This is a genomic window from Cetobacterium sp. 2A, assembly GCF_014250685.1.
Taxonomy (GTDB): Bacteria; Fusobacteriota; Fusobacteriia; order Fusobacteriales; family Fusobacteriaceae; genus Cetobacterium.
This window is the reverse complement of record NZ_JACFAJ010000006.1, coordinates 1-57,671: the sequence shown is the minus strand read 5'-3', so window position 1 is coordinate 57,671 and position 57,671 is coordinate 1. Positions and strand designations below refer to the sequence as shown.

Below are 57,671 nucleotides of genomic sequence, written 5' to 3'. Positions count from 1 at the left end.
TTATGGGAGATTTAAATAAAAGAAGAGCTAGAATTTTAGGAATGGAACCACAAAATTATGGAGAACAAAAGTTAGTGGCAGAAGTTCCTGAGAGTGAAATATTAAAATATGCAATTGAATTAAGATCTATGACTCAAGCTAAAGGTAATTTTAATTTTGATTTCATAAGATATGAAGAAGTTCCAGAACATCTATCTTCTAAAATTATAAATGAGTTGAATAAATAGATTAAAAAAAGAGCCAATTGGCTCTTTTTTTAATTAATACAATATTTCTTCCCATATAGTACTTTCTAAAGTTTGTTCAACTAGTGAAAGACCCATATCTGGATGGATTGTTTCTGAATGTGAAATAGTAATAAGAGACATAGCTACAGCATATTTTACCGTATCAGCTAAGCTTAAATTATTTGTATATCCGTATCCCAGTCCAGCGACAAAAGAGTCTCCGGCTCCAGTAACATTTACAACATTTGCATTTTTAGCTTTTAGTTTACCTCTTAAATCACCATTGGTATAATAGACACCGTCACCATCTAAACTTATAAAGATATTTTTAATTCCAAGAGATAAGAAATATTCTCCTACTCTATGTAAATCGGATTCATTTGAAATAGTTATTCCAGAAAGAACCTCAGCTTCATATCTGTTTGGTTTTATTGTGTGAAAATACTTTAAAAGATGTTTAATTGTTTTAGCTTTAGCAGTAGAGATAGGGTCTAAAACAAAGTGAGTTTTTTCATGAAATATAGAGAGTAAGTACTCTAGATTTTCAGGATCATCCGCATCTACAAAAGTATAAAGAGCATTTTCAATTATATCTGATTTCGAATTTATAAATTCTTTATTGAGTGCACTAATCGTTGCCATATCTGCAACAGCAGATACCATTTCTCCATTTTCATCAAGAATAGCCATATAAGTTGGAGTAGAGCTATTTTTTACTATAAGTGAATTGCTCATGTCATAACCAATATTCTCTGAGTTTCTAATTATTGATTTTCCAGTCTCATCATCACCTAAGATTGAAATAAATTGAGTATTTACAGCAACTCTTGCCATATTCTCAGCTATATTTCTAGCAACACCTCCGAAAGATATTTTTACTTTACCTGGTATAGAGTCGTAGGCTCTGTAATTTTTTTTACAAAATCCGAACATATCAACAACCGAAGCACCGAAAACTAAAACATAGGGGTTTATCAATCCAATCTCCTCCAAAATATTAAAAAATTCACTATATTATAACATAAACATTGTAATAATACAAAAAAAAACTCCCGTTAGGGAGTTGAAATTTATATATTTATGGCGGAAACGTGTAGGAATTGAACCTACCAACGACCAAAGCCGCCAAGGCAGTTTTGAAGACTGCTGGGAACACCAGTTACCCATCCGTTTCCATTATATATAGATTCTATCATAAAATTTTAAAATGTCAAGAGTGTAAAAGTTTTCTTGAAGCCAATTTTTTCACCCTTGTAAAATTCCATAGAGATGTTATTTGTTTCTAGTAAAGAAGAAATTAAATCTATTTTTTGGAAATCTGTTTTTATAGAAAGTCCACAACTAGCTTTAATCTCAGTGGGAAGAGGTATAATTCTAGCATCAATTCCATTTTCGGAAAGAAGTTTTTCAACTTTCATAACTAAGTGTGTAGATTCGGCAGCTAATAATAAAAAAGTTTCCATTATGGTTTTATAATCCTAGTTGCGTTCATCTGTGTTTCAATAATGTTTAACATATTTGTGATTTTTCCCACTTTCACTGAATTTTGAAGATTGTAGAAGTTAACGCATGCTCCACAAGAAAGAATTTCAACTCCTCTTTCTTCTAAAACCTTTAAATCTTCTATGCTATCTTGTATTTCAGAAACTAAGAAAACACCTCTATTGTAGAAAATTATAGTCTTGGGTAAAGATTCCATCTCAGTAAGAGTGTAGAAAAATCCTTTGATAAGCGTTCTACCAAGCTCCAAATCTCCTTGCCCCATAGCATCTGCTTCAACAACTATAACTGTATTATCAGAGTGAGCTAATGATTTCTTTGGAGCGTCAGACGTCTTGATAATTGTAATTTTATAAACCCCATCTTCTAGAATAGAAGTACATGCAAATCCCATCTCTTTAGCAAACTTCTCAATATTCTCTTTAGAGATTATGTTATCGATACTAACCTCGATTTCTCCTTCTATAATATTTTTAAGAGCTTTTTTTGTCATAATAACTGGCATAGGACATGTTTGACCAATAGCATCTATTTTTATCATTTGTTTTCCTCCATTTTTAAGATTCTATAATCTTCAATTCTTTTTGTAATTTCAAGTTCATCAAATTTCTCTAAATATAAAAGAGCGAATTTCCTACTTGTATTTAGTAATGTTTTAAATGTGGAAAGATCTAACTTATCGTGGTGAGCAAAGTGTTTTCTCAGTCTTATTTCAGCCTCTTTGAAAAAACCTTTTAGTACATACATATTTTTTGTCAAAGGAACCATAAACTCAGTATCAAGCATATAATTATGAAGTTTATAAAACTCCTCCTTATTTAGAAAATTTTCTTCAATTTCCTGTACTGATTTTGGAGAGAAAGAGAAATCTTTATAAATTTTAAAGATTTGATCTTTTAAAACTTTATTTTCTTTTGAAAGTTTTATACTAAAAGATTTCAAAGAAATTGAATCTTTATCTACATTCAAGAAATCGTTTTGAAGATCTTCTAAAACTATATTATATTCTTTAGTTTTGAAGGCATTAAAAAATTTATTTTTAATTTCAGAACGAGAAGCCCCTTTTTTTAAAGAATTATTTATGTGAAATTTTTCCAGATATTCTTGGATAGAATTCTTTAAAAAATTATAGTTTTTAATATGGAAATATTTTGATTCTTCTGAAATTTTGAATCGAATAATATTGTCATTCAATTCAATTATTTCATCGTCAGTAATCTCTTTTCCTAAATATATGGAAACTTCTTTAGCAGTTATTAGATTAGACGAAGAATTTTTAATAATTTCTTCAATTTTTTCTTTATTTTCTCCCATTAAAGATTTTAGAGATTGAATATAACTTGTATTATTTCTTTTAGTTTTTTGACCTAAAGGAGAAATTATTTTAATACCGCCTATTGTATCCATAGGTGAATACGTTCTTAAAATTCCAATTTCACCAGTTGAGCAAACTAATGGTTTTTCTAAATCAATTTGTATAAATGAAGAGTTTCCACCCTCTAGTAAATCTGTTCCTAAAAGTTTTATTTTCCCTATTATTTCATTAGTTCCAATATGAAGTCTTATTCTATGATTATTTTTTATTGATTTTTTGCCTTTTAAAAGAGTAAAAAAACAATCTATTTTACTAGTTATAAACATAGAACCTTTTGGAGCTAAAATATCTCCTCTTTTAATCTCAGAGGTTTCAACTCCCGAAAGATTTAATGCACATCTATTTCCAGAAGAAAGAAAATCTACTTTAATACCATGATTTTCGATTCCTCTTATTTTTACATCAATCATTTTAGGATAAAGAGTTAAGGCATCATCTTTTTTTACGATACCTTGAGCAGGGGTACCAGTAACAACTGTTCCAAACCCCTTTATACTAAAAACTCTATCAATAGAAAGTTTGAATGGTTTTTTAGTTTCAGATTTAGCTTTAATTGAAGCTAGGTCTTTTTCTAAAAAATATTTTAATTCAGTAAAGCTCTCCAAAGACTTAGATGATATTTCTAAAATTGGAAGTTGGCTGATAATAGAATTTTTAAAAGTAGATTTAATATCGGTTTTAATTTCTTCAACTCTTTCATCAGTTGCTAAATCTCTTTTAGTTAGGAGTATAACACCTTTTTTTATTCCTAAAAGATTTATTATATCAGCGTGTTCGATAGTTTGAGGCATGATTCCATCATCACAAGCGATAATAAATAAAATATAATCAATACCCGTAGCTCCAGCCACCATATTTTTTATAAATTTTTCATGTCCAGGAACATCAATAATTCCTATTTTATCTCCAGTTGAAAGTTCAAAATAAGTAAATCCTAAGTCTATAGTCATTCCTCTTTTTGCTTCTTCTGGAAGGGTATCTGTATCGACACCAGTTAAATACTTTATAACCGTAGTTTTACCGTGATCTATATGACCAGCAGTTCCTATAACAATATCTTTCATAAATTAACCTCTTGAAACATCTAAGAGTCTATTTAAAATAATCTCAAAATCATCTTTTAAAATAGTTTTCATATCTAAGAAAAAACAGTTATTTTGAACTCTACCAACTATTGGATTTTCTCCAGTTCTTAATTCTCTTTCTAGAGAAACAGAATTAAATGTTGGGAAAGAAAGAGCAAAACTTGGGATAGTTTCTTCTGGCATTGAACCCCCACCAATCATGGCAAATGATTCGATTATATCCGCTTCGATGTCATTTTCGTTTAAAAGAGATTTCAAACTCTTAGCACGAGTGTAAACATCTTCAGGAGCCTCTAAAATGAGAGATAAAGTTGGAATGTTTTTAACTGCACTTTTCTCATCATAATATTCATGAAATAAAACTTCAAGAGACGAAAGAGTCATTTTGCAAACTCTAAAAGCTCTTAGTAACTGATTTTTTTTAAGTCTTTCAATAAGAGTTTTTTTACCAATGATTATTCCACATTGAGGCCCACCTAAAAGCTTGTCACCACTAAATGTTATTATATCCATTCCTGATTTTAAAACATCAAAAACAGTTGGTTCTTTTTTTAGTCCATAATTAGAAAAATCTACTAAAACTCCACTTCCTAAATCTTCCATAGTTATAATATTATGTTTTTTACCAAGTTCTACAATTTCTTCTCTAGAAATTTCTTTTGTGAAACCAGAGATTTTATAGTTTGAAGTATGTACTTTTAGTAGAAGAGAAGTATTGTCTGTAATAGCATTTTCATAATCGTAGTCATGGGTTCTATTTGTAGTTCCAACTTCAACTAATTTAGATCCAGAGATTGACATGATATCTGGAATTCTAAATGAACCTCCAATTTCAACAAGTTCTCCTCTTGAAACTATAACTTCAGAATTTTTAGAAAATTCATCCAAACAAAGCAAAACAGCAGCAGCATTATTGTTAACAACAAGAGCTGATTCTGCTCCTGTAATTTCACATATCAAGTCTTCAACTAGAGAGTATCTACTCCCTCTTTTACCAGTTTCTAAGTCATACTCTAAATTGCTGTAACCAGTTAAGATTTCTGCTATATGAGCAGCATTTTTTTTTGAAAAAACTGAACGCCCAAGATTTGTATGAATAATAGTTCCAGTTCCATTTATTATTTTTTTTAAATTGAATTCTGATTTTATTTTAATTTTATTTATAATAGTTTTAAAAATATCATCTGGAGTAAAATCAGAAATTAGTCCATTAGAAATATTTTTACGAAACTCTTGAATAGTTTCTGAAGTTGCGTTATAAACAGAAGGATAACCTTCTGTTTCAATTAACTCTAAAAAAGTAGTCTCTTTAAGTAATTTATCAACTTTTGGAAGCTTTCTGAAAAGTTCTTGTGTCATAGTATTTTACCTCACAATAATAAATTTTTCTCCTAGATCTTCAACACTTCCAATAACTGAAGATTTTATACTAAGGCTATCTAGTTTTTTCATAATTTCATTTATATATTTAGGAGAAATAGAAAATAAAAGTCCTCCAGAAGTTTGTGGATCCATTAAAATTTCTTGTAACCAAAGTGGAATGTTATCAAATTCAACTTTATTTTCTAGATATCTTCTATTTTTTTGTCCTCCAGAAGTAATGAAGAACTCTTTAGCGTACTCTTTAGCTTCCTCGATATAAGGGATTAATTCACTTTCTAAAACTAGAGTTTTTTCAGATGCAGATGCCATTTCATATGAATGGCCTAAGAATCCAAATCCTGTTACGTCAGTACAGGCAGTAACTGGATAATCTCTTATTATATCGGCTGAATATTTATTTAATGTTGTCATAAGTTCAATACTTTTATTGATAGCTTCAGGAGAAGCTTCTCCTATTTTAGAAGCAGTTGATATAATTCCAGTACCTAAAGGTTTTGTAAGTACTAATATATCTCCAGTTTGACAACCATAATTTTTTAATATCTTATCTGGATGTGCTATACCTGTAACTGATAAACCGTATTTAACTTCGGGATCATGCACAGAGTGTCCACCACTTAGGACAGCTCCAGATTCTGAAACTTTATCAGCTCCACCTCTTAAAATTTCTCCTAAAATATTTATATCTAAATTTTCAGGAAAACAAACTATATTCATAGCTGTTTTTGGAACTCCACCCATAGCATAGACATCGCTTATTGAATTTGCTGCAGCAATTTGACCGAAAATATATGGATCATCTACCATTGGAGTAAAAAAGTCTAAAGTTTGAATCATGGCAATATCATCTGTAAGTTTATACACAGCAGCATCATCTGACTTTTCAAAACCTACTATAAGGTTCTTATCTTCCACACTTGGAATGTTTTTTAATATTTTTGAAAGGACCTCCGGTCCTATTTTGTTCGCTCAACCACCGATTGAACATCTATCTAAAATTAGTTTCATATCTTACCTCCTATTCAAAAGTCGAATATTTAAATAATATCATTTTAATAGACAAAAGACAAATGAAAAAACTAGTAGATAATGTCAAATCTTTTATAGGGATTTTCATCCAATGAATCTTCGGAAATGTCTGTTACATGGCTACTAGATGAACCTATTTTCAAATAGTGCTTTAAATTGGAAATCATATTATCAGTTCCCTGAGCATATATTTCAACATCTCCATTATCTAAATTTTTTATAGTACCAGTTATTTTTAATCTGGTTGCGTGTAGAAATATTGTAAATCTATATCCGACACCTTGAACATCTCCCTTAACAATGAAGTGATAGGTTTTCATAAATCATACCTCCTTCAAGGTTATCGGATTCAGAAATGGTTATGGAATCCTTTTTCAAAATATTCATAATAGTTAGAAGAATTATATTTCCAGCAATTATGACATCAGCTCTTTTGGGTTCCAGTCCTTTTATTTTTTTTCTTTCCTCAAGAGTTTTGGATAAAAATAAGTTTAAATTATTTTTAATATCTTGTTTTTGTAATTCGTATAAATGAACTTTATTAGTATCATAAACTTCCATTTTTTCTAAAACGGAAACATTTGTTGTGACGGTCCCAGCAACTCCTACAAGCTTAAAATTTAATTTGTAAAAATCGCTCAGTTCAGATAGATTAGCTTTTATCCATTCAATGCATAGTTCAATATTTTCATCGGAATAATTTTCATTTTTGAAAAACTTTTCAGTAGCCCTTACAGCACCTATATTGAAACTCTTTAAAAAATGGATTTCTTTATTTTTTCCTAAAATAAATTCTGTACTTCCACCACCAATGTCAATAATTAAGATATTTTCATTGAAAATAGAAACACTTCCAGAAAAACTAAGTTTTGCCTCTAAATCACCAGAGATACAAGTTATATCGATATGAGCCTCTTTTTTTACAAGGGATATAAACTCATCTTTATTTTTAGAATCTCTTGTAGCAGAAGTTGCAAATGCTTTAATTTCAGTAACTCCCATTTCAACGGAGATTTCATAAAACTTTTTTAAAACAGAAACAGTTCTACCAATCGCTTCATTTGAAAGAGTATGAGTTTTATTTACTCCCTCTCCAAGTTTTGTAATTTCAAGCATTTTTAAAAGCTTTCTTTCTATAATAAGTTCATTATCTTTTCTTTCTACAACTGCGATAAATAATCTACATGAGTTTGTTCCAATATCTATGACTGCTTTGACATAGTGATTCTTAATGTTTTTATTTACGTCTAAAATTATATCTATTGATACTGAGTTATTCTCCAGTTTCTTGCCATGAAATAAAATAAAATTTATATTTGAGGAAAGATTTTTTTTATCCTTTTTTAAAATTGTAAGCATTGGTTCTTCCAATAGCTTTATAGGATTACAGTCAATGTAGAAAAGTTCAAATATATTATAGAGTTTTTTTATAAAGGCGGAATTAATAAGTCCTAATTTTTCTGAGATTAAAGCTTCAAAAATAATTCCCTTTGAAATAGCTTCTCCATGAGAAATATTTTTGTAACCAAACATAGTCTCAAGGCAATGCCCATATGTATGACCTAGATTTAAAAGAGCTCTCACTCCAGTTTCAAACTCATCTATTTCAACTATAGATTTTTTTATTTTACAAGACTTTTCAACCATAGAAATTAGAGAATTCGAATCTTTATTCAAAATAGAGCGATAATTTTCTAATAGAAAATTATAATATTCATCAGTTGAATCAATTAAACTATGTTTAATAACTTCTCCCATTCCAGATTTAAAATCTATATCTGAAAGAGTTGATAAAAAATCAATATTTATAAAAACTGCTTTTGGTTGTTTAAAAGCTCCTATCAAATTTTTACCTTTTGAATGATTAATGGCAACTTTACCACCAATACTCGCATCAACTTGAGCTAATAACGAGGTTGGAATTTGAATAAAATCTATTCCTCTCATATAAGTAGCGGCAATGTATCCACCTAAATCACAGATTACTCCACCACCCAAACATAAAATAAGTGAATTTCTAGTAAATAAATTATCTATTATAAAATCATAGATTTTCATACAAGTATCTATAGATTTATAACACTCTCCATCCTCGATTTCAAAATAAAAAACTTCTTTATCAGTTATGTTATTTAAGATAATATCTTTATATAATTTTCCAACATTCTTATTAGAAAGAAGAAGAATTTTATCATAACCAATAATTTTATCATTTAATTTATCTAAAACATTTGTTCCTATGAGGATAGGATAGCTGTTATTTGTGGTATTAATTTCTAAAATTTTCATAGCAACCTCCCTATAATTAGTTCATTCAATGAAATTATACCTAAAAAATATAAAAACATCAATTTACAAAGATTAAAAATTATGGTATTTTTATATTATATTTAGCTTTTTTTGGAGGTATAGAATGCAAGGATTTAAAACGTTTTTACTAATGTTAGTTATGACATTATTACTTATGACTATTGGAAGTTTAGTTGCCGGAAGAAATGGAATGCTAATAGCACTAATATTTGCTGGAGTTATGAATTTTGTTTCATATTGGTTTAGTGATAAAATAGTTCTTTCCATGTATCGTGCACAACCTGTTTCAGAGGACGATAGAGTTTTTAAAATAACTAAAAGATTAGCCATGAATGCAGATTTACCAATGCCAAAAGTTTATGTTATCAACGAGCAACAGCCAAATGCTTTTGCAACTGGAAGAAATCCAAAATATGCTGCGGTTGCAGTTACAAGAGGGCTTGTTGAGGTTATGAGTGATGATGAACTGGCGGGAGTTATAGGACATGAATTAGGACATGTAAGTAATAGAGATATTTTAATTGGAACGGTTGCAGCTACTTTAGCAGGAGCTATAGCATATCTTTCAAGTATGGCTAAATGGGCAGCAATATTTGGAGGGAACCGTAGAAGAGATGATGAGAATGGAAGTCCGTTCGCACTAATAGCAGTTGCTATATTTGCACCAATGGCTGCTATGTTAGTTCAAATGGCTATTTCTAGAACGAGAGAATATAAAGCTGATCAATTTGGAGCTAAAGTTAGTGGAAATCCAATATATTTGGCTAATGCATTAAAAAAATTAGAAATGTGGAGTAATAGAGTACCAATGGATGCTGCACCTGCTACAGAAAATATGTTTATAGTATCACCTTTAGCAGGCAGCAAAATGGCTTCACTTTTTAGTACACATCCAAGTACAGCGGAAAGAATAAGAAGATTAGAAGAAATGGCGAGATAATTCTCGCCATTTTTTAACTTCCTACTATTCTACTTTTTCTAAAATACTTATCGTCATCTCCAGCTATAAATAAAACTGTTCCATTTTTAATGGTATCTATGACATCTTTAGATATTTCTGTTGGAATAGCTGGACATCCTAAACTTCTTCCTAAGAAACCAAGTCCCTTTATAAAATCAGGTTTAGCATAGTCAGCTCCATGAACAACTATATTTCTTGAAAAGGCATTTGAATTGATACCAGGTTCCAATCCTTTTAATCTAAGAGAATAACCGTTGCTTCCAGTATAAGCCTCTGAATCTGTTATAAAAAATCCTAGAGAACTTTTATAAGAGTTTAGAGTATTAGAGAAGTTAACTGCCATTACTTTACCACTATTTTTACCATGAGTTACGTGGGTATTGAACATTACATTTTTATTTTGTAAATTTAATACATAAAATCTTTCTTCTGTAGAAGGTTTAGTATAGTCTATTATTGTAAGAAGAGAGGTTTTTTTACCTTTTATTCTATTATAACCAGTAAGTGCATTTTCAAATACTTTATAATCTAATTTATTTTCTAGATGCATCTCTTTGTAGAGTTTCTTTGGATTTTTTATAATTTCATCGTTAGAAAAACTATTAAAACTAAGAGATAAAAAAGTAAAGGCAGCAGAAATTATAATTTTTTTCATATAAGAATAATCACCCCATCAAATAATTAAGCTTGAAACATTTGTAAAACCTCAGAAGAATATCCTCCAGTCTCATCGTGAGCATATAAAGGTGGAAGAATAGTTAAACCACTATTTCCGTACTTTAATCCCTCTATAAGAATAATCTTTGCATTTTTTCCCTCTTTAGAATGACAAAATCTAATTCTTTTTGGTTCTATATTATATTTTTTCATAGTTTCGATAATATCAATTAATCTATCTGGTCTGTGAACCATTGTAAAATATCCCTTATCTTTTAAAAGGGCCGAAGCAGTAGAGATAAGTTCATCTAAGTTTATAGATATTTCATGTCTAGCTAGAGTTAATTGATCTAAATCGTTTAATAGGTTGTCATTCCCGTGATATTTAAAAAATGGTGGATTTGTTATAACTGCATCCTGTGAATTAGGAACTATATAATTTTTCCAATTTTTCATATCATCATGAATTATTTCTATTTTATCCTGTAAATTATTTAAAGCTACGTTTCTTTTTGCTAAATCAGCAGAAACTTCTTGAATTTCTAACCCTATAATCTTTGCTGTAGTTTTTTTTGATAGGAAAAGTGGTATAGAAGCATTTCCAGTTCCTAAATCTACAATTTTTTTAGTATTTCTATTGATGGTAATAAATTCAGATACTAAAAGTGAATCTAGTGAAAAATTAAAGTAATCACTCCTTTGAATTATCTTTAATCCCTTTTTTAATAAATCTATGATAGTTTCATTTTCGTTTGATAACATTTTCTCAACCTCCATGTCATATTATAACAAATTTTTTTAAAATAAAAAATAAAACTTATAAATATATTGACTGATTTTTTTAGCCATGCTAACATTAATTTCATAGTTTTTATAGTGAAATCACAAGGGGGCAAGAACTTGGAGATAAATAATCAAAGTATTTATCATGAAAGAAATCAATTAGACAAAGAAAAAAGTATTAAGGAAGAAAGTATCAGAAAAAGAAGAAGAAGGATTGCTATTTTAGGGATAGTCATGTTACTTGGAATGCTTAGTATGATAAATATGATTAGTGCAAGCTTTTTTATGAAACCTGGAAATATAAAAAAACATTTTATATACTTAATAATTTTTTTTATAACATATCTTATTGTTGGAAACTTTAAAGTAAAAACTTTTAATTACACTTTTTTAAATAAAAAACGGATAAATAGCTTGATATTTTTAGGAAGTATAATGGTATTGGTATTTATGTATGTAGCATCACTTTTAAAATTACCAATAGTACCATATATAAATGGAGCATATGGATGGATATCCTTTGGTGGAATTACTATACAACCAGCAGAAATAATAAAAATAGCTTTTATAATTATAATGGCTAATCTTCTTAGTAGATGTGAAGAGGAAAATTGTGGACAAAGTGAAATAATAGTTCAATCGACAATAACTTTTACTATATTGTTTTCTCTGATAATGTTACAAAAAGATTTGGGGACTGGGATACACTATTTCACAATTTTAATTTTTATGTTGTTTATGACTAAGATTAAAAAAAGTTTAATTTTAAAGACTGTAATTCCAATTATGTCAGTAGGAATTTTAGGATTGTATCTGGTATATAAGCATGCCTCGGAGGAGGGAGCTGGATATAAAATTATGAGAATAAAAAGTTATGTAGATGGATTATTTTATGGAAGCTATTCGGAACAGTATGGTTATCAAGTAAAGCAATCTATATATGCCTTTGGAAGTGGAGGTATATTTGGAAAAGGATATGCCAATGGTGTTCAAAAATATAGTTATCTTCCTGAAATTCATACAGACTTTGCTATGGCGACATTTGGAGAAGAGTTTGGAATTGTTGGAATGTTGGCAATTATAGTTTTATTTTATATCATGTTTAGTCTTATAATGATTACAGGTGTTGAAGCAAAAACAAGTTTTGGAAAATTTCTTGCTGTTGGAATAGCTGGTCTTATAATAACACAAATGATTATAAATATATTTGTAGCTGTTGGATTATTACCAGTGTTTGGAATACCTATGCCACTATTTAGTTATGGAGGAAGTTCAATGGTCACTATGGGGCTTGCTTTAGGAATAATACATAACATAAATAGAGAGTAGAAAAATTGACAAAGATTTAAATAAAATGTATAATTATGCCAAAGTTTAATAACATTAAAGTGGCTTAAAAGCAGGAGGTAGAACGTATGGATATGAAAGATATAATCAAACAAGTTAACTATTATTCACAAGAAGCTAAAAAAAGAGAGCTTACTGCTGAAGAGAAAATAGAAAGAGAAAGATTTAGAAAACTCTACTTAGAACAATTCAGGGGACAAGTAAGAGGCCATTTAGAAAATGTAAAGATAGTTGGAGAAGAAACAGACAAGGATAAATTAATTTAAGGGGGATATCGTGGAGAAAGCAACAGTAAAAGCTATTTACAGAGAAACAGAACAATATTTAGATAAAGAGATTATCTTATCAGGATGGGTAAGAAAAATTAGATCTCAAAAGAATTTTGGTTTTATAGAAATAAATGATGGTTCATTTTTTAAAGGAGTTCAAGTTGTATTTGATACAAAACTTGCAAACTTTGATGAAATTTCTAGATTATCAATATCTTCTTCGATAATAGTAAAAGGAAAATTAGTTAAATCGCAAGGAGCGGGACAAAATTTTGAGGTTTTAGCTTCTGATATTGAAGTATTCCAAAAAGCGGATTTAGATTATCCTCTACAAAATAAAAGACATTCTTTTGAATTCTTAAGAACAATAGCACATTTAAGACCAAGAACAAATACGTTTTCAGCTGTATTTAGAGTTAGATCTGTACTGGCTTATGCTATTCATAAATTCTTCCAAGAAAATGGATTTGTATATGTTCATACTCCAATAATAACTGGATCAGATGCTGAAGGTGCTGGAGAGATGTTTAGAGTAACAACTCTTGATTTAAACAATGTTCCTAAAAATGAAGCTGGAGCTATTGATACAACAGAAGATTTCTTTGGAAAAGAGACTAACCTAACAGTTAGTGGACAACTAAACGTTGAAACTTATAGTGCTGCTTTTAGAAACGTTTATACTTTTGGACCAACATTTAGAGCTGAGCAATCTAATACATCAAGACATGCTGCTGAGTTCTGGATGATAGAGCCTGAAATAGCTTTCGGAGATTTAGAAGCTGATATGGAACTTGCTGAAGATATGATTAAATTCATAATTAAGTATGTTATGGAAACTTGTCCAGAAGAAATGGAGTTTTTCAATCAATTTATTGAGCCAGGTCTATTTGATAAATTACAAAATGTTTTACAAAATGGATTTGCTAAAGTTACATATACGGAAGCTGTAGATATATTATTAAAATCTGGAAAGAAATTTGATTATCAAGTTGCTTGGGGAATAGATCTTCAAAGTGAACATGAGAGATTCTTAGCTGAAGAATACTTTAAAAAACCAGTATTTGTAACTGATTATCCAAAAGGAATCAAGGCTTTCTACATGAAGTTAAATGAAGATGGAAAAACTGTAAGAGCTATGGATTTACTTGCACCTGGAATTGGAGAAATAATTGGTGGTTCTCAAAGAGAGGATAATATAGATGTATTAGAGGCAAGAATGGAGGAGGGAGGATTAAATAAGGATGATTATGCATTCTATTTAGACCTTAGAAGATTTGGAAGTTTCCCTCACTCTGGATTTGGATTAGGATTTGAAAGAATGATGATGTATATCACTGGAATAACAAATATACGTGACGTAGTACCATTCCCTAGAACTCCTAAGAATGCAGATTTTTAGATGATAATTAATTTCTTAATTTTTTTAGCTGTATCTTCAATTTTATTTTATGTGATTACATATCCTTTTGAGTTTAAAATTCAAAGAAGATTAAATAGAATATTAGCTTTTAAAGAAGTGAAATATATAAAAAATAGTAAATTTTCTTATAATAACTATTCATTAGAAGAGATAGAAAAATTGTTGAAGATTCAAGAGTACTCTATAGAAACTAGATGTATAAATGAAAAAGTTAGATATATAACGGTTAAACCAAGAGATATGGTGGAGGAAAATCCACCATGTCTCATTCTTTTACATGGACTTAGGGATTATCCCGAAGACTGGATAAATAGAGGGAAACTTTTAGAGATATATTTAACTCTTAAAGAAAAAAAAGAGGTAGGAGATATAATTTTTATTCTTCCATATTCTGGTTTTGAAGGTGAAAGTTGGTATACAAATTTCTATGAAGATCCAGAACATAGATATGAAGATTGGCTAAATAGAGAGCTTTTACATGAAATGAGAAAAAAATATCCTAAATCAAAGCTTGGAATCGCCGGGTTTTCGATGGGAGGATATGGAGCTTTTAAAATAGGAATTAAACATATATATGACTATGACGTAATTGGAAGTTTTTCAGGAGCGGTCAGTCTTATAAGGATGAGTATAAATAGAAGAATCATGAGGGTATTTAAATATCTATATGTTCCAAAGTTTTTATTCAATGATGTCGACAGATCTCATTTTATTAGAGTGTTTGGATCATGGGGATACAAAATACTAAAACAAGATCCATATAGCATGGTAAAGAAATTAACTCCTTCTCAAATTAAGGGTAAAAAATTTTATGTGAGTGTGGGTGCTGAAGATAAGGCTCCTTACTTAATGTTTCAACAATGGATAGATATAGTTGGAAGACTTAAAAAGTATGGGTTTAATTTTCAAGCGAGAATATATGAAAAGGAGATTCATACATGGGGATTTGTTTCTAAAGATCTTCCTAATTTTTTAAAGTATTTTTATGACTCAACAAAATAGGGAGAGTGTATGAAAAAGATAGCTCTATTAATTACTCTAGTATTTCTTACAGCTTGTAGTTCTATGGTAAGAAATTATGATGAGAAAGAGTTTTTAAAAAAGTATGATTCTACAGTTAAAGTTTATGATGAAACTTTGTCAGACTATATGTCACCTAAAGATGTAAATTCATTAGAAAAGAGATTTAAGTTTTTAAAAGTACAGTTAAAAAGTAATAAACTTTCTTCAGGATTTGTAAAAGAGTATAAACAAAAGGTTGATTATTATTCTCAGACTGTCGAGGATTTAAAAGATTAAGGAGAAAACCTATGAAAAGAATTTTTTTAGGCGGTGGATGTTTTTGGGGTTTGGAAGCATACTTCAAAAGAGTAAAAGGCATAGAAAAAACATCAGTAGGATATTTGAACAGTAAAGTTAATTCTCCAACTTATCAAGAGGTATGTTCTGGAAAAACTGAAGCTGTTGAAGCTTTAATGGTTGAATATGATGAAAATATTATCTCTTTAGAAAAAGTTTTAAATCATTTTTTTAAAAATATAGATCCAACAACTTTAGATAAACAGGGTCATGATATTGGAACTCAATATCGTTCTGGGATATATTATTTAAAGGGAAATGAACTTGAGATAATTCGAAAAGTTATTGAAAATATTCAAAGAGAATATTCAAAACCAATTGTTACAGAAGTTAAAGAGGTTAAAAATTTTTATCCCGCTGAAGAATATCACCAGGCATATTTAGAAAAGAATCCTGGGGGATATTGTCATAACTTAGGTGCAATTTTAGATTTGAAAAAAACTGAAGAGTATAACGGAAAGTAAAAAAAAGACTAGAGTAGAGAAAAATCTCATGCTCTAGTCTTTTTTAAATTTACAAAATGTAAGATGTGTTTTTGCCCAATTCCACCAATGCTTTTTATCTTATAAATTTTATCAATAAACTTTGAAAATCTAATTTCTTCTTTATTTAGATACTTTGAATAGGAAATTATATCTCTTTTTGAATGCGCATCACTTCCAAATGTAGCTGATAAGTTATATCTTTTTCTTAACTCTTTAGCGATAATATTTTTTTTTCTTGAAAGGGAATGATTGTAAATTTCTAAAGAGTCCACCTTTTTTAATACATCAAAAATATAACTTTTATTTTTCAAATAATTTTTTTGAGCATATCCACTTATATGTGGAATAGATATATGCACATTATAATTACCTCTTAAAATATCCAGATATTCATCAATTGTTCTTAAAGTTTTAGCCATTCTTCTCTTGTTTTTATAGTCTTTGACTTCTTCGTTATAAAATTTTTCCAAATCGTCAAAGTTTTTAAAGTATACTAAAATCTCAAAGCCATCAGAGCACCCAAGTTCAATACCTGGTACGATATTAAACCCTTTCGACTTTAACTCTAGAGCTCCGGATATTTCATTGTGGTCAGTTATAGAGACCAAGTAATCTTTGTTATCTAAAAAATTAGCCATAAACTTTGCATCCATATCACCATCAGAAGCAGTTGTATGCATATGTAAGTCAAAATAAAAATTTTCTAGTAAAACATTTTTTTTCTCTATGAAACTATCAAAAAAAACTGAAAGTTCATTAAATTCTATCATATTTCCTCCTTAAAGAATTGGAGCAACTAATCTGCAAATAGACTCTTTTATTTTTTGAACATTTCCTCTGTTTTTGTATTCATCTTTAGAGATAAGTATAGAACAGTTTGAATCTCTATAAAATCTATCTTTAAATTTTTTTACTTCAATTCCATAAATCATAATATTTATTTCAAAATTTTGATAAAAACTACGATAATCAAAATTCGCGGTTCCTACCGCGGCAATTTCATCATCCACAATAACCCCTTTGCTATGTAAGAATCCATCTTGATATTTATAAATCTTTGCTCCGAGATTTATAATTTCGCCGTAAAAGGACTGATTTGCCCAATACACAAAGAGATGATCTGGAATCGAAGGAATCATAACCCTGACATCGACACCTGATAGAATAGCTATTTTAAGAGCATCTAAGATGGTATCGTCAGGTATGAAATATGGAGTTTGAATATAAATATATTTTTTAGCTTCAATAATCATTTTGAGAATGCTATCTCTTATAGTTCTAAACTCATAGTTTGGTCCGGAACTGACTACTTGTATAGGAAGAAGCGAATCTTCATGTTTAATTGGAAATTTTGGGGCATCCAAATCATCTATACGATTTGTTGGAAGCTTATTTTTAACAAAATTCCAAGAAACCATAAATTCTTTCTCAAATTCTAGGACACATTCTCCCTCCACTTTTAGCCCTGTATCTCTCCAAGAACCTAATTTACCTTTTCCAACATATTCATCACCAATGTTTAATCCTCCTGTATAACAAATCTTTTGGTCTATTATACAAAGTTTTCTATGATCTCTATAGTTTGCTCTTAAATTTCCAATTTTTAAAAAAGGGAAGTAAGAAGGGAAAAATATACCGATATCAACTCCAGCAGTTTTCAAGTCTTTAATTCTTCGTTTTGAAAGATCTCTAGTTCCTGCACCATCCACAATTAAACTTATTTTTATTCCTTCTGCTGCTTTTCTTGTAAGAATATTATAGAAATGACTTCCTAGTTCATCATCATTAAAGATAAAATATTCCATTTTAATTTCATTTTCAGCTGCTAAAAGATTAGTTGTCATGTCTTTAAAGAAATCTTCTCCAGTATTAAAAATTTTAATTTCGTTATTAAATGTTATTTTACTGTTAGAAACAACTTCTAGGTAGTGAATAAGTTCTTTCCAACGAAGAAGATGAATGTAATTAGATGTGATTAAAAATTTAGTGTGTTTTAAAAATTTTCTGCTATAGAATCGTTTTAATTTATTTTTCTTTTTGAAACTCATACCGAAGAAAAGATACATAATAAATCCAAAGTATGAAGTTAAAAGCAGTATAGTTATCCAGAATAGAGTATAAACAGGTCTTTTTCTTTCAAAGAAAATAACGATAGCTGCAAGAAAAATATTTATAACAATAAGATAGTCTCTTAAAATTCCAATTATGATTTCCATTTTCTCACCCCATGTATTCTGTATTACACATTAATTGAAATTTTCCTGTTAATAATAAAAAAAATTATTGAAGGAAATAATAACCGTGAACTGTATTTATATTATTGTAAGCTACGATAAGGAATAGAAGGAGGATACTATGTACGAGGAACAAATAACTGATTTAGTGAATATAAAGGATTTACTTCCAGAAAAATTGCCAATACTTCCACTTGTTACAAGACCAATTTTTCCAAATATAATGATTCCAATAACTTTTTCAGGAGATGAATTTTTACATTCAATAAAAGAGGCTGAAGAGAAATATGGTGGATTTATGGGATTAGTTTTTGCTAAGGAAGTTGACGAGGATGATTATTTTAAATCGAATCTTTATACAGTAGGAACCGTTGTTAAAATTCATAAAACAACCCTTCTTTCTCCAAATAGTATGCAAGTTATTGTACAAGGAGTAGGAAGATTTAAGAAAAAAGAAGTTGTTTCATCAGATATTGGAATCTTATGGAGCGTAACGTATAATAAGGAACTAGAAGGGTCACCAACAGATGAAGTTAAAGCATATATGTTAGCTATAATGACATCTCTTAAAGAGATTTTTAAAGTTAATCCAATTTTGCAAGAGGAGTTAAAACTTTTAATGTCTCAAGTTTCTTATGATAGACCAGGGATTCTTATAGACTTAATATCTTCTATGCTAAAAACAGAAGGAAAAGAACTCCAAACACTTCTTGAAGAATTTGATTTAGAACATCGTTCGAGAAGATTATTAACTATGTTAAAAAAAGAGTTAGAAATCTCACAATTACAAATGAAAATATCTAAACAGATAGATGAAAAAATAAACAAACAACAAAAAGAATATTTTTTAAGAGAACAGCTAAAGGTAATTAAACAAGAACTAGGAATGGAAAAGGATGAAAAATCTGCAGAATTAGATAAGATTAGAGAAAGATTAAAACATATAAAATTATCTCCTGAAGCAAAAGATGTAGTTACGGAACAAATGGAAAAACTAAATCTTTTAGATAAAAGCTCACCAGAATATCATATAACTAGATCTTATATAGAGTCTATTGTGGAATTACCATGGGGAGTTTATTCAAAAGATAGATTGGATATAAAAAAATCTAAAACAATTTTAGATAAAGACCATTATGGTTTAGAAGATGTAAAAACTAATATATTAGAGTTTATAAGTACAGTTATGAAAACTGGAAATGTAAGTGGATCAATACTTTGTTTAGTTGGACCTCCGGGAGTTGGAAAAACTTCTATTGGAAAATCTATTGCAGAGGCATTAAATAGAAAATTTTATAGATTCTCAGTTGGTGGTATGGTTGATGAAGCTGAGATAAAAGGGCATAGAAGAACTTATGTTGGTGCTATGCCAGGAAAAATAATTCAAGCATTAAAATTATTAAAGACAACAAATCCTGTAATAATGATAGATGAAATTGATAAAATAGGAAACAGCTTCAGAGGCGACCCTGCATCGGCACTCCTTGAGGTACTAGATCCAGAGCAAAATAAAGAATTTTTAGATCATTATTTAGATATTAGATATGACTTATCAAAAATATTATTTGTAACAACAGCTAACCAATTAGATACAATACCAAGGCCACTACTTGATAGAATGGAAATAATACAATTGCCAGGATATATTTTAGAAGAGAAGCTTCAAATTGCAACAAAATATTTGATTCCTCATCAGTTAAAAGAACATGGTCTTGATAATAAGGAAATTAGTATTAGTAAGACTGCATTAGAGGATATGATAGACAAGTATGCAAGAGAGGCCGGAGTTAGAAACCTAGAAAAGGCAATTAAAAAAATAATGAGAAAAGTAACACTTAAAATAGCTGAGGGAAATACTGAAAAAATCAAAATAACAGATAAAAATTTAGAAGAATATTTAGGAGCTCCAGTATTTGTTACAGAAGAACTGTATCAAAAAGAAATTCCAGGAGTAACCTTAGGTCTGGCTTGGACTTCTATGGGAGGAGCTACACTATACATAGAAGCTACAAGTATAAGTAATAAAGAGAGTGGATTAAAGCTTACAGGACAACTTGGAGATGTAATGAAGGAATCAGCAGAAATAGCATACTCATATGTAAGATCTCATCTTTCAACAGATAAAAATTGTCCAGAGGAGAGAAAGGACTATTTTGATAAAAATAAAATTCACCTTCATGTTCCAGAAGGTGCAACTCCTAAAGACGGTCCGTCGGCTGGAATTACGATGGCACTAGCACTTTACTCTTTAGCGATAGATAAACCTGTTAGAAAAGAGCTTGCAATGACAGGAGAGTTAACTCTTACAGGGAAAGTTTTACCAATTGGAGGAGTTAGAGAAAAAACAATTGCTGCTAGAAGAGTTGGAATAAAAGAACTAATTTTTCCAAAAGATAATAAGAAAGATTTTGATAAATTACCAGATTATATAAGAGAAGGAATAAAAGCACATTTTGTAAATTACTTTGAAGATGTAATTGATATAGCTATAAAAAAATAAGTTATTAAAAAAAGCAAGAAGGTCTATATATGATTAGACTTTCTTGCTTTTGTATTTTAAAACATCTCTTTTCTAAATAAAATCCAAGCAAGTAACATACCAAATAGAATTGCCATCAAAAGTACAATGAAAAATCCATAAGGAGTATTTGCAAATGGAATTCCGGAAACGTTCATTCCCCATAGTCCAGAAACAATAGTTGGAATAGCAAACACTATTGTTATGGATGTAAGCTTTTTCATAACAACGTTTAGGTTATTAGAAATAACTGAAGAAAAAGCATCTCTTGTTCCACTCAAAATACTTGAGTAGATATTTGCCATTTCAATTGCTTGTTTTGTTTCGATTATAACATCTTCAAGTAGCTCTAAATCATCTGGGTATCTTTTAACAATCTCTGTTCTCATCATTCTTTCTAAAACTGCTTCATTTGATTTTAGAGAAGTTGTAAAGTAAACCAAACTTTTTTCTAATTCGAGCAATAGCATGAGCTCTTCATTTCTCATAGAGTCTTTAAGTTGTTTTTCTATATTATCACTTATTCTTCCAATTTGTTTTAGATAGTATAAAAAATATGTAGAGTTTCTAAATAGTAATTGTAGAATAAATCTAGTTTTTTTATAAGTAAAGAAACTTTTGATTTTTCCATTTATAAATTCTTCAATAAGAGGAAACTTAGTAGTGGATACAGTAATGATATTATCATTTAGTAGTATTATACCTAAAGGCATAGTTGTAAATGAACATCTATTTTGTTCGCTGTGCACTGGAACGTCGATAATAACCAGAATTAAGCTCTCGTCGATTTCAAGACGCGCTTTCTCCTCTTCATCAAGAGCAGCTCTAATATGCTCTTCAGGGATGTCAAAAGCGGTAGTTATAACCTTTATCTCCTCTTCAGTTGGGTGAGAAAGGTGAATCCATGTATTTTTTTCTTTTAATTTTTCAATTTCAAGATTTTCTCCGATGACAAAAGTCTTTTTTTCAAGCAAATCATTATGACTTTTATATATTTTTATCATAATGCCTCCTAGTCTCTTAATGCAAGAGGCATTAGGATATATTTATAAGAATTATTTTCATATTCTGAAATTTCAAACATAGCTGACGATGAACTACATTTAATAATTGTATTTTTAGAAATATTATCTATAAATTCATATAGATATTTTATATTAAGAGAGCATTTTAAATCGTCACCATTTTTAATCATGTTAACTTTTTGGTTTATTTTGGCTTTACCAGAATGAGCACTCATAACTAAATTCTTTCCAGCAAAGTTTAAAAGAGCTCCATTTTTAGTTTCAACACTTGTTCTAGCAACAGTTAAAACTTTTTTTAATGCGCTTTTAAGTTCAATAGTATTAAATTCCATTTCTTTTGAAAAAGAGGAATTTGATAAAATTCCACTAAAACTAGGGAATGGTAAATTAATTGCTTTACTAGAGAAATAGCTATTACTCCATTTGAAAATAATTAAATTGTCATTGTATCCAATTGTTATATCTTCATTTGAATCTTTTAATAATTTACAAATAATATTAACGCTTTCTAAAGGTAAAGAAAATTCTTTTTCAATACTAGACTCAGCTTCAGAACTTAAAAAAATAAGTCTATAAGAATCTGTAGAAGCTATTTGGATTTCATTATTTTTAAATATAATTCTAAGGCAATTAATTGCCATGTTTTCATTAGAAGTTGCTGCAGCAAATTTTGTTTTATCTAAAAGTTTTACAAATTTTGAGCTATTGATTTTAGAAATTTCTGTGAATTTAATTTCTTCAACTTCAGGATACTGTTCAGAATCTAAAACTAAGAATTCTGCTCCATGAATCATTAAAGTTTCTTTGTTAAGAGAAAATTTTATAAACTCATCATCTAAGAGCTTGATATATTCTAAAGCTAAGAAAGGTTTTAAAATTACAACACCATTCTCTTCTATATCACCTTCGGATGTTTTTATAAAGTTTATTTCTAAATTAGTTCCTGTAAAAATTATTCTATTATCTAAAGCCTCTATTTTTAAACCTGATATTATGGGCTTAATGGGATTTTCTTTTAATATATTATTAAAATCCGAAAGAATTTCAACTAATTTATTTCTATTTATAGAAAAAATCATAGTTACCTCCAAAAAAGTCTTTTAAAAAAATTATACACTATTATGTAAACTCTTACAAGAAAATATATTTTGTGCTATATTATAAAGATATAAAAATAATTAAATAATTAGGAGGATTGTGTATAATGGCTTTTGTAATGATGATAATTGGGGTAATTGCCTTAGTTTATGGAGCGAATTTTTTAGTAGATGGAGCTTCAGTAATAGCTAAAAGATTCAATATTCCAAACTTAGTGATAGGACTTACGATAGTTGCATTTGGAACATCTGCACCTGAGCTTGTTGTAAATGTAATTGCCTCTGTACAAGGGCATTCAGCTATAACGTTAGGAAATGTAATAGGAAGTAATCTTATTAATACTCTAGTAATCTTAGGAATAACAGCATTAATATATCCTTTAACAGTAAGTAAAACAACGACATATGTAGAAATTCCAATGTCTTTATTGGCTGCATTTATTGTTTTTCTTATGGCAAATGATATGTACTTTGATGGAATTACTTCAGTAATAGGAAAAGTAGATGGATCTATACTGCTATTATTCTTTTTAATCTTTTTAGCTTATAATTTTTACTTGATGGTATCTTCAAAAGAAGAGGAAGAGTTAGAAATAAAAAATTATACTCCCTTAGTAGCAAGTTTAGCTTTTGTAGGGGGATTAGTTCTATTAATTTTAGGTGGAAAATTTATAGTTGATTCTGCGGTTGAAATAGCTTCTGGCTTTGGAGTGTCAGAAAGAATAATATCTCTTACTGTCGTAGCACTGGGAACATCTCTTCCGGAACTTGCAACATCGGTTGTAGCAGCTATGAAAAAGAACTCTGATTTAGCAATAGGAAATGTCGTAGGATCAAATATATTTAATATATTCTTTATTTTAGGAATATCTACAAGTATAGCTCCTATAACTATGATGCCTGGATCTAATTTAGAGATAGGTATAAATGTTTTTGCTAGTTTACTATTGTTATTATTTGTTGCTAGAAAGAAAAACCTTCAAAGATGGCAGGGAGCTATTATGATTGGGGTTTATGGAATATATCTTATTAAATTATTAAATTCTTAATAAAAAAAGCTGATTGGAACAATTTACATTCCAACCAGCTTTTTTATTATTTTATTAATCAACCATTATTTCTTGCCAATATTTATTTTGAATATCTAAAGTTTTCTTGATATCTCTTAAAATTTCAGATCCTTTTAAATCCTCCATTTTGTAAATTGGTTCAACTTCAATAAGTTCTCTAGCAGGAACATTTATTGATGGAAGTTCTAAATGCTCAGAAACAAGTTTATAATTTTCGGGTCTATGAATAAATTCTAAGAACTTATAAGCTGCTTCCTTATTAGGAGCATCTTTTAGTATTACAAATGAATCAACATATGCAGTATCACCCTTCTCAGGAATAATAAAGTCTGTATGTGCTCTTTGTTCTTCATCAAGTTCTTGATAAATATTTTCAGCATAACCGTGAACTACCCAAAAATCTCCATTTGCAAATCCTTTACCAAAAGATTCAGAATCAAATTTAGCAATATTTTTCTTCCATTTTTTAACAAGATCAGAAGCTTGAGCAATAGCAGTTTCATCTTCTATAGTTTGAGAATATCCTAAAGTTCCTAAAGCAGATGTTAGAACCTCTCTCATATCGTCTAATAAAGTCATTCTACCAGCTAAGTCTGTTCTCTCATAGATTGTATAGTCTCTTGGATAGTCTTTAACATATTTTGTATTTACAGCAATTCCAGTTGATCCCATAATATAAGGAACAGCGTAAGAATTATCTTTGTCAAAATATTGAATCTTTTCAAGAACCATTGGATCTATATTATCAAACGTAGGAAGTTTACTTTTATCCAATTTTTCTAACATATTTTCATTCATTAAAATCTCAACATAATCTGTAGAAGGAGTAACTATATCGTAACCCTTTCCTCCAGCTTTTAATTTAGCAAACATCTCTTCATTAGAAGAATAAATATCTTCGATAACCTTAATTCCTGTTTCTTTTTCAAAATTATCAAAAATTTCACTTGGAACGTAATCAGCCCATCCATAAAGATAAAGAACTTTGTTATTTTCAGTCTTATTGTCTCCACATGAAACAAGCAAAAATAGTAGTGAAATAAAAATACCAAATTTTTTCATTTAAAAAATCCTCCTAATAAAAAAAATACAATAGATAAATTCTAGTATATTTTTTAAATTAAGTCAAGCATCTGTAGATTTAATGGATTTTATAAAGTTATTTAAGATAGAAAAAAATTCTATTTTATAACCACTATTAAAAACAATTAGTTGTATAAACATGAGTTCTTTAAAAAAATCATAGATATATTTTTCAAAAACAAGAGAGTTATCTAGTGCTATTTTTAATAAATTACACATTAATTTAACAATGGAAACTGTCTTATGATTTTTAAAATTTTCATTTAAAAAAATAGTAGCATCTTCTTTAAAAATAATAAACTTTTCTTCTGAAAGGGTAGTTTCAGATAACTTTGTTAAAAAGATTATAGATTTTTCAGAATCTCCATCTAAAATAGCCTCTAAAAATTCTAATAAAATTTTTCTTTTAATATCTGTAATTTCAATCATTCTATAGCAATTTCTAAAATAAAAATTATCGTCATCTTCAACTACTATATCTTTATCAGAAAGATTACTTGTAAATATTCCAATCTCCAATGCATATATAAGCCTTGTCCTTATTATATTCAAAGCTGCATCCTTTTTTAGAAGGTTTTTTCTGAGTGCTATACTCAAAGGTCTTCCATTTTCTATAAATTCTGAAACCCACACATCAGGTTCAGAAAGATATGGGAAAGATTTTGAAAACTTTAAATGCTCAAGTTCAGGATATTTAGTTAAAAATAGTTCTTTCTTTTCTTTTAATTTTAACAGATTTTCATTCTCGAGTTTTAAATCATATTCTATAGACATAGAATTATTACAAAAGTCTGTAAAACTTTTAAGATTTTTCGAAATATCAATTCCAGGAACATAATTAGAAACAGATTCTAATCTTTCTAAAGAGCTAATATTTTTTAAAATTTCTTCTTTATTTTTTCTAAGGACTTTAATAGATACATAAACTCTAGACTTTAAAACCCCTTTAAAAAAGTTCGAAGTTTCTGAAACTTCAAATGGTTCATCGTCAAAATATTCTAAATTGAAAAGTAAAGGAATTTTTCTATTTAAACTTTTGATTAAATCATTTTTTTCTCCCCTGCTTCTATTGTTATATAGAGAAAGTAATTGATAAATAACATCAACATCCATAATATCAATTCTAGAACTATAGTACTCAAGAGCTTGAACTCCAAAAAAGTCCAATTCTTTAATAAACTTATTATCAGGAATTTCATTTAAATCAAGTGTATGAAGTAATTTTAGCATTTTAAAAGTAAACGTATAAACCACCTCCTTTTTTTAAGTTTACCATGATTTTATAGAAATTACTTTAAAATTAATGTATAATATTCTTTAGATAAAAATTTAGGAGGACACATGGAATTTATAGTTAGTAAAGATAATGAAACCTTTAAAAAAATTAAAAAATTGAAAACAAAAAAATATAGAGATTTAGAAAAAATGTTTATAGCAGAAGGAATAAAATTTTTAGATTTTAATAAAATTCCAGAAATTATAGTAATATCAGAAAAAATTAAAGATGAAGAAAATATACAAAATAGATTAAACAAATTCGATTGTAAAAAAATAGTAATCAACGAAAAATTATTTTCACAGTTAACATCTCAAGAAAACTCGCAAGGGATTATTATCGTATACAAATCCGAAGAACCTTCAATAGATAAAATGTCCGATAATATTATAGTATTAAATAAAGTGTCTGACCCTGGAAACCTTGGAACTATCATAAGAGTTGCAGACTCTGCTGGTTTTAAAGATATATTAATCACCAAAGGAAGTGTCGACCACTATAATGAAAAAGTAGTGAGAAGCAGTATGGGATCAATTTTTAATATAAACATTTATTATATAGAAGAAACTGAATTAGTAAAATTCTTAAAAACAAAACAATATAATATAATATCTACAGCATTAGAATCAGATTCAGTTCCATATACAGATATGTGTTTATTAGAAAAAAATGCAATTATATTTGGAAATGAGGGGAATGGAATAGAAGCTAGTATATTAAAAGAAAGTGACCAGAAAATTATAATTCCAATTTATGGAACTGCTGAATCATTAAATGTTGCAATGGCTTCTGGAATAATTTTATATGAAATAAGAAATAAAATAATAAAAAGAGGTAACTAATGATTAAACTAATTGTTACAGATATGGATGGAACATTACTAAATGATGAAAAAGAAATAAATAATGAGTTCTGGGAAATTTTTGAAAAATTAAAAGATAAAAATATATTATTTGCGATTGCTAGTGGAAGACAATATTATAATTTATTAAAAAACTTTGAATCTATTAGAAATGACTTACTTTTTATAGCTGAAAATGGAACTTATGTAGTTAAAGATAATATTGAATTATTTTGTAATTCTATGAATCAAGAATCTATAGTTGAACTTGTTGAGTTAGGAAGAAAACTTCCTACTTCAAATATCGTTTTATGTGGAAAAAATAGTGCCTATATTGAATGTAATGAAGATTCGTTTATCAATGAAGTAAAAAAATACTATGAAAGATACGAAATCGTAGACGATATATTAAAAGTTAAAGATGAGGTGTTAAAAGTTACATTTTGTGATTTAACTGGAACAGAATTAAATGTTTATCCTCATTTTCAAAAGTATGAAATTATCTATAAAGTTGCTATTTCAGGAGAAATTTGGCTAGATATTACAAATTTAGATGCTGATAAAGGTGAGGCTATTCTCCAGATTCAAAATCTTTTAAACATAACATATGATGAAACTATGGTTTTTGGAGATTATTTAAATGATTTAGAAATGATGTCGACAGCAAAATATAGTTTTGCTATGGAAAATGCACATCCTAAATTAAAAGAAGTTTCAAATTTTATAGCAAAAAACAATAATGAAAATGGTGTAATTGAGACAATAAAAGATAAAATATTTAATAAGAAGGATTAAGTTCGTTTGCAAAGAATAGAAAATGGACAAAGTAAAATAAAAGGAGATGATTTAAATTATGAATGAAGTAATAAATGTTTTAGAAAATCACAGAAGCATTAGAAGTTATTTAGAAAAAGATATTCCTAAAGATATTATTTTAGAAATTTTAACATCTGCCCAAGACGCTCCAAATTCTATTAATGGACAACAAACATCTGTAATTGTAATAAGAGATAAAGATACAAAAAGAAAATTGGCTGAACTTGCAGGCGGACAACCATGGATTGAAAAAGCTCCAGTATTTTTAATTTTCGTAATGGATTTTTATAAAACAGAAGTTGCTGTAAAAAAAGCGGGAAAAGTTCAAATTATAGAAGAGAGTGCTGAAGGTCTTCTTGCAGGAGCTGTAGATGCCGGTATACTTTTGGGAACTACCGTTGCAGCCGCTGAATCACTGGGACTTGGAACAGTTTGTATAGGAGGAATTAGAAATAGTCCTGAAGAGATTATAAAACTTTTAAATCTTCCTAAAAAAACATTTCCATTAGTTGGTCTAGCTCTAGGTTACCCAGCAGATAATTCTAGAAAAAAACCTAGATTACCTTTAGATACATTTATCCATGAAGAAAAATATAATCCTGAGAAAATAGTTGAAGAAATAGATGGTTATGATAAATTAATGGATAAATATCTAATAGAGATAGGAAGGGAACAAGAAAAGAATTGGAGTGATTTTGTTTCCCAATATTACTCTAAAGTATATTTTCCAAAAGTATATCCAATATTGAAGGAGCAAGGATTTAAAATGGATAAATAATCTAAAAAATGATACAATATAGGGATGGAATACAGAAAATAAAAATGGAGATAAAATGAATTTTAAAGAATTTGAATTTAAAGAAGAAATATTAAAGCAGATAGAAGAGATTGGATATATCGAAGCAACACCTATACAAGAGGCATCTATCCCTGTTATTTTAAAAGGGGAAGATTTATTAGGACTAGCTAAAACAGGAACTGGAAAAACAGCAGCTTTTGTTCTTCCAATTTTAGAAAGAATAGCTACAACTAAGGGAAAAGGAAAAGGTGTTAGAGCTTTAATTGTAGCTCCTACAAGAGAATTAGCAGAACAAATTAATACCTCGATTTTACAATTAGGAAAATCAATAGGAATAAGATCGATAGCTATATATGGTGGAAGTTCTATCAAAAATCAGATAGATCTTTTAAATAATGGTGTTGATATAATAGTTGGATGTCCAGGAAGAATACTAGACCATATTAAACAAGAAACGGTTGGATTAACAAGATTAGAGGTTTTAGTTTTAGATGAAGCTGATCATATGTTAAATATGGGATTTATAAAAGATATAGAAAAAATAATTAAAGCAACTCCAAAGAAAAAGCAAACACTTTTATTCTCAGCAACTATGCCTAAAGAGATAAAGGGATTAGCATTTAAAGTATTGAAAAAAGGTTATAAAACAGTAGAAGTAGAATATAAAGACCCAGTTAAATTAATAGAACATGAGCTTTATTATATTGAAAGTACTGAAAAAAAGGCGAAATTAATTGAGATTATAAATACACCTGATGTAGAATCAGTAATTGTTTTTACAAATGGAAAACTTAAAGCAGAGTATTTAAGTAAAGTTCTTGTAAGTAATGGAATAAAAGCGATAAATTTCCAAGGTAATTTATCTCAAACTCAAAGGGATGCTGCATTAGCAGGATTTAGAAAAGGAGAATTCAAAGTTTTAGTGGCAACAGATATAGCTGCAAGAGGACTTGATATTCCGCAAGTAACCCATGTTATAAATTATGATTTGCCACAAACAACGGAAGCATTTGTCCATAGAAGTGGAAGAACAGGAAGAGCAAATAAAAATGGAAATGTTATATCTTTTTCATCTTCAACTGATAAGAGAATACTCTCAGAAATAATAAGAGTAAACAATGTTGTTTTTAATAAAGTTCATGGAAAAGCAATTGGTGGAATAAAAAAAGCTAAAATTCAGAAACCTAAAATTACTAAATAAAATAAAAAAAACAGCAAAAGCCCATAAATTTGGGCTTTTGCTGTTTTAAAATCTATATTATAATTTATCGTGTAATGTTCCACCGATAGAACACTTACATCCTTGTTCGTTTTAATCTCAACACTTTAAAAGTGAGAAGATTATTTTATTAAAAATTCAAAAAGTCTGAAAGGTGAAGGTTCTCCTCTTCACTTTTTTTATTTATATATTAAATACATTTTATTTAAAAAAACGCTTTACATTTTTTAAATGATGGAGTATACTTATTATATAGATGAAACACAAAAACTAGGAGGTAATAAAATGAAAAATGAAAATTTGGTAGGAAGAACTTGGGGAAGTTTTACAGAGGCAGAAAAAAATGAGCTTTTAAAAAATTCTGATACAACAGAAAAAACTGGAGATACAATAGTTGATTTTGAAAATGGATTATCAATAGTTGGATTTTTAAGAGAGGGAACGGATGAAGTAATTCTTGAAATAGCAGACGAAGCAGTGGTATACAACCCAGTAGCCTAAGAAAATGAGCTGGGCATCTCTAAAAACTGCTCATTAGCAAATGCGGAGGGTGAAGGAATGAGAAAGTTGAAGGTTGATTTTTTAGAGAAAAAACTATCAAAACTATCAAATAAAAATATTGTTGAAATATCTACTTTTGAAAATGTTATTAATGTAAATGATAACAATTTCGTCAATATGTTTCCTAGATTTTTAAAATATATAAAAGATATAGATAGTAGAACATATATTATAGAGAATTTACTTTTTCTTGATAATTGTATATATGATAAAAAAAATAATTTATATATAGCTACTTATTCTGAAGTTTTAAAAATATTAGAATTAGATCATGATACTTTAAATAAAGTATCGCAAGAAATAATAATAGTGATTGGTCAAAATATTATTAATGTAGATGATACTATCGAGCAAGTTAGAACTCTTATAAATGAGGTAAGAGATTATGATCTCGATAGAATTGTTAAAAAAAATTTAGAAAATGGATTTGACGTAGTGAAGATAAAAGATATTAATAAACTCTTAGAATTCAATACGAATGAAGAAGTAAATCTCAAGATAATACCTTTTAGAAATTTTTTAGCTTCAGTTTTTGACGAAGGAAAAATTTATAAAGATACAATAGGAGTATTTACTTTCAGTTTCTCTAGACTAGACAAAGAAAATGTAGATGAAGTGCTGTTTGATGTAGTTAAAGAATATTCTAAAAAAGTGGTTGGAAAAGAGTTTCAAGAAATATATAACCACTTTTATGATGATATTTTTCATAATAATGAAGTTTTTTATCTTTGTCAAGTTTCTAATATTGGAATAAATATTCCTGTTGTTTCTTTGATATTCGGAAAGAATATAGAATTCAACAATGAAACGCCAATGATAAAAGCAATAACAAATATTTTGATAAAATTTTATAAAAAAGTAAGTGAAATAAAAGATGGTGGAGAGATTGAGATTTCAACAGTAGAGCCGATTTTCAAAAACGGAAGTTGGAAAGTTGAATCTAGAAGGCCAAGTTTTGTAAGAAGTCACATACGTCATTATAAGAGTGGAATAGCTACAATAGTAAGACCTCACACTAGATTAGGGACTAATACTAAATTAGGAATATGTGTAACAATCTAATTTTTTACTTATTACATCTATTTCTCTAGATGGAATTTCAATTGTTTAAACATACTTAGCTTAAAATGTTCAGTAAATATCAATAGTTGTTGGAGACTAAATAAATATTAGGAGATAAAAATGGCAGGGATCAAAGGTCAAAAATCTGGTGGATTTGGAGGTCGTAAAGCGATAGATTCATCGGAAAAAAGAAGTATAACTATGAGCTTTAGAGTGAATAAAGATGAACAAAAAATTATAAATGATGCAAAAGGAGAATTATCTTTATCAGATTTTATATTAGAAATGATTAAGGAAAAAAGTGATAAAATAAAAAAAGAGGATTAAACTAATCCTCTTTTTGCATATATAAACGTAAGATTAATTTTTAGAAGTGCCTTAAAATCGATTTTACGAGGTCGTTTTTTAGCTTTAATCATTGATCTAATTTTTGTTTCTTTACAGCCAATATGTTTTCTATAAGACCAGGTAGTTTTATTCCTAACTTAGTTAAATTTTCCATTATTGATATAGACTCCATTATGATACAACCAGTAATCATACAAACTCTGAGCGAAATATTTATATCATTTAGAAATGTGGCTTTATCTAGTTGTGCCATAGTTGCAATAGCTAAATAAATAGCTGGTTTTCTAATAATAAAACCTATAAACATGTTTTTAGATAATACATTTTTTTCTTTTATAGCCTTGAGAAGCCCTGTGGCACAATCTATTATTGTCAAACAGAAAAGAACTCTTATATCCCCATCAATTCCACCTACAGCACTTGCAAATCCTGCTCCAAGCCAGAAAAACAAACCTTGTGTATATAATAATAAGTTATCAAGTGTTTCCTTAATATTCCCCACCTCTATTTTAATTTTAGTTTTAGTTTTCAAATAAATAGTTTATAATTTTTTCGGTCATTGAATACCACCAAGGACTGACCTCTAGTTTTGGGAATATCTCATTCGCTCCACAAATTCCAACTAGAATTATTGCAATAATTACTATTATCTGTTTGAAGTTTTCTTGTTTTTTTATTTGAATCTCCTGGTCTTTTTCTCCAGATTTTGATCTCTTAATAAAGAGATCTAGAACTTTATTTAATATTAATCCAAATACAGTCTTTATAAAAATTCCTCCATTTTTTTATTTCTAACTATTCAAAATATTTCTAAAAGAAACTTTCTTCTTATTATATTTTCTGCAATTTTATTTTCTATATCTAATACATCAAACCCATATTTTATCCATCGTTCTTTTTGCTCTCCAAGTATTGTAAATTCATCTATAAGTTTATTAACTTCTAAATTTATGTCCTCCTGAGTTCCCCCTTCTTCCCATAAATTATTTTCTTTATTCCATAATTTTTTAAATAAATAACTTGGAGCTTCCACTCTGATAATTTTATTATTCTCAACATATTCTCCATCCTGAAGCAATTCATTTTTATTATCTAACAAGATTAGTTCTTCTCTAGTTTTTTCTCTTATTATATTTATATCTAACATCGGATTCTGAAACTCTATTTCACTTACTATATGGATTCCCATATTCCAGTCTGGATAAAAGTTTAAGGGATTATTCGTAAACTCATTATTTGAGTTTACGATAGGTTTTGCTACTATGTTTAATGTTTTTACATCATAAATATAAAGTATCACTTAATCACTTCCTGTAATTTTATTTTTTGTTTTTATTTATTTTTAAATTATGTAAATTATAAGATTTATACAAAATTTCCACTTTTTCATAGTATCTAAAGTGTTGATTTTACTAGCTTTTTAAAATTGAGGACATGGACAAACAACCTATAGCTTTTACCATTTTATTGGCTTTAGAAGCTGCTGAAACATATAAAAACTGCTTAAATCTTATAATTTATTGATTTTTTAAAGTCCTTTCGACCTTCTAATTTGCAATATTTTATCTCTATTTTCTGCTCCGCTTTTTGTTTTTATATAATATTCTTTTGTAACTTTAGTATCAGAATGATTTGCATACTCAGACGCAAAATTTATATCTGAGAGGTTACTTAGTAAGTTTATAGCCGTTTTTCTAAGAGTATGCGGATAAAGTTGTTCATAACCTATCAACTCTCCTATTTTCTTTATCCTAGCTCTTATGGTACTTTGTTGCATTTGTACAATTTCACCATTTCTTTTAGTTATAAATAATAAGTCTGATATTATTCCTTTATTTTCTCTCTCATTTAGCCATTCTCTCAATAATTTTTCAGTATTGTCTAGGAAAATTATATCTACTATTTTATTTCCTTTTTCTTTAACGTTTTTAAAATATCCACCTTTTAAATCTAATTGAGATAATTTTAAATTGGATATAGCGGATATTCTAGCCGCACTTTCCAGGAACAACTCCCACATTAATCTTGATTGAATATCAAATTTTTTAGAGTTATGCTCCATAAGGATTTTGGCTCTCATAATATCTTCTATAGATAAGTAATAACTTTCTCTTCTTTTGTCAAATCTTCCATTTCTTAATCTATCTAATTTATGTTGAAAAGGATGATATTTGATAAGATCTCTTTTTACACACCAGATATAAAAACTAGAAATTGCTGTTAATTTGTTGTTTATAGTTTGATTATTATTTCCCTTGTCTCTGCAATGATTGATATATCTCTCAAGAATATTTACACAACTCTTTATTGTCGCTTCTGACAAAAGTAACTTATTTCCTTCTTTTTCTTTTAAATAACTTAAATAATCTATCATTCTGCTCTTATACATCTTATAAGTAGTATTTATGGTTTCAAAATTTCTAGCTTTATTAGATTCTAAATACATGTCATAAATCTGCATATTCTTTTCGTTGTAATTCATAGTTGTTCCTCCTAAAAAATATAGTAAAACTATATTTTAAAGGTTTACTTGACTTTTAGATATAAATAATTTCTAAAATTAGAGAATTTAGTAGGTTCAAATGGGAATATCCAAAATAAAATAGTTTTCAAACAATATAGATGGATTTCTCCTCCCAATTCAATTGAAGAAGTTAAAATTCCCATAGGGATTGATTATAAACATATTCTTAATTTTTCAATAACTTTTGAAAATGGAAAAATTGCACTGAATCAACAGATTATTAAAAACAATATAATTTTAGGTCTAAATACAGCTCCAGATGGTTATTGGATAAATCCTCAAAATGGAGGAAGTGGAACAATTTATCTAATGCTTTTAGTTTAATACTTTGCGATATAAATTATTTGACCAGTGTATAATGCGGGTCTTGAAATATCGTTAACAAACCAACTGAATTCTGACTCCGAAACATACATTTCTCCTGTGGCCAACGGCACACCATCGCCAGTTAAAGCTCCACAACCCTTTGTCAGAGCAATAGCCCAGGTTGGTAATCCGTATATTCCGCCAGAATTTTGTGTTGGAGTGTAAGAAGAAACACTTAATATACAAATATTCCCAGTTCGTTCTATGATTATCTCGAATCCATATGAAGTCATAGTATGTTTGTTATAACATGATAAATTCTCTAATATTAGAGAATTTAATTGGTGATGGAATTGTTTTAAAAAAAATATCAGGCGTTAGTGGAGAAATAGCCGTTTGTGATAGTGCTAGAAATAATAACACTATATTGGTTAGTGTAGACCTAGGTGATTATGGAAGAGGCCTAAGTATCAGTTCTAACCTTATTGAATTTTTAGAACTTATTATCCCAAATGGATTTAAAATTAATAGCACATTTTTCCCAATAGTTTCAAACAAAGGAAAAGTTATTGTAGCTAGAATTAGGAATGGTAAAATTTTGGTAAACTCACTTAATCAAATTTTGGTTGATTATGATGAATCTTTATATTTTTCTATATCATTTATACTCCATAAATAAATTTATTTTTACTTTAATATTAGAGAATTTAATCGAAGACTTAGGGATCAGAAAAATAGAAATAGGAAATTTTTCAATAGCAACACCCTCAGTTGTTGGAAATACCAAAACTATATCCTTCAAAAATTCATTTGCGAAAGTTCCAATTTTATTTATAAGTCAAACTAATTATAGTGGCACTACGAATGAATGGGCAGCAATTCAAACTTCAAAAATAACCACTACAAACTTCATAGCTAGGCATGCTGGAGGAACTTCTAATTTTACTCCAACATTTTATTATGTTGCTATAGAGTTACTGAGTTAAAGACTATCAACCAATATTAGAGAATTTGCTCAAGTCTAAAGAAGTTTATACATATAAATCAGGGTTACAACATTCTATAAATATGACAGAAATGAAATCATACAGAGTGATAGAAGTTTATATTGCCATGACACAAGCTACATCACAGTTTGAAGATTTAAAAGCTAAAACTATAACTTTTAGAAGTAATTATAATACGGTTAATTACTCAGGAATACTCGGCAAAGATGTTGGTGATGGTAATTTCATTTATTATAAAGTTTTTGAAGAAAATAATATTTTAAAAATTGAGACTAATTCAAATATTTATATTTATGCTCGCGTAAGATGCTACAATTATTGAAATTATTGTCCTGCCAATATTAGAGAATTTATCTAATTTCAACTCTGATTCAAAAGGTATATCTTTTGTAATAGGTGATTTAGGAATATGTCTTTGTAAGTACAACATCTCAAATCCTAATGGCCAATTTCAGCTAGATTGTGACCTTCCCCTTGTATATAAAGACACTAATTTTATAGCACTAATGAACTCTGATTCAGAGGTATCGAGGCATACTGTAGCTGTGCCAATAGGAAAAAATGCAATCAGATTAACTAACTTTGGGGGAGCAAAGCAATTGATTGCAAATGTTATAGTGCTTGGTAGAATCTAACTTTAGTTTACATATGAAATCGTTCCAGCACATCCATTTCCTACACCAATTTTTGAATCAAATGAAAATTTAATTTCACCACTTTGGTCTATGCTAAATATCATGATAAAAGGACTTGAAGCATCTGGTCTTACAACACCATAAACTCCTAGAGCGGGTCTAAATTCACTTGGCAATATATATTTCAATTTTTTAACCACAGGTTCTAAAGTTCCAACACTCGTTGGATTAACAAACATAGTTAATGTGGTTGTATTTCCTATTTTTTTTGCAGTTATTGTAAAAGATGCTTCTAATACAGCATTAGCAAAATCAGAAAAAGTATAGTTTAAAGTTTCTATTTTAAGTAAATTCTCTAATTTACCTAATAAATCATCATTTGAAATCGCAGTAAAGTAGGTAGCATCTGCGTAATTTATTGATGTGTTTCTTATACACTTAAAAATACTTTTGTTAGCTGTGTCGTAATATGCTTTCCCCGCAACTTTAGTAGTAGTATTATTTAAAATTCCACTATATTCAATTCCTAATGTTTCTGCGAGCTTAGCCCCTTCTAAAATTTGTCCTGTAGATATTCCAAAATTCTTATTAAAAGCAGTATTTTTTACAAAAGAATTTTCTTTTTTACCAAAATCTTCATATATCAACTGCATAGCTTTACTAAATGCAGTTTTTCCTAAAATTGGATCTAAAGTTTTAAGAATTTTTTTCATTAATTCCCCCTTAATTTTTTTATTATCTCTTCAACTTCTATAGTTGTTAGAATATTATCTATTTTTTTAAGTGCATAAAGTTGGTTATTAAGTAATATTCCCTCATTTTCATTTATCGTGTAGAAACTTTCTGTTTCTGCTACAAGAATAATATCTCCAATTTCAACATATTTATTTTCTTGAAGAGATTGAATCGTATTTTCTCTTAAAAAACTTTCTGTATCTCTTTTATTTCTAAAAATCACTATTTTATCCCCCTAATACAGCAATTTCACTTCCTATTTTATATTTCTCTTTAAGAATTATTTCTTTATTTGCATAATTTATACTATAATGTTTGTCAAAACTTAGTAGATAACCATTTATAAATATCTTTAATTTGCTTAAATTAAAGTTAGACGGAAGAGTTATTTTCTCTGTTTCAGACTCTAATATGTAGTCGTATCTAGATTCTAAGTTGCTAATATACTCAGTTATTAAAACTGACGCTTTATATTTATATTTTTCATTAAGCATTATTTGTTTTAAAACTGTATCAACAGTATAATGTTGATTTAAAGATAACAAAATTCCATTTATAGATACTTTTAAAGTTTTATTTAAAATAAAATCTTGAGATAAAGTTATAACACTTTCACCAGGAGTAAGGGTGCATTTAAATTCATTTTCACTAACAGAAGCTAAAGGCATAATTAAAGTTAGCAGTGTTTTTAGCCCAGATTTATTTAATAACGCATTCTCATCTTGATTATTTAAAAGAGCATAGTATGATTTTTTAAAACTAGATATACTCATGCTTTCTCCTTACCTTTTTGACGCTTCAACTAAACTCTCTATGTCTGCATTTGTTATATAAACCATTTTCGCTTCTAGGTTTGTAGTTCTAGTTTCAACACTGCTAATTCTTGAAACTGCATTTCCTAAATTAGCATCTGTAGTTGCTATTTTTGTTAAAGCTAATGCTGAATCTGTTGAAGCCTTATTCCACTGCCCTCTTTCTGCTGCTGATATTATCTTTGTTGAATCTATCTGTAAAATACCATTTGCATCGACTGTAATTATAGATCCTGACTTTACCCCTCCGAGAACAGCTGAAGTTGCTTTTGGTAGAGTATAATTACTTAATCCAGCCAATTTAATAACCATTTCTTTAGTCATTAGTCCATTTGCTGTTGTTGTTGCAACACCTGGAAGCATTAATCCACCTAAATCTTGCCAAATTTTTGTATCTGATTCATAAATATAGAATGTATTTTCTCCTGTAGTAACAATACCAAACCAACCATCTTGAGGATTAGGAAGTGCTTTTAATGCTTCTAATGTAGGGAAACTACCTTTCCATGTGAGACCACTTGCTAGTGTATTTAAAGCTGAATCAAGCTGACTTTGACTTATCTTTGCATTCCATGTTGATTTCTCTGTATCACTTACAAATCTTTTAGCTGCATTTTCTATAACGTCAGTTGCTTGATGTGTATGAGCTAATCCAGCTTTCTTTTTTATATCTTCATATATTAAAGTCACTAACTCTTCTAGTTGTTCATATTTTAAAATAGCATTTGCATTTGCCATAATTTTATCCCCCTCTAATTTTATCAATTAAAATTCGTACTTGTGTCGAAGTTATTATGCAGTTATCTATATGATCTTTTACTTTTTCTGTATATTCCTCTAGTTCTCCTTTACCGTTTGCTATAACTTCATACAGCTCGTCAATAGTTCCTTTTATATCTTTTGCAATTAGTTCAGGAATATATTGATTTAAGAGTTCATAATCTTTTTTTTTACAACATAGAAGTAAATTTCTTCAGTTGCTTGTAAGATTGAATCTCCTTTTTTTTGAGTTAATCTTACAAAAACTTGACCTGGGACTTGAAGAACTTCATTAGGGATTTTAATTTTTACATTTTGTTGTAAATTAACTTTTTTTTGTACATAAAGTTTTTTTTCGTTTTCATTATAAAATGAGAGTTCCAGTTCAGATTCTGGAGTGAAATTTTCTATTTGAATATCTAAAATAGCAATATTCAAATCCCCTTCTAAGAATACTCCTCTTTCAAATTGCAACTCATTAATTCTCCAGGAAACTTTCATAATTTTTTCTAAATTCATACTACTATTCCCCCCTGAGATTATTTATTATCTCTTCAACTTCTGTAGTTGTCATTTTTGTAGTTTTTTCTGTTAAATCTTTTGTTAAAGTATCTTTTAATTTAAAAACAGCTTTAGCTGTAGAAAGCTTGTTTTCATCATCTTCTATTAAATTAGTTTTATTCAAATTAAAACCACTATTTTTAACTTCTATTTTTGGCTCTTTAGCATCTAATTCTCCCTGTATTTTTTTAGCATTTTCATCAATAATATCAAAGTTTTCATTCAATACTTCTATATCAGCTAAATTATCATAACCTGGTTTCTTTAATTTTAAAGTATCTGTTTGTTTCAAGTTATATTCCCTCCATTTTTAAAAGTTGTCCCCATGTAAATTTTTTGTAACTATCCCAAACTTTAGGTTTTACAACTCCCCATGGCCTATATTTGAATGTAAAATTTATTGGCAAATGTGCTGGTTTAGCTTCATTTATTGCTGATTTTAAAACTTCAACATCTCGTGGAATCCCTATAACTGACACAAAAGTTATTTCTATAACTGCATTTGTAAATAATATTGCTACCTCTCCATCTCTCCAGGAGTTAGCTATTGTTCGTAATAATTTTAAATCACATTTCCCAGATGTTTTCCATCTAGCTTCTATTTCTTCTCTTTTTCCATCAAGTGTTATACTCATAGTTTTATAATCCATTTGATTCTCTAAAATAGCAATTCCAAATGCTGTCATTGTATCGAACCAAAATTCAGTTCCTAACAACTCTGCTCTTTTTTCTAGGTTATCTAATTTTTCTCCAGCTACTCCTAAAATAGAATTAAGATATGGATCCTCTCTAAAAACTCTATGTAAATTATTTATAATTCCAATTTTATGCAACACTTAAATTCACGTTCCCTAGAACTGCCACTTCTTTTGTTCCTATGATTACATTTTCTTGTAATCCATTTATTGTGAAAGTTGTCCATTCTTGAATACCTTCAACATTAAGTATCCATGATGATAATATAGCGTATGAGACACTCTCTCTTTTAAATGCTATGTTCTTTAGATAAACTCTTACTTCTTGCTCTATAAGGGGCTTTAATTCTTCAAGATTATAACCATCTTTTAAAATAAGAGAACTTTCTATATTAACTATTTTTGCTGTTGCACTTATAACCGTACAGTAAGCCCCAATTGGTGCTTGTCCAGCTCCAGTACCCCAAGTCTCATTCTCATGACCTTTAGGATCTACATACTCTTGAACCCTATTTATCAATTCCTCATTAGCAATAACCTTATTATCATCGATTACTACCATCTGAACAGTATTGTTTCCATTCCATAAAGGAAAAACTCTAACATCTCCAACTCCAACAACTTCTCTTCCCCATTGCATATAATGATATACATTCCCTGAAGTAGCGGGTTTTTGAATCTCTATTAAATATCTTTCTCTTAAAGAGTCATCTGTTTCTTCATCATATCCGTCTATTAATTGATCCTTATTTGTAACTTTTGAAATTCCTTGAATTGTAATTGGAATAAGTGTTATAGAGTTTGCTCCAACATTTCCATTTGAACCAGCCTTCACTGCTTCTATATTTACAGTTCCTAGTGTGTTTATAGTAACTTGTTCTGTTGCCTTATATCTGTTCCCTGATTCTGTTTCAAAAAAATCTCCTACTTTTATAACTCCAGTTCCTTCAACTGTTAATACTCCTTTTGCTGGATTAGCTGCTTTCCTATATAATCCCTTTCTTTGCTCTACAAATCTTGTTAATTCTTGGCCAATTAAATTATATACGTCTAACTTTTTATAGTACTCTTCTAATTTTTTTTCAAACTTATGAGATTCTATAGCATATGTCCTTGTTAAATCCCTCGTAAAAGTTCCAATATCTTTTACATAATCATCTGAAATACTATTTAACATTTCTTGTTCTATTTCATCTATAGTAGGAACTTTATATGTTGTCACTCTATATACTCACCTCACTTGTTAAAGTCTCTCCACTTTTTAATATAACTGTTACCTCTATATTTAAAGAATTAAATCCATTTGTTGATTTAATATCTATTACTTCTTTAACCTCTTTTTTAGCTTGAATCTTTTCTTTTATTTCCCTTTCTAACTCCATTACTCCAAAAGGTGTACTAAATATACTATGCCCTCTTAAATTATATAAATCAGTCATTCCAAAACCAGTATCATCATAAACTCTATACTTTCCAGTTTGAGTTAATATCAATAATTCAATCCATTGTCTAACTTGTTCAATCTCACTTGCTTCTTTAGTTTTTCCATCAACTATGACTATTTTTTTTGTTTTAAAATCAAAAAGGATCTCTTTTTTCCCTTTATTTTTATTTTCTTCTTTTAGATCTAAACTTTCATTAAAACTAGGAAATATACTCATGGTTTCACCTTCCTATATTTGGAATCTATAAACCACTTTTGCCCTTTTTCTGTAGGAACAACTTTTACATAATCTCCAACTATTAAAGTATCTGTATTTATAATTGTTCCAACCGCTTTATATTTTCCAGTACCTTCTATAGTCCCATGTTTATGCTTATGAGGACCTGGACTAGCTTCTACACTGCTAGATGTTGATTCTATCGTAATCTCTGTTATATCGCCTTCTATATCAAACTCTCTTGTGTAATCGTTATATAATCTGTCATTCATATATAATTTATGAGGTAATAAAATAACTTGCCCATCATAAATTGAAATTTCTATTTCTGGAGGAGCTTTAATTACTCTACCAATGCAAGGTTCAAATTCAACTTCTTTATTTTCTCTTTGTTTCATCATTTTAACCATTTCTGTTTGATAATTCATTAATTCACCTCCAGCTCCAAACTACAAATATGATTACCTTTTGGAAAAGTATGAGTACAACTTTTTATTAAAAACTCATCTTTAATTCCGAACTCTTTAATTTCAATATCTAGTAACCTTCCAGCTCTTAAATCATCATTTCCTAGTGCATCAAGGCTTGAAGTAGTTAAGACTTTATTCAACTCTTTTAACTTCTGAGAAGCTATATTTCTAACTTTTGAAATATCATCTTTATCTGGATCAACCTCGATTACTTCTTGTAGCATTCCATATTTTTTTATACTCTCTTTATCTTCAGCTTTAGCATAGATACTTTCATCTTCTGAATCATTTGAAACAATAAGGACAATATTTTTCATATCTGCAATACTTTCAGTAAGAGCAGGCATCCCAAATATATTATTTGTTACTTGAACTTTTATTTTTTTATGACTTACCAAATTAAAAGTTGTATTCTCAATTTCTAGAATATATTTTTTCCCTGTTTCTTCATTAACGATTTTTAAAATGTCATCTATTATTTCTGCGACAGTATTATTTTTATATATCTTGTCAATTGATGTTGCTATTGCTTCTATTTTTCCTGTTTTAGCCCCTATACTTTTAAGCAAACTTTCTATACAAGAGGAGGCGTTCAAACTGTTAAATTGCTTTATAACCTTATTTTTATTCAAATAAAAATAGAAATCAAAACATTTTATTTCTTTTGAAAATTTTAATGTATCCATATCTACAATTATTCCTGTGAATAGGTTCCTCTCATTTTGAAATTTTATAATATCTCCAACTTTTATTGTTTCAGTTAAAATATAATTTGAATCTCCAAAGTTCCTAGGCATACTAAAATTAAATGAAGCTCCTAAAGTGTCTATACTTGTACTTAAAGAAATATTTCCAGCTATATTTGTTATATCTGTTACTATATCTCCTTGAATTAATTTTAATTTATGCACTATTTCCTCCAATTTTATTAGGATTTATATATTCCTGAATTGAAAGGGTATATTTTATATCTCCATTATGCTTTTTACTGTACCTAAAATCTGTTATTATGCACTCCATATTTTCCTGAATTGATAAGCTTGCAATTACTATCCTTAATGGTTTATTTCTGTGTCTTTTAAAGAAATCTATACATAGTGGGGCTAAGGTAACACTTCCAAGCCAACTATACAATTTAGAAGGAAAAAAGCTATCTATTGTCAATGTTTTCAAGCCATTTTCTCCCACTAAAGTTAAAATTTTTCCACTTGTAGTTTCAAAAGTTCCAGAATCCAAAGGAGATCCAAAATCAACATCAGGAGGAACATAAGGTAATTTAAATATCTCTCTATTATTATCTACTGAAAAATATATTTCCATACCCTTTAACACATAATTTGCTATCCTTGAAATCATTTGTTACCTCACCATATTTGATATATTTGGATTTGTTATTTTTACAAATGCTTCTGCTACTTTGTCCTTAAAGTCATCAAATCCGTATACATCTCCTTTTATAACTATTGTATATTGAGGAGTTGTATTTACTTTGGTAGAACTTTTTTCTTGGCTATATCTTTTATCTTGTCCAAAGTTAGGCTCTGGTTTATTAGAAACCTTTAAATCTGGAACATCCATATTTCCAATACCACCAGGAGTATTTGTTTTTACATTCCCAATAGTTTCTACTTTATTTTTTGAATTTTTAGTTTCATCAATAGTTATATCTATCTCTTTATCATTACTTCCAAAAATATTTTTAATAAATCCTACCATACTTTTTCCAACTTCCCTTATTTTCTCAAAATGTTGGATTACTAATAATAGTCCTGATATTAAAAGTCCGATTGGACCAGTTAAAGCAGCAAGAGCAAATGCAAAAGGTCCAAGAAAATCTAAAATTTCTTTTATCCATTTGAAAAAACTTTTAAACATATTTACAACTGAATCTATGTGTTGCCATAACAAATAACAAGCTGCTACAACTCCAGCTATAGCTATAACAATCCATCCCAAAGGTGTTAATGCTAGCGTTCCATTTAATATCCCCATTACTATAGAAACAGCTGTTAATATTGCTTTTAATACTACTAAAGCTTTAATAGTTAAATAAATACTTCCAACAAGTACTAAAATTGTTTCAATCAATACCCTATGTTCTTTTATAAAATCAAAGAGATCTGAAAAGAATGTAATCATATTTTCAACTGCTTTAGTTACTTTTTCAGCTATCTTGTCTATTGTTCCATCTTCTTGCCATCTATTTAAAACAGCCACAACTCTTTCTACCTGTTCTTTCAGCTTCATATAAAGACTGCCTTGCTTAATCGTTCCATCTTCAGTCATACCTACTATTTTAGCTAATGATGACTTTGTTACTCCAGTTACAGTTGACCATAACCCTTTCATTGTTTTAGCTTGTTTCTCGGCTCCTCCTGAAAATTTCTTTTGCATTTCAGCTTGTAAAATATCCTGTAACTTTGCCTCATCTTTTATTTGTCCTCTTTTATTAAAAACAATGTTTTTTCCATATTTTTTAGCTGCTGCTTCTATTAATTGTTCTTTCTTTATTCCGAACTCTTTCAGCCTTTCAAATTCACCCATTACACCATCTGCCATAGCTTCAGTTGCTTGATCTATTGATTTATTTGTTGCTCCAGCCATATCTGCAACATCTTTTAACCATCTTTTAGATGAAATTCCGTATGCTTCCATTTTAGCTGTAGATTCTACCACCTCTCCAGTTTCAAATGGTGTTGAGTTTGCAAATTTAATTGCGTTAGACATTAATTGTCCAGCTTTCTCAGTTGATTTTGTAGCTGTTTCAAGTTGCATCTTGTAACCTTCCATATTCATAGCTTCACCAAAGCCTTCTTTGACTGCAAATCCACTTACTACAGATGCAATTGCTACTGTTGCTTGTGCTGCTCTTTTTACAATACTATCCATAGTACTCATTGCTGATTTTCCCCATTCTTGAAGCTTTTTCTTACCTTCTTCAGTTCTTTTAGTAGTTTCAGCAATGGATTTAGCATATTCCCTTACTTTTGCTCTAGCAGTATTCAAACGTTCACTATTTTCTGTAATAACCTTTTCGTAGTCCACCATTACTTTTTTTGCTGTTTCAATTGCATCAGTATTTGATTCTTGAGCTTTTTCAAATCCATGAAGTTGACTTTTGGCAGTTTCTAATCGTTTGGTATAACTTGCTACTTGCTCCTCTGTCATTTTTGAACTTTGAGTATATTTTTCAGCTGCTAATTTAGTTTTTTCTATTTCTTTTGCATTATTAGAAAACTCCTTTGATAACTTATTTAGAGTTACTTTATCTCCTGTTTTCTGTGCTTCCTCTAGTGATTTTTTAGTAGCTTCCTGTGCCAATTTAAGCTCTTTCAGTTTTAGTTTTGTATCTTCTAAATTTTTTCTATAACCTTGAGCTTTATTATTTGATCCTGCAACTAAGTTGTCATACTTTTCAGTTTCCGCTTTTAATTTTTCTATTTGTTTAGAATTATGAGAATACTCTTTTGATAGATTTGCTATTGTTGCTTTTGCTGAATCTATATTCTTATTGGCATTTGCTATTGTTGCTTTTGCTGAATCTATATTCTTATTGGCATTTGCTATTGTTCCCTCATATTTTTTAAGCTGTTCTTTGGCTTTTTCTAAGTGGTTATTTGCAAGTTCTGTTGCTTTTGAAGCTGCTTTTAAAGGTCCTGAAAGATTGTCTCTCAAAGTTAATATTGTATTTATTACTCTGTTCCCTATTTCTTCTCACCTCCTAAAGCCTTTAAAAAAGCTTCCATCTTTTGATAATCATAAAGAGCTTTTTCTTCATTCATTTTTTCCATGCTTTGTTTAAAGAATACCTGGTCTTCATAATCAAGATTTAATAAATAATTTAATTTATGCCCTTTTTGTAGATAGTAAGAAACCCAAAATAGCTCTCCATACTTCTTACTACCTCCTATTAGTTTTTTATTGCTTCATTCACCTTCTCTTGAGTTTTAATTCCATCAAATATCCCACTCAATTTTTGAGCTAAATCATTAACTGCATTCATACCTAATATCTGAGTTGGAATTTCATACGGTGAAATTAATTTAAATCTATTTCTAACTTCTTTTGATTGCATAATTGGACAGCATCTATAAACAAGTTTTTCAGAAGCTTTTACTAATAATTTCATATCCACTTTTGAATTTTCTTTTTGCATTTTAAGTATAACTTTACTTTTTTCTTCCATTTCTAAAGTTTCGAAATCCTCTTCATTTTTTTCTTCCTCTTCAAATGTCTTCTCTGTTGTTATATCTATAGCTTTAACTGTGTCATCTAAATAATCTAATAGAACTCCTTCACGAGGTCTTACAAACTCAACTAATCCAAGTTCTGGTATTTCAATATGTGTTACCTTTATTTTTTTACTTTCATTCTCTTCAACTTTATTTAAAAATTCTTGTATTGTTATCGGTTGTTTTTTTTCCATATTCATCTCCTTTTTAAAAAGAAAGCTCCTACTAATAAGGAGCTTTTCTATTTTATTTCTCTTGTAACCATTCAAAAGATTCAGCCTGTCCTGAAAGCTCTATTTCTGCCACTTTATTTTTTTCAAAATCAATTAAAACTTCTTCATCAAATGTAACTCCATCTAATTTAAGTCTTTTAGTTACTTTTCCTGATATATTTGTATTTGCTAAAATTAATGCAATATCCTCACTTTCATTAAAAGCATCTAAATTTTCTGAACCTAAGAATTTAAATGTTCCTGAAAATTCAATTGTCTCTCCTACTTTTACCCTTACCGTTCCATCACCAATAGGAGCTGGAATTTCTTCATATTTATTTTTTCTTACAGCCTTAGATTTAGTTACAGTTACAACTTCCTCACCATTAACCCAAAGTTTTCCTTTATTTCCATTAAAATAGTCATTCTTTTTAGGATTTGCCATCTATTCCTCCTTCTTACATGAATATATCGAAGAAGAAATCTTCCATAATTCCTGTTATCTTTATACTTCCCTTTAAAAATACTTTTGTGGCAACTGTCATTTTCATAGCATATGCATCATCCCAGGAATTAACTGTTTCCTCTCCCCATTTTGGATAATTAGCTAATCTTTGAGATGCTATATCTACCATCGATTTATTATCAAAGTTAGGATCTAATATCTTATCTTTAGCTAAAGCTTTAAAATATCCATTGATTGATGAAATTAGTAACATTTGATTATCTAAAATATTTGGATACTTACCTTTATAACTATTGTTCCAAGCTTTATATATGTCACAATAAATTAAGTCCATTTTTTCAACTGTATTTATATGTGTCATTTCTTCAGTAACTCCTTCAGATATTGTCACAAGTGAATTTACAGCTCTAGCTACTCTTACTTCTCCTTCATCATTAAAAAGAATATGTTCTCCTTTTCCTATAACTACTTCTAGATCTTCTGGTTCAACTACACTTTTAAATTTTAAAGGCTTTGCTATCCCTGACATCATCATTGATAGTCCTGCATAAAAACCAAGTAAATATGAAAGTGCATACTCTCCATTCTTTAACCCTCTTTCATCAAAAAACTCTATCTTTTCATTAGTTTGATTAATAATGTGCATAGAGTCAGCAGCAGTAGCCTTATATACAATAGCTTTATATCTTTTTTTATTGTTTTTATTCTCTCCTTTAACAAAAGTAACTAAATCATTTTGTTTTTGTGCTGTAGATGTTTGAATTGCTATCCATGAATTACGAGGTATAATTCCTTTTATTTTATTTAATAAATCTGTTAATTCTCCATCTGTTCCTAATTTAAATACATAAAGAGCCAATGGTGTTCCTTCTAAAGCATCCTTAATAAATAGAATGTTTTCTGGGCTAAACATTTTCTGTTCATCACTTGTGAAATCACTTATTGTTACATATTTTTGTTTGTTATCTCCAACTGTCTCATCTTCAACTATTAAAACAGCATAGCCTTTTTCTCCTCTTGCTATCGCTGATACTCCTAAGCCTTTAAAAACTATTTCTAACTTAGGTAGTCCATTACTTGTCGCCATTAATTTCCTCCCCAAACTCTAATTCTTCAATATTGTGCTCGTATTCTCTCTCATATTCCTCTGCTATAAATACTTTAAACTCACAATGTAAAACTTTATCAACTTCAAATATCTTTACATCTGTTGCTTCTACAACTAAATCATCTGTTATATTAAAAGATTGTTCTTCTACAAAAGCTTTGTTTAAAATATCTCTCATTTTTAATAGATCCATTTGATTTTTTTTTAGATGTTTTGGAAAATATAGAATATCAAACTCTATTTCTCTTTCCTGGAACTTATCCATCAAATTTGAAGAATCTATATCTAACATATCTATAAAAAAGCAAGGTCTCTTAAAGCCTTCTTCTATATCTGAAGAGTTAATTTCTATATCTGGAGCAATTTTAGCCAGTTTAGATACTATTGAAGCCTGTATATCTATAAAACTTATCACCTTTCACCTACTTAAATTCATTTTTCATAAGAACATCATCTATAAAATTTTGAGTATCATTGTAAAACTCATCTTCAAAATCTTTTTTGAGCTGTCATAAACACATGTTTACCTCTTTGAAATCCATGTTCTTTACCTGTTCTATCCTTTTTTATATATCCATATTCAATTAAATGAGCATGAGGAGCAGTAGAATAAGTCCTCACTGCTAATGCTCCTTTAAAATCATAAAACTTTACCTCGTTTTTATACTTTTTATATAATTTCCAGTAGATTCATTCACCCTACTTTTTGCCACACTCAATGTTTTATTCTTTAATTTGTTTCCGCTTTTTCTTAAAATTCTTTTGAGTCTTTACCATTATTTATTGAGTTAGCTAATTTCATTAAATCCTTTGATAGTTTATCTAAGCTCATGCTGTCACTCCGTTTTTAGCTTTACCATTAGGTCTATAAAGCTATTCTTTTTAAAATCTGGATAAATGTATTCAATATCGTAAATCAAGCCCTTATAAACGATATGGTAATCTGCTTTAATATCTGTTTTCCTAATTCTTATTTTAAATCTTGTGTTATTGGCTGCTGTATCTCCTTCACCATTAACGATACTTCCAGATTGAAATTTTATCTCAGCCCATTACTTTTTTTATTAATATATCCTCATAGCTTGTTCCCAATTTCCCTTTAATATTTTCTTTCTTATAGATGCCAATTCTATTTCTTAATCTACTGCTTAGATTAGACATTTAAATTCACTATACTTTAATTTAGTATATAAAAGATGAAAGAATGTTATTTGGTTTAAATTCAAGGTCTTGAGAGCCTCTATTTTCATATCTATCAGTTATAATTATCAAACTGAGCTAACTCATAAGTTTTAAAGAAACCACCAGAGTCCAAAAGTGACTCCAGTGGAAATTTGCTATCTCTTCTTTACTAAATTCTATAAAGCATTTCAATAAAATTATCTTCATCACTTTCATCTATTCTTAGATACTCTTTAGTTTTTGTTAAATCTATCATTTAACCACCTTATTTTTTCTTAGTATCCTTCTCTTACTACACTTTGTTTAAAAGCTACAGACGCTGTTCCTACTATTGGAATTTGACCAAAATACAACTGCTGCTGAATCAAATTTCTTAACATCTAATCTCATAATAGCTCTCATATCTACTCTATTTTTCTTGAAAGCATCTCTCGCCAACATCAGTTGATTTTAATTCAATTGTTTCTCTATCAAATAATACAATTGCTTCTGTTAATGACCCAATTATTAGCGGAGACTTTTTTCTCTGTTGTTCCTGTTGTTTTCAATGTTCTATTTGATAAAACAAAAATCTCTTTTCCATTTAACATCTTCTTAGTTTGGATTTTTAGGGTCTTTTTCTAACAAGTAATTACCTTGTGAATCTTTAAGTTTATTTAAGTAGTTAAATCCATCTTGATTAGTTATTACTTTAGCTAGTGCTGAAATAGATGGATCTAATGTAACATCCATTATATCTTTTACAATCGTCAATTAGTTTCAACTTGGACTTTTTGTTAATGTATTAAGGATTGCAATATCAAAGAATTTTCTGTTGCAACAGCTTTTTTTTAGCTAACATTTATTTAGATAACTTCTTAAATTAGCTGTTTGATCTTGTAGTAAAGTTCTTGGAATAGGTAAAATTCCACCCATAATTTTTTATTTGCATATGTCACAGGTATAAATTTAGGTGCACTTGTTTCTTTTAATTCCTTCCCTCACCTGTTTCTGTAAACTCTTCAAGTGGAGAGTATGCTCTGACATCTTGCTCTAATACTCTAGACCCATCGTTGTTCTTACTTGTTCTCAAATGTACTAATCCTCTTAAAGCTGTATATGTTCTTTTTAATTCCATTAATTTCTGTTGTTTGGTCTACTGGTATTAAAACCAATCCACCATCAGCTTCAACTCCTGAATTTAAGTTTCTTGCTTCTAAGACCTCTATATCCATCTGCATTTGCTTCTTCCCCTTAAAGTATTATAGAAGGCTTCCTCATATCTTGCATTTGAGTCTGTATTATCTCCATCTAAATTGCCTCTTCCTAATTGCTGTCCATTTCTATTTATTTACTCAGTTCCTGAATTTTTCTAATTCTTTTTGTAAATTAATTTTAGCTTGAAGCTCTGATATTCTATTTGTAACCTCTTTTTATTTCGGACTCTGTGAATCCCTTCCCTCTCCATAGTATTTTTCGCTTCTGATTTTAGATTGAACATCTCTTGTTGTAACTGTTTGTAATTTTGTCATTATGACCCCTCCTATAAGATTTATTAATAAATTTAATTTTGCTTTGCTACTCAATTTCGGAACTTCCAAAATCTTCTTGACTCTCAGGATTTTTATCTTTAACTTTTATGTTATTGCATTTAAAATGATTTTGGGGTAATTTATAAATTCTTATATAGTGCTCCCATCTAAATAAGCTGCTATATCAACTGACTCTGTTAAAGTCACATTGAATATAATCTTGAGCTGTAAAACCATCTAAACCATGTCTCAGCTTTCATAAGTTCTAAAATTCATCAATAGGTTTTTATTTTCTTTTGCTTTTGTCATATAAGCATTTGCTATCGTGGTATCAAAACCTCTCATATTAATTAGCTTGCTCTCTTAAATTCATCAGCATTACACTATTGCAAACCCCCATTGCTTTATGAATCATCAAATAAGCATTCTCAGGAACTATAATCTCATCTCCCGCCATTAGCTATAACTGAGGCTATTGAAGCTGCATTCACCCTTCTACCAATAACTCTTTTATGACCTTAGGTCTTACCTACCAGTTGTATATTTGCTATTCCTGCAAAACACTTCCACCTGGTGAATTAATATAAATATCTACAAGCATCATTTTCTCCAATTTCATTTAATAACTCATTCACATCAGAGGGTATAACATCACTATTTGACCATCTACTTGATGCAATTTCCCCAAAAATAATAAGATCCACTGCATTTTCAGTTTTATTTTTTACTTCTAATTTGCCTTTATCTAAATTTAGTATTGGCATCTATTCACCCCCCTTTATATACTGTGTTCCTATATTTTCTAAATTGATTGTAGAACCATTACCTAATAGAGTATCTCCACCTTCTATATATGGAAGATTTAAATCTTCTCGCACCTCATTTGGTGTCATAGCAAAATTAGTCAAGTATTTACTATAAACTTCAGCTTGGGTTTTATTATCCATTTTGAAGAGAATTTTTTCATTAATTTCTAATCTATATCCTTTATCAATATCCCTTTCACTTAACAATTTATATGTTATTTCTTGTTCATACGCTTTAAATAATGGTTGAAGTGTATTTACATAGAAATCTACTTGTTGAGTTTCAGAGTTACTATATGATGATTTTGTATAATCATTTATTATGTTTGGCTTTATTCCAAATGCAGCTGCTAATTGTAATGCTGACACTTTATTATTCTCAAAGAATTGTGCATCTGCTAGCTTCATATCTAGTAATTGAGCTTGCATCCCAAGTGGAATTGGAATAAACTTTCCTGACCCTTGAGTTTTTGAGAAATTTTCAAGTTTTAAAGCTATCTTAGCCTCCGCTCCTTGTTTCAATTCTCCTGTATAATGAACTAAAACTTTAGATCCAAACATATTATTTTTATATAATTTATTTAAAAATCCGATAGAATTTTTACCACTACTTATTTGAGTTTTTAAAATATCTCTTATTGGAATTCCTGAAAGTCCATCAAAACTAATATGTGTTTTAAAATGTATAATCTCATCCATTTCAAAGCTATATTGCTTTCCACTTCTGCTATCTGTCCAAACATACCAAAGAGCATTTAATCTACCAAAAATACCCTTATTATCTATCCAAATCTTTACTTGATTGCTTGGAAGTACCCAAAGATACTTAGGAAATCCATTTCTGTCTGCTTCTATATATATATAGGCATTTCCATGATGTAATTTATTTAGTTCAACTGTTCCCCAAAATGTTGCAGAACTTATATATGGGTTAGGTCTAAGATTTAAAAGGGTTTCCATTTTAGAATTTATAATCTTTTCTTTCCCCTTTTTTTCTGTTAAAACTCTAAGTTCCCAGGGCATTTTTGACATTGTATCTGATAAATGTTTTAAACAAATATAATAAATTGTTTCTGATAAATCACTACTATTATCAATGTTATCTATATTAATTCCATAACCACCTAAAAAATCTCCAAGCTCTTCAAGAGTAAGTCCTTCTTTTTTTTCTGTTTTCATCATATTTTTTATTTTTTCAACTATTTTCATTATTCACCCCCTCCATATAATTTATCTAGGTAGTTATCTTCTGCATATTGAGTAATATCAAATTCAAATTCATGATACATAGCTAGTTTAAATGAACATAATAGTGCATCAACGGGATCTATTCTTTTTCGTGAAGCATCCTTATCTATTTTTATTAATCCATTATTTTGCTTTATTACAGTATTTCCCATAGCATAATTTAGAAGAGGGTTATACACATATATAATATTTCCTGAATATACCTGTTCTCTAAAGCCTTGTGTGCTTTCATTTAGAGACTTATGTGATTGAAATACCTCTGTTACCTCATATCCTTGCACTTCCAAATCCATCATTATCTTAGAAGCATTTGCGGGATCAAAGCAAAGATGCCTTATTTCCCAATTGTTTTCTTCACAAGTTTTTATTACATATTGCATAACTTGTTCTTGGTCTACGATAGGGGTATTTGTTATTGTTAAAAATCCTAACTCTTCCCATGTATCATAAGGAACTTTATCGACTAATTTTCTCTCCATTAATTTATCTCTATTTGGAATAAAGGAGTGACTAAAAATTATATATTTTGCTATTCCATCATCCATTATAGGAAGTATAAATGATACACTTGTTAAATCTATCTTGGCAGACATGTCAAATCCTACATACACAGCTCTATTTCTTATTTCATATGGTAATTCCTTAACTTGACACTTCTTCCATTTTTCCATATCTATATATCCTAAATCTTTAGCTTGAACCCAAATATTTAAGATTTTTGTTTTAAATGAAATCATCTTTTCAGGAACGCTTTTAGCAACTTCATAATCAGATGTTATCTTTTCTATCCCCTCTTTGTATGTTGCTCTAAGAGGATTCGCTTTTTTCCAAGTTCTTATATCTCCTATTTCATCACCTTTATCAGCTTCACAAATATCTACAAAATACTCACTATTTTCTATATCTAAATTTGGATTTAACAATTCTGAGCAATATTTATATTCCTCTCTATAGCAAGGAACATTTAAATCTATTCCTGCTGTTGTTATTATTAACAATAATGACTCTTTAGAGTTACTTCCTAGTGCTAGATCATAGAATTCTGTTGTTGCATGTTGATGGTATTCATCTAAAACCAATGCAGCAGGATTAGTTCCATCTCCTGTTTTTCCATCTTGCTTAGATAATGGCTTTAAAAATGATGTTGTTTTTATGTGAACTATTTTATCTCTTGTTATTTTGAATTTTGGAGATAAAGAACTCCCAGTAAGCATATTTTGACACTCTGAAAATAGTAATTTTGATTGTTCTCTTTTTGTTCCTGCACAAAATGTTTCTGCTATCTCATTATTTCTTGTTGCCACTACAGATATTTCATACAGCATACATCCAGCTTGCATTTGAGTTTTGGCATTTTTCCTTCCAACCTCTATAAATGCTTTCTTAAATCTTCTATACCCATCTTTTCTTTTCCAAGCATATATTTGACAAACTATAAACTTTTGCCAAGTTGTTAGCATTATTGGAGTTCCTGCTAATACACCTTTTGAATGGTTAAGGTATGTAAACCATTTAACAATTCGTTGAGCTTCCTCTTCATCCCAAATGAACTTCTTTTCTTCAACATCTTTTAAAAAACGTTTACAAGCCCATATATGCTTTTGTCCACTTGGTATTACTCCGTCTATACAATCTTTTGAATATTGTACAAGCTCACTTTTAGTACTCATTAAACATCTCCAAACTCTTTATCTAGTTTTTCATCTATTATTGTAATTATTCCAGAGCCAGCTTTTAATCTTGATTCCATAGTTAATCCTAACAAAGAACCATACCTTTTCATTTCATCTGAATACTTCAGTTCTAAGCTTACAAGTGGATTTATTTCCTCTACAATCATTACGTCTGTTTTTAGATTTGTTACAATAGATGCATACCTAGCAAAAGCATTGCAATAAGCTCCCAAATTATTATAATCTAAGTTGCTTATCATAGATTTTTTATTAAACTGCTCTACAAGTCTTACCCATTCTTTTGTTGCTATCTCGTTTACCAGCCAATCTGGAGGGATTTTAAGTTGTTCATTTCCTACAAAAACCGATTCTTGCTCTAACTTTTTTATTTTTATCTCTTCCTGAGTTAAATGTTTTGTTTGTACTTCAAGTGGTTTTCTAATTTTTGACACCTCCATTTTTTATTTTCAAAAAACTTCTCAAAGGGAAATTTGCGAAAAGTATTGGAAGGATGCGGTATTGGGCTGTGACCCTAAAACTTTTTCATATACCCCTACCTTCAGTCTCTACTTCCCACACCTGAATAAACTCTCTTATTTCTTTAATTGTCCCTGTTTGATTTGATTCATACAATTTATGTATCTCTCTATGAGCTTCGTCACTTAGATAAACAAGGTTAGATAATAAAGATCCTTTTAATTTATCTTCTGATAACGGAACTATATGATGAGCTGTTGTTCCTGTCACAACTCTTTTATGTTTGTATAAGCTCCAAAGACATAGATTACTAAATCTGTTCTTACAGGCTTCTCTTAGTCTCTTCCACTCTTTACTATTATAAAAACTTTGATGCTCTCTTTGACACTTATCGTATATCCTATTTGATTCAGTCCTTGTTTTCTTATTACATCCATTTGGACACCCTTTAAGATTATAAGAATACACTTTCCTACATCTCGGACATATTCTATTCATCTACAACAACTCCATAAGCTTTTGCCTTTTCTCTTTTGTTTTCAATTCTATTTTTTTTAATTTTAAATCTACTAAATCCTCATCTAGTTTTATTACTCTTTCTTTCTCATCTGATAGTATCTGTTCTTTATATGCTTCATATCTTACTAACTTAATCTTGTAGTCAATCTCTTCCTCTGGAGACATTATAGAGTAAAGTTCTTTAGCAAATCGATAACCATCTCTGTGAGTAGCTATTCTAGTTTTTAAAGCATCTTCTCTCCCTTTGTTTGTAGGTCTTTCTTTTTTTCTTTCTAACTCGATTAAGTAAGCTAAGGTTGATTTATGAAGATTTTTATAATGACCCTTTATCTCTTCTTTCTCTTCCAAGTGACTCTCTATATCTTTCTCAACTTCCTTCAAGTAGAGCAGAGATGAGTTTATTCCTTTTACCCACTTTTCTTTACTAGATATGTTCCTTAATGTGCCATAGGATAATCTAAATTCATAGGCTAACTCTTTTAGATCTTCTCCATACTCGAATCTTTTTCTTATCTCTTTTTTATTGTAGTAGAAACTTTATTTATCATTGCTATGACACACCTCCTATAAAAAGAATTAGTTAAGTAATAAAAATGTCATTTATATTGGCTATTTAGTTAATAAGGAAAAATCACTACAATTACTTCTTTGAATATTCTCTACAACCTGTCTATTTCCAAAGTATTTAAGCTTGTTTTTACGCATCAAAGATTTAACCACTATTTGAAACTAGTGGTTAAAAATAAATTCCATCAAATAATTCAGTTTTTCTAAATTATTGTGATTGGAATAATTCTTTAATATTGTTTTTATTTCTCTTGTTTTATGTGGTTTATCATGTTTATCAACAAGCTCTATCAGAAGAGTATAATCAAATATCCAGCAATTTTCTTCTAGATGTCTATAGACTCCTCTTTTCGCTTTCTTTCCTAACTCTTTTCCAAATTTATTAGATTTTTTAAAAGCTAGAAACTCTTTCTCTAAATTAATCTTTATAATACTTTCTAAGTGTTTTATCCCCTCTTCTAAGAGCTTTCTCTTGGTATTCTCTATGAAGATTCCATCTATAAGCTCAAAGCTCCCTAAAATCGAATTCAAGCTATTATCTTTTCCTTTTTTATTGGTATAATATGAAAAGGTTCTATTTAAAAACTTCCATTCTAATCTTGTTATATCTAACTCCAAATCTAGTTTTTTAGATTCCTCTGTTTTATCATAAGCAGTAACTAGAGTAGCTCCATAATTCCCTAGAAGAGTCTCATCTTGAAACATCAATCTATAGCTTTTATTTCTAGTGCATCTACTTATCTTTTTAAAGTGTGGGACCGATATAAAAAGAAGTTTTAATGCTTCTTGAACATCTAGGAAAGCTTTATTAAAATTAAGATTTATTTCAATATCTTTTATTTTCGCTTGTGCCAACTCTATGTCTATTCCCTTTTCTGAAAGTTCTTTTACTAATATTAAAAGAGCTGCTTCCAACTCTATTTCTCTTGAATTATAAATATTATGTCCACTCAAAATCTTATTAGGATTAAATCTCAAATTTTTAAAATACGTTTCTTTTCCACTTGTGTATAATCGTGTAGTGCTATCCAAGGTATAACTTGGTTCTTCTAAATAGAACTTTTCTTGATAGAACTCTTCTGTTACTTGTTCTGTTATATATAGATTACTATTGTAGCTAATTTCAAAGTTATATAGAGTTAACCAATCTATACCTATTCTAAATATCTTACTGGTATCTAAATTCACATTTATATACCTCCATTCTGCCAACCCCTTTCCCGAACCTTCCTGTAATTTACACATTGGTTCATCCATATTTTGTTACTAACTAAATGTAGTATTTTCATATTTTTCTATTTGCTCTAAAAGTTGTTTCATTAAATTTATGTCTCTTTTTAAATCTTCCAGAGTATTTTTTTCATAA

Annotated in this window: 67 protein-coding genes and 1 tRNA gene (1 of these 68 running past the window's edge); 20 read left to right on the top strand and 48 right to left on the bottom strand. The window is 28.9% G+C overall.

Going from position 1 to position 57,671, the window contains the following annotated elements:
- Window positions 1-227, top strand: partial view of an elongation factor G gene (gene fusA, locus H3N56_RS04035; RefSeq protein ID WP_185879992.1) — the end only. It extends 1,834 nt beyond the left edge of the window; 227 of the gene's 2,061 nt are visible here — the last part of the coding sequence; the start codon falls outside the window, past its left edge; its stop codon occupies window positions 225-227.
- A gap of 33 nt (window positions 228-260) precedes the next feature.
- On the opposite strand, the gene H3N56_RS04030 is transcribed toward fusA, so the two are convergent.
- The 9 genes from H3N56_RS04030 to aroB all read right to left on the bottom strand — a co-directional run bounded on the left by H3N56_RS04030 (window position 261) and on the right by aroB (window position 8,888).
- Window positions 261-1,205: a carbohydrate kinase family protein gene (locus H3N56_RS04030; protein WP_221893428.1), complete on the bottom strand. Its 945-nt coding sequence runs from the start codon at window positions 1,203-1,205 to the stop codon at window positions 261-263.
- A gap of 103 nt (window positions 1,206-1,308) precedes the next feature.
- Window positions 1,309-1,402: transfer RNA gene (locus H3N56_RS04025), tRNA-Sec, on the bottom strand.
- A 27-nt stretch (window positions 1,403-1,429) separates the two neighbouring features.
- A complete protein-coding gene (locus H3N56_RS04020; protein WP_185879991.1) occupies window positions 1,430-1,690 on the bottom strand; it encodes a DUF3343 domain-containing protein in 261 nt (86 codons plus the stop codon).
- Window positions 1,690-2,268 (bottom strand): sulfurtransferase-like selenium metabolism protein YedF, encoded by a 579-nt coding sequence (gene yedF, locus H3N56_RS04015; protein WP_185879990.1) that lies wholly within the window; start codon window positions 2,266-2,268, stop codon window positions 1,690-1,692. Before yedF ends, H3N56_RS04020 begins: the two co-directional genes overlap by 1 nt.
- Window positions 2,265-4,166 (bottom strand): selenocysteine-specific translation elongation factor, encoded by a 1,902-nt coding sequence (gene selB / locus H3N56_RS04010; RefSeq protein ID WP_185879989.1) that lies wholly within the window; start codon window positions 4,164-4,166, stop codon window positions 2,265-2,267. Before selB ends, yedF begins: the two co-directional genes overlap by 4 nt.
- 3 nt (window positions 4,167-4,169) lie before the next feature.
- On the bottom strand, window positions 4,170-5,546 hold the full coding sequence (gene selA, locus H3N56_RS04005) for an L-seryl-tRNA(Sec) selenium transferase (protein WP_185879988.1): 1,377 nt from the start codon (window positions 5,544-5,546) through the stop codon (window positions 4,170-4,172).
- A gap of 6 nt (window positions 5,547-5,552) precedes the next feature.
- Window positions 5,553-6,530 (bottom strand): selenide, water dikinase SelD, encoded by a 978-nt coding sequence (selD, locus tag H3N56_RS04000; protein ID WP_370521068.1) that lies wholly within the window; start codon window positions 6,528-6,530, stop codon window positions 5,553-5,555.
- Between the two features lie 119 nt (window positions 6,531-6,649).
- Window positions 6,650-6,919: an acylphosphatase gene (locus tag H3N56_RS03995; RefSeq protein WP_185879986.1), complete on the bottom strand. Its 270-nt coding sequence runs from the start codon at window positions 6,917-6,919 to the stop codon at window positions 6,650-6,652.
- Complete coding sequence (aroB, locus tag H3N56_RS03990) at window positions 6,894-8,888, bottom strand: 3-dehydroquinate synthase (protein WP_185879985.1); 1,995 nt, start codon at window positions 8,886-8,888, stop codon at window positions 6,894-6,896. Before aroB ends, H3N56_RS03995 begins: the two co-directional genes overlap by 26 nt.
- Before the next feature lie 124 nt (window positions 8,889-9,012).
- On the opposite strand from aroB, the gene htpX reads away from it, so the two are divergent.
- Window positions 9,013-9,849: a zinc metalloprotease HtpX gene (gene htpX, locus H3N56_RS03985; RefSeq protein ID WP_185879984.1), complete on the top strand. Its 837-nt coding sequence runs from the start codon at window positions 9,013-9,015 to the stop codon at window positions 9,847-9,849.
- A gap of 13 nt (window positions 9,850-9,862) precedes the next feature.
- On the opposite strand, the gene H3N56_RS03980 is transcribed toward htpX, so the two are convergent.
- Window positions 9,863-10,525 carry a murein L,D-transpeptidase catalytic domain family protein gene (locus tag H3N56_RS03980; protein ID WP_185879983.1) on the bottom strand — a complete coding sequence of 221 codons (663 nt, stop codon included), beginning with the start codon at window positions 10,523-10,525 and terminating at the stop codon, window positions 9,863-9,865.
- A 26-nt stretch (window positions 10,526-10,551) separates the two neighbouring features.
- A complete protein-coding gene (locus H3N56_RS03975; protein WP_185879982.1) occupies window positions 10,552-11,289 on the bottom strand; it encodes a tRNA1(Val) (adenine(37)-N6)-methyltransferase in 738 nt (245 codons plus the stop codon).
- A gap of 138 nt (window positions 11,290-11,427) precedes the next feature.
- Here H3N56_RS03975 and H3N56_RS03970 point away from each other — a divergent pair, with 138 nt between their 5' ends.
- The 6 genes from H3N56_RS03970 to msrA all read left to right on the top strand — a co-directional run bounded on the left by H3N56_RS03970 (window position 11,428) and on the right by msrA (window position 16,169).
- Window positions 11,428-12,639, top strand: coding sequence for an FtsW/RodA/SpoVE family cell cycle protein (locus tag H3N56_RS03970; protein ID WP_185879981.1), 1,212 nt, complete (start codon window positions 11,428-11,430; stop codon window positions 12,637-12,639).
- Window positions 12,640-12,725: 86 nt separating this feature from the next.
- Window positions 12,726-12,923, top strand: a complete 198-nt coding sequence (locus tag H3N56_RS03965; protein ID WP_185879980.1) for a DUF896 domain-containing protein — start codon at window positions 12,726-12,728, stop codon at window positions 12,921-12,923.
- A gap of 10 nt (window positions 12,924-12,933) precedes the next feature.
- On the top strand, window positions 12,934-14,325 hold the full coding sequence (gene asnS / locus H3N56_RS03960; RefSeq protein WP_185879979.1) for an asparagine--tRNA ligase: 1,392 nt from the start codon (window positions 12,934-12,936) through the stop codon (window positions 14,323-14,325).
- Complete coding sequence (locus H3N56_RS03955) at window positions 14,326-15,348, top strand: alpha/beta hydrolase family protein (protein ID WP_185879978.1); 1,023 nt, start codon at window positions 14,326-14,328, stop codon at window positions 15,346-15,348.
- A 9-nt stretch (window positions 15,349-15,357) separates the two neighbouring features.
- A complete protein-coding gene (locus H3N56_RS03950; RefSeq protein ID WP_185879977.1) occupies window positions 15,358-15,645 on the top strand; it encodes a hypothetical protein in 288 nt (95 codons plus the stop codon).
- 11 nt (window positions 15,646-15,656) lie between these two features.
- Window positions 15,657-16,169, top strand: coding sequence for a peptide-methionine (S)-S-oxide reductase MsrA (gene msrA, locus H3N56_RS03945; protein WP_185879976.1), 513 nt, complete (start codon window positions 15,657-15,659; stop codon window positions 16,167-16,169).
- Between the two features lie 26 nt (window positions 16,170-16,195).
- Here the strand turns inward: msrA and H3N56_RS03940 are convergent, their stop codons facing one another.
- Together H3N56_RS03940 and cls are read right to left on the bottom strand one after the other, a co-directional pair.
- The gene (locus H3N56_RS03940; RefSeq protein WP_185879975.1) at window positions 16,196-16,960 is read right to left on the bottom strand and encodes a PHP domain-containing protein; all 765 of its coding nucleotides are present in this window, start codon (window positions 16,958-16,960) and stop codon (window positions 16,196-16,198) included.
- A 9-nt stretch (window positions 16,961-16,969) separates the two neighbouring features.
- Window positions 16,970-18,406 carry a cardiolipin synthase gene (gene cls / locus H3N56_RS03935; protein ID WP_185879974.1) on the bottom strand — a complete coding sequence of 479 codons (1,437 nt, stop codon included), beginning with the start codon at window positions 18,404-18,406 and terminating at the stop codon, window positions 16,970-16,972.
- A gap of 139 nt (window positions 18,407-18,545) precedes the next feature.
- On the opposite strand from cls, the gene lon reads away from it, so the two are divergent.
- Window positions 18,546-20,924: an endopeptidase La gene (gene lon, locus H3N56_RS03930; protein ID WP_185879973.1), complete on the top strand. Its 2,379-nt coding sequence runs from the start codon at window positions 18,546-18,548 to the stop codon at window positions 20,922-20,924.
- 56 nt (window positions 20,925-20,980) lie between these two features.
- Here lon and H3N56_RS03925 read toward each other — a convergent pair whose 3' ends face one another.
- A complete protein-coding gene (locus H3N56_RS03925) occupies window positions 20,981-21,946 on the bottom strand; it encodes a magnesium transporter CorA family protein (RefSeq protein WP_185879638.1) in 966 nt (321 codons plus the stop codon).
- 8 nt (window positions 21,947-21,954) lie between these two features.
- Entirely contained in the window at window positions 21,955-23,046 is a 1,092-nt protein-coding gene (gene dnaN / locus H3N56_RS03920) for a DNA polymerase III subunit beta (RefSeq protein WP_185879639.1), read from the bottom strand.
- Between the two features lie 125 nt (window positions 23,047-23,171).
- On the opposite strand from dnaN, the gene H3N56_RS03915 reads away from it, so the two are divergent.
- The gene (locus H3N56_RS03915; RefSeq protein WP_185879684.1) at window positions 23,172-24,113 is read left to right on the top strand and encodes a calcium/sodium antiporter; all 942 of its coding nucleotides are present in this window, start codon (window positions 23,172-23,174) and stop codon (window positions 24,111-24,113) included.
- A gap of 54 nt (window positions 24,114-24,167) precedes the next feature.
- Here the strand turns inward: H3N56_RS03915 and H3N56_RS03910 are convergent, their stop codons facing one another.
- Window positions 24,168-25,196 carry an extracellular solute-binding protein gene (locus H3N56_RS03910; RefSeq protein WP_185879685.1) on the bottom strand — a complete coding sequence of 343 codons (1,029 nt, stop codon included), beginning with the start codon at window positions 25,194-25,196 and terminating at the stop codon, window positions 24,168-24,170.
- A 63-nt stretch (window positions 25,197-25,259) separates the two neighbouring features.
- Entirely contained in the window at window positions 25,260-26,447 is a 1,188-nt protein-coding gene (locus H3N56_RS03905; RefSeq protein WP_185879686.1) for an AarF/UbiB family protein, read from the bottom strand.
- A 111-nt stretch (window positions 26,448-26,558) separates the two neighbouring features.
- On the opposite strand from H3N56_RS03905, the gene H3N56_RS03900 reads away from it, so the two are divergent.
- The 7 genes from H3N56_RS03900 (at window position 26,559) to H3N56_RS03870 (ending at window position 32,118) form a co-directional block, all read left to right on the top strand.
- A complete protein-coding gene (locus H3N56_RS03900) occupies window positions 26,559-27,335 on the top strand; it encodes an RNA methyltransferase (RefSeq protein WP_185879641.1) in 777 nt (258 codons plus the stop codon).
- Entirely contained in the window at window positions 27,335-28,129 is a 795-nt protein-coding gene (locus H3N56_RS03895; protein WP_185879642.1) for an HAD family hydrolase, read from the top strand. The genes H3N56_RS03900 and H3N56_RS03895 overlap by 1 nt, the downstream gene beginning before the upstream one ends.
- 58 nt (window positions 28,130-28,187) lie before the next feature.
- Window positions 28,188-28,928 (top strand): NADPH-dependent oxidoreductase, encoded by a 741-nt coding sequence (locus H3N56_RS03890; RefSeq protein WP_185879643.1) that lies wholly within the window; start codon window positions 28,188-28,190, stop codon window positions 28,926-28,928.
- A 55-nt stretch (window positions 28,929-28,983) separates the two neighbouring features.
- Window positions 28,984-30,150 (top strand): DEAD/DEAH box helicase, encoded by a 1,167-nt coding sequence (locus tag H3N56_RS03885; RefSeq protein WP_185879644.1) that lies wholly within the window; start codon window positions 28,984-28,986, stop codon window positions 30,148-30,150.
- 303 nt (window positions 30,151-30,453) lie between these two features.
- Window positions 30,454-30,669 carry a hypothetical protein gene (locus tag H3N56_RS03880; RefSeq protein WP_185879645.1) on the top strand — a complete coding sequence of 72 codons (216 nt, stop codon included), beginning with the start codon at window positions 30,454-30,456 and terminating at the stop codon, window positions 30,667-30,669.
- 57 nt (window positions 30,670-30,726) lie between these two features.
- The gene (locus tag H3N56_RS03875; RefSeq protein WP_185879646.1) at window positions 30,727-31,791 is read left to right on the top strand and encodes a hypothetical protein; all 1,065 of its coding nucleotides are present in this window, start codon (window positions 30,727-30,729) and stop codon (window positions 31,789-31,791) included.
- A 120-nt stretch (window positions 31,792-31,911) separates the two neighbouring features.
- The gene (locus tag H3N56_RS03870; RefSeq protein WP_185879647.1) at window positions 31,912-32,118 is read left to right on the top strand and encodes a hypothetical protein; all 207 of its coding nucleotides are present in this window, start codon (window positions 31,912-31,914) and stop codon (window positions 32,116-32,118) included.
- 88 nt (window positions 32,119-32,206) lie between these two features.
- On the opposite strand, the gene H3N56_RS03865 is transcribed toward H3N56_RS03870, so the two are convergent.
- The 3 genes from H3N56_RS03865 to H3N56_RS03855 all read right to left on the bottom strand — a co-directional run bounded on the left by H3N56_RS03865 (window position 32,207) and on the right by H3N56_RS03855 (window position 34,621).
- The gene (locus H3N56_RS03865) at window positions 32,207-32,641 is read right to left on the bottom strand and encodes a phage holin family protein (protein WP_185879648.1); all 435 of its coding nucleotides are present in this window, start codon (window positions 32,639-32,641) and stop codon (window positions 32,207-32,209) included.
- Window positions 32,642-32,938: 297 nt separating this feature from the next.
- Window positions 32,939-33,439, bottom strand: a complete 501-nt coding sequence (locus H3N56_RS03860) for a hypothetical protein (protein WP_185879649.1) — start codon at window positions 33,437-33,439, stop codon at window positions 32,939-32,941.
- Window positions 33,440-33,667: 228 nt separating this feature from the next.
- Entirely contained in the window at window positions 33,668-34,621 is a 954-nt protein-coding gene (locus H3N56_RS03855) for a tyrosine-type recombinase/integrase (protein ID WP_185879650.1), read from the bottom strand.
- Between the two features lie 658 nt (window positions 34,622-35,279).
- On the opposite strand from H3N56_RS03855, the gene H3N56_RS03850 reads away from it, so the two are divergent.
- From H3N56_RS03850 to H3N56_RS03840, 3 genes are read left to right on the top strand one after another with little or no spacing between them, the layout of a single operon-like run.
- Complete coding sequence (locus H3N56_RS03850; RefSeq protein WP_185879654.1) at window positions 35,280-35,648, top strand: hypothetical protein; 369 nt, start codon at window positions 35,280-35,282, stop codon at window positions 35,646-35,648.
- Window positions 35,605-35,955, top strand: coding sequence for a hypothetical protein (locus tag H3N56_RS03845; protein ID WP_185879653.1), 351 nt, complete (start codon window positions 35,605-35,607; stop codon window positions 35,953-35,955). The genes H3N56_RS03850 and H3N56_RS03845 overlap by 44 nt, the downstream gene beginning before the upstream one ends.
- 25 nt (window positions 35,956-35,980) lie before the next feature.
- Window positions 35,981-36,298, top strand: a complete 318-nt coding sequence (locus H3N56_RS03840) for a hypothetical protein (RefSeq protein ID WP_185879651.1) — start codon at window positions 35,981-35,983, stop codon at window positions 36,296-36,298.
- A 315-nt stretch (window positions 36,299-36,613) separates the two neighbouring features.
- Here the strand turns inward: H3N56_RS03840 and H3N56_RS03835 are convergent, their stop codons facing one another.
- The 28 genes from H3N56_RS03835 to H3N56_RS03705 all read right to left on the bottom strand — a co-directional run bounded on the left by H3N56_RS03835 (window position 36,614) and on the right by H3N56_RS03705 (window position 57,550).
- Window positions 36,614-37,324 carry a hypothetical protein gene (locus H3N56_RS03835; RefSeq protein WP_185879972.1) on the bottom strand — a complete coding sequence of 237 codons (711 nt, stop codon included), beginning with the start codon at window positions 37,322-37,324 and terminating at the stop codon, window positions 36,614-36,616.
- On the bottom strand, window positions 37,324-37,569 hold the full coding sequence (locus tag H3N56_RS03830) for a hypothetical protein (RefSeq protein ID WP_185879656.1): 246 nt from the start codon (window positions 37,567-37,569) through the stop codon (window positions 37,324-37,326). The genes H3N56_RS03835 and H3N56_RS03830 overlap by 1 nt, the downstream gene beginning before the upstream one ends.
- Window positions 37,570-37,573: 4 nt before the next feature.
- A complete protein-coding gene (locus H3N56_RS03825) occupies window positions 37,574-38,119 on the bottom strand; it encodes a hypothetical protein (RefSeq protein ID WP_185879657.1) in 546 nt (181 codons plus the stop codon).
- A gap of 9 nt (window positions 38,120-38,128) precedes the next feature.
- Window positions 38,129-38,896 carry a hypothetical protein gene (locus H3N56_RS03820; RefSeq protein ID WP_185879658.1) on the bottom strand — a complete coding sequence of 256 codons (768 nt, stop codon included), beginning with the start codon at window positions 38,894-38,896 and terminating at the stop codon, window positions 38,129-38,131.
- A 189-nt stretch (window positions 38,897-39,085) separates the two neighbouring features.
- Complete coding sequence (locus H3N56_RS03815; protein WP_185879659.1) at window positions 39,086-39,436, bottom strand: hypothetical protein; 351 nt, start codon at window positions 39,434-39,436, stop codon at window positions 39,086-39,088.
- Window positions 39,437-39,440: 4 nt separating this feature from the next.
- The gene (locus H3N56_RS03810) at window positions 39,441-39,770 is read right to left on the bottom strand and encodes a hypothetical protein (RefSeq protein WP_185879660.1); all 330 of its coding nucleotides are present in this window, start codon (window positions 39,768-39,770) and stop codon (window positions 39,441-39,443) included.
- Between the two features lies 1 nt (window position 39,771).
- A complete protein-coding gene (locus H3N56_RS03805) occupies window positions 39,772-40,314 on the bottom strand; it encodes a putative phage tail protein (RefSeq protein ID WP_185879661.1) in 543 nt (180 codons plus the stop codon).
- On the bottom strand, window positions 40,304-41,395 hold the full coding sequence (locus H3N56_RS03800) for a baseplate J/gp47 family protein (protein ID WP_370521041.1): 1,092 nt from the start codon (window positions 41,393-41,395) through the stop codon (window positions 40,304-40,306). Before H3N56_RS03800 ends, H3N56_RS03805 begins: the two co-directional genes overlap by 11 nt.
- A gap of 1 nt (window position 41,396) precedes the next feature.
- Window positions 41,397-41,834, bottom strand: a complete 438-nt coding sequence (locus H3N56_RS03795; protein WP_185879662.1) for a DUF2634 domain-containing protein — start codon at window positions 41,832-41,834, stop codon at window positions 41,397-41,399.
- Entirely contained in the window at window positions 41,831-42,262 is a 432-nt protein-coding gene (locus H3N56_RS03790; protein WP_185879663.1) for a DUF2577 family protein, read from the bottom strand. Before H3N56_RS03790 ends, H3N56_RS03795 begins: the two co-directional genes overlap by 4 nt.
- Complete coding sequence (locus tag H3N56_RS03785; protein WP_185879664.1) at window positions 42,262-43,215, bottom strand: hypothetical protein; 954 nt, start codon at window positions 43,213-43,215, stop codon at window positions 42,262-42,264. The genes H3N56_RS03790 and H3N56_RS03785 overlap by 1 nt, the downstream gene beginning before the upstream one ends.
- On the bottom strand, window positions 43,208-43,660 hold the full coding sequence (locus tag H3N56_RS03780; protein WP_185879665.1) for a hypothetical protein: 453 nt from the start codon (window positions 43,658-43,660) through the stop codon (window positions 43,208-43,210). Before H3N56_RS03780 ends, H3N56_RS03785 begins: the two co-directional genes overlap by 8 nt.
- A 3-nt stretch (window positions 43,661-43,663) precedes the next feature.
- Window positions 43,664-45,979, bottom strand: a complete 2,316-nt coding sequence (locus H3N56_RS03775) for a hypothetical protein (protein ID WP_185879666.1) — start codon at window positions 45,977-45,979, stop codon at window positions 43,664-43,666.
- 235 nt (window positions 45,980-46,214) lie between these two features.
- The gene (locus H3N56_RS03770; RefSeq protein WP_185879667.1) at window positions 46,215-46,730 is read right to left on the bottom strand and encodes a hypothetical protein; all 516 of its coding nucleotides are present in this window, start codon (window positions 46,728-46,730) and stop codon (window positions 46,215-46,217) included.
- Between the two features lie 52 nt (window positions 46,731-46,782).
- Window positions 46,783-47,193, bottom strand: a complete 411-nt coding sequence (locus tag H3N56_RS03765; RefSeq protein ID WP_185879668.1) for a phage tail tube protein — start codon at window positions 47,191-47,193, stop codon at window positions 46,783-46,785.
- 13 nt (window positions 47,194-47,206) lie between these two features.
- Window positions 47,207-48,301 (bottom strand): phage tail sheath C-terminal domain-containing protein, encoded by a 1,095-nt coding sequence (locus H3N56_RS03760; RefSeq protein ID WP_185879688.1) that lies wholly within the window; start codon window positions 48,299-48,301, stop codon window positions 47,207-47,209.
- Window positions 48,288-48,737 carry a DUF6838 family protein gene (locus tag H3N56_RS03755; protein ID WP_185879669.1) on the bottom strand — a complete coding sequence of 150 codons (450 nt, stop codon included), beginning with the start codon at window positions 48,735-48,737 and terminating at the stop codon, window positions 48,288-48,290. Before H3N56_RS03755 ends, H3N56_RS03760 begins: the two co-directional genes overlap by 14 nt.
- A gap of 74 nt (window positions 48,738-48,811) precedes the next feature.
- Complete coding sequence (locus tag H3N56_RS13345; protein WP_255492147.1) at window positions 48,812-48,943, bottom strand: hypothetical protein; 132 nt, start codon at window positions 48,941-48,943, stop codon at window positions 48,812-48,814.
- 215 nt (window positions 48,944-49,158) lie between these two features.
- A complete protein-coding gene (locus H3N56_RS13515; RefSeq protein WP_185881063.1) occupies window positions 49,159-49,365 on the bottom strand; it encodes a head-tail adaptor protein in 207 nt (68 codons plus the stop codon).
- A 733-nt stretch (window positions 49,366-50,098) separates the two neighbouring features.
- Complete coding sequence (locus H3N56_RS03745) at window positions 50,099-50,257, bottom strand: phage major capsid protein (protein WP_185879971.1); 159 nt, start codon at window positions 50,255-50,257, stop codon at window positions 50,099-50,101.
- 305 nt (window positions 50,258-50,562) lie between these two features.
- Complete coding sequence (locus H3N56_RS03740; RefSeq protein WP_185879970.1) at window positions 50,563-50,724, bottom strand: hypothetical protein; 162 nt, start codon at window positions 50,722-50,724, stop codon at window positions 50,563-50,565.
- 869 nt (window positions 50,725-51,593) lie between these two features.
- Window positions 51,594-51,779 carry a hypothetical protein gene (locus H3N56_RS03735; protein WP_185879969.1) on the bottom strand — a complete coding sequence of 62 codons (186 nt, stop codon included), beginning with the start codon at window positions 51,777-51,779 and terminating at the stop codon, window positions 51,594-51,596.
- The gene (locus H3N56_RS03730) at window positions 51,780-53,030 is read right to left on the bottom strand and encodes a phage portal protein (protein WP_185879689.1); all 1,251 of its coding nucleotides are present in this window, start codon (window positions 53,028-53,030) and stop codon (window positions 51,780-51,782) included.
- Window positions 53,030-54,739: a terminase large subunit gene (locus H3N56_RS03725; protein ID WP_185879675.1), complete on the bottom strand. Its 1,710-nt coding sequence runs from the start codon at window positions 54,737-54,739 to the stop codon at window positions 53,030-53,032. Before H3N56_RS03725 ends, H3N56_RS03730 begins: the two co-directional genes overlap by 1 nt.
- Window positions 54,739-55,200, bottom strand: coding sequence for a P27 family phage terminase small subunit (locus H3N56_RS03720; RefSeq protein ID WP_185879676.1), 462 nt, complete (start codon window positions 55,198-55,200; stop codon window positions 54,739-54,741). Before H3N56_RS03720 ends, H3N56_RS03725 begins: the two co-directional genes overlap by 1 nt.
- An 85-nt stretch (window positions 55,201-55,285) precedes the next feature.
- Window positions 55,286-55,717, bottom strand: coding sequence for a hypothetical protein (locus H3N56_RS03715; RefSeq protein ID WP_185879677.1), 432 nt, complete (start codon window positions 55,715-55,717; stop codon window positions 55,286-55,288).
- Window positions 55,718-56,086 (bottom strand): hypothetical protein, encoded by a 369-nt coding sequence (locus H3N56_RS03710; protein ID WP_185879678.1) that lies wholly within the window; start codon window positions 56,084-56,086, stop codon window positions 55,718-55,720.
- Between the two features lie 381 nt (window positions 56,087-56,467).
- Window positions 56,468-57,550 (bottom strand): hypothetical protein, encoded by a 1,083-nt coding sequence (locus tag H3N56_RS03705; RefSeq protein ID WP_185879679.1) that lies wholly within the window; start codon window positions 57,548-57,550, stop codon window positions 56,468-56,470.
- Between the last annotated feature and the right edge of the window lie 121 nt (window positions 57,551-57,671).

Excerpts from the sequence above, each read along its gene's own strand:
- H3N56_RS04020 (WP_185879991.1), bottom strand. The coding sequence starts at position 1,690 with ATGGAAACTTTTTTATTATTAGCTGCCGAATCTACACACTTAGTTATG.
- yedF (WP_185879990.1), bottom strand. The coding sequence starts at position 2,268 with ATGATAAAAATAGATGCTATTGGTCAAACATGTCCTATGCCAGTTATT.
- selB (WP_185879989.1), bottom strand. The coding sequence starts at position 4,166 with ATGAAAGATATTGTTATAGGAACTGCTGGTCATATAGATCACGGTAAA.
- selA (WP_185879988.1), bottom strand. The coding sequence starts at position 5,546 with ATGACACAAGAACTTTTCAGAAAGCTTCCAAAAGTTGATAAATTACTT.
- H3N56_RS03995 (WP_185879986.1), bottom strand. The coding sequence starts at position 6,919 with ATGAAAACCTATCACTTCATTGTTAAGGGAGATGTTCAAGGTGTCGGA.
- aroB (WP_185879985.1), bottom strand. The coding sequence starts at position 8,888 with ATGAAAATTTTAGAAATTAATACCACAAATAACAGCTATCCTATCCTC.
- htpX (WP_185879984.1), top strand. The coding sequence starts at position 9,013 with ATGCAAGGATTTAAAACGTTTTTACTAATGTTAGTTATGACATTATTA.
- H3N56_RS03980 (WP_185879983.1), bottom strand. The coding sequence starts at position 10,525 with ATGAAAAAAATTATAATTTCTGCTGCCTTTACTTTTTTATCTCTTAGT.
- H3N56_RS03975 (WP_185879982.1), bottom strand. The coding sequence starts at position 11,289 with ATGTTATCAAACGAAAATGAAACTATCATAGATTTATTAAAAAAGGGA.
- H3N56_RS03965 (WP_185879980.1), top strand. The coding sequence starts at position 12,726 with ATGGATATGAAAGATATAATCAAACAAGTTAACTATTATTCACAAGAA.
- H3N56_RS03955 (WP_185879978.1), top strand. The coding sequence starts at position 14,326 with ATGATAATTAATTTCTTAATTTTTTTAGCTGTATCTTCAATTTTATTT.
- H3N56_RS03950 (WP_185879977.1), top strand. The coding sequence starts at position 15,358 with ATGAAAAAGATAGCTCTATTAATTACTCTAGTATTTCTTACAGCTTGT.
- msrA (WP_185879976.1), top strand. The coding sequence starts at position 15,657 with ATGAAAAGAATTTTTTTAGGCGGTGGATGTTTTTGGGGTTTGGAAGCA.
- H3N56_RS03940 (WP_185879975.1), bottom strand. The coding sequence starts at position 16,960 with ATGATAGAATTTAATGAACTTTCAGTTTTTTTTGATAGTTTCATAGAG.
- cls (WP_185879974.1), bottom strand. The coding sequence starts at position 18,406 with ATGGAAATCATAATTGGAATTTTAAGAGACTATCTTATTGTTATAAAT.
- lon (WP_185879973.1), top strand. The coding sequence starts at position 18,546 with ATGTACGAGGAACAAATAACTGATTTAGTGAATATAAAGGATTTACTT.
- H3N56_RS03925 (WP_185879638.1), bottom strand. The coding sequence starts at position 21,946 with ATGATAAAAATATATAAAAGTCATAATGATTTGCTTGAAAAAAAGACT.
- dnaN (WP_185879639.1), bottom strand. The coding sequence starts at position 23,046 with ATGATTTTTTCTATAAATAGAAATAAATTAGTTGAAATTCTTTCGGAT.
- H3N56_RS03915 (WP_185879684.1), top strand. The coding sequence starts at position 23,172 with ATGGCTTTTGTAATGATGATAATTGGGGTAATTGCCTTAGTTTATGGA.
- H3N56_RS03910 (WP_185879685.1), bottom strand. The coding sequence starts at position 25,196 with ATGAAAAAATTTGGTATTTTTATTTCACTACTATTTTTGCTTGTTTCA.
- H3N56_RS03905 (WP_185879686.1), bottom strand. The coding sequence starts at position 26,447 with ATGCTAAAATTACTTCATACACTTGATTTAAATGAAATTCCTGATAAT.
- H3N56_RS03900 (WP_185879641.1), top strand. The coding sequence starts at position 26,559 with ATGGAATTTATAGTTAGTAAAGATAATGAAACCTTTAAAAAAATTAAA.
- H3N56_RS03895 (WP_185879642.1), top strand. The coding sequence starts at position 27,335 with ATGATTAAACTAATTGTTACAGATATGGATGGAACATTACTAAATGAT.
- H3N56_RS03890 (WP_185879643.1), top strand. The coding sequence starts at position 28,188 with ATGAATGAAGTAATAAATGTTTTAGAAAATCACAGAAGCATTAGAAGT.
- H3N56_RS03885 (WP_185879644.1), top strand. The coding sequence starts at position 28,984 with ATGAATTTTAAAGAATTTGAATTTAAAGAAGAAATATTAAAGCAGATA.
- H3N56_RS03880 (WP_185879645.1), top strand. The coding sequence starts at position 30,454 with ATGAAAAATGAAAATTTGGTAGGAAGAACTTGGGGAAGTTTTACAGAG.
- H3N56_RS03875 (WP_185879646.1), top strand. The coding sequence starts at position 30,727 with ATGAGAAAGTTGAAGGTTGATTTTTTAGAGAAAAAACTATCAAAACTA.
- H3N56_RS03870 (WP_185879647.1), top strand. The coding sequence starts at position 31,912 with ATGGCAGGGATCAAAGGTCAAAAATCTGGTGGATTTGGAGGTCGTAAA.
- H3N56_RS03855 (WP_185879650.1), bottom strand. The coding sequence starts at position 34,621 with ATGAATTACAACGAAAAGAATATGCAGATTTATGACATGTATTTAGAA.
- H3N56_RS03850 (WP_185879654.1), top strand. The coding sequence starts at position 35,280 with ATGATAAATTCTCTAATATTAGAGAATTTAATTGGTGATGGAATTGTT.
- H3N56_RS03845 (WP_185879653.1), top strand. The coding sequence starts at position 35,605 with ATGAATCTTTATATTTTTCTATATCATTTATACTCCATAAATAAATTT.
- H3N56_RS03835 (WP_185879972.1), bottom strand. The coding sequence starts at position 37,324 with ATGAAAAAAATTCTTAAAACTTTAGATCCAATTTTAGGAAAAACTGCA.
- H3N56_RS03825 (WP_185879657.1), bottom strand. The coding sequence starts at position 38,119 with ATGAGTATATCTAGTTTTAAAAAATCATACTATGCTCTTTTAAATAAT.
- H3N56_RS03820 (WP_185879658.1), bottom strand. The coding sequence starts at position 38,896 with ATGGCAAATGCAAATGCTATTTTAAAATATGAACAACTAGAAGAGTTA.
- H3N56_RS03815 (WP_185879659.1), bottom strand. The coding sequence starts at position 39,436 with ATGAATTTAGAAAAAATTATGAAAGTTTCCTGGAGAATTAATGAGTTG.
- H3N56_RS03795 (WP_185879662.1), bottom strand. The coding sequence starts at position 41,834 with ATGAGTATATTTCCTAGTTTTAATGAAAGTTTAGATCTAAAAGAAGAA.
- H3N56_RS03790 (WP_185879663.1), bottom strand. The coding sequence starts at position 42,262 with ATGAATTATCAAACAGAAATGGTTAAAATGATGAAACAAAGAGAAAAT.
- H3N56_RS03780 (WP_185879665.1), bottom strand. The coding sequence starts at position 43,660 with ATGATTTCAAGGATAGCAAATTATGTGTTAAAGGGTATGGAAATATAT.
- H3N56_RS03770 (WP_185879667.1), bottom strand. The coding sequence starts at position 46,730 with ATGGAAAAAAAACAACCGATAACAATACAAGAATTTTTAAATAAAGTT.
- H3N56_RS03765 (WP_185879668.1), bottom strand. The coding sequence starts at position 47,193 with ATGGCAAATCCTAAAAAGAATGACTATTTTAATGGAAATAAAGGAAAA.
- H3N56_RS03760 (WP_185879688.1), bottom strand. The coding sequence starts at position 48,301 with ATGGCGACAAGTAATGGACTACCTAAGTTAGAAATAGTTTTTAAAGGC.
- H3N56_RS03740 (WP_185879970.1), bottom strand. The coding sequence starts at position 50,724 with ATGCAGATGGATATAGAGGTCTTAGAAGCAAGAAACTTAAATTCAGGA.
- H3N56_RS03735 (WP_185879969.1), bottom strand. The coding sequence starts at position 51,779 with ATGCCAATACTAAATTTAGATAAAGGCAAATTAGAAGTAAAAAATAAA.
- H3N56_RS03730 (WP_185879689.1), bottom strand. The coding sequence starts at position 53,030 with ATGAAAATAGTTGAAAAAATAAAAAATATGATGAAAACAGAAAAAAAA.
- H3N56_RS03725 (WP_185879675.1), bottom strand. The coding sequence starts at position 54,739 with ATGAGTACTAAAAGTGAGCTTGTACAATATTCAAAAGATTGTATAGAC.
- H3N56_RS03720 (WP_185879676.1), bottom strand. The coding sequence starts at position 55,200 with ATGGAGGTGTCAAAAATTAGAAAACCACTTGAAGTACAAACAAAACAT.
- H3N56_RS03715 (WP_185879677.1), bottom strand. The coding sequence starts at position 55,717 with ATGAATAGAATATGTCCGAGATGTAGGAAAGTGTATTCTTATAATCTT.
- H3N56_RS03705 (WP_185879679.1), bottom strand. The coding sequence starts at position 57,550 with ATGTGTAAATTACAGGAAGGTTCGGGAAAGGGGTTGGCAGAATGGAGG.